The organism is Helicobacter pylori (assembly GCF_015904775.1).
GTDB lineage: Bacteria > Campylobacterota > Campylobacteria > Campylobacterales > Helicobacteraceae > Helicobacter > Helicobacter pylori_DM.
Map to the genome: position 1 here is coordinate 1 of NZ_JADZNC010000012.1, position 47553 is coordinate 47553.

Here is a 47553-nt window from a genome sequence, read left to right on the forward strand (position 1 = left end):
ATAAAGAAATAAAAGTAGTTGCTAATACTGAAAAGAAAGCAGAAAAAGCGGGTTATGGTTATAGTAAAAGGATGTAGGCATAAGAAAACACCATAAAATCGTTTTTAGCTTATTTATGGTATTTTAAAGGCTCTATATTACCCAATTAGAACAGAGCCTTTTTTAAACTCCTTAGTAGGAATCCTAATCGTTTTTAGCGTTTGAGCGTTTCACAAAATACAAGCGGTTGCAATTTTTATGCGGTGTTTCATGAAGAATGATTTTTATATCCCTCTCTTTATAAAGAGAGGGTTTTAATTTTAGCGGATCTTTAGCGGGTCTCAGCTGAGCTTTTAATGATCACGGTGTTGTAGTCAGGTTGGACGGGGCGTTGGTTAGGCGAATTTTTCATGCGTTTTTTGATTTCAGCCAATTGTTTGGCAGAGACTTCCAAAGGCTCTTCTATCACAAACCATGCCACCCCTTCTGTGCAAGGGGGAGCGGTGAGAGAGCCGTTAAAATGGTAGTAATTGATGCTTTTAGGCAAGAAAGCGTCTAAAGCCACCTCTTTAAAATTTTGTTTCTTTTGAATGCCTTCTAAAATAGGATCAAGGTTGGGGTTTTCTTTCCCTTCTTCAAAACCAATCGCTAACACTAACAAACGCCCTTTAGCGTCTTTATGCACGAAATGCGCACTCAAAGGCCTGGTTTTATTATTGATTAAAAACTCCATAGGGGCGTGGAAATGCACATTATCCAGCACATAATCATGCCCTCTATAATTAATGTGGTTAGTCGGTTCAAACGAAGCTTTTAAAGTGTGGTGGGTGAAAAAGACCGCTTTAGGTTTAGAAGCGGCGTATTTGAATTGCAAATCGGCTTTATCTTGCGTGTGGTAGTAATGCTCAATATTGATGGGCGATTGGCTTTTACCGCTTTTGCACACTTCAAAATCTTTGTGCAATTTGTCCCAGCGGTGCGGGCCATTTTCTTTATTTTTATAATCCCATTTGGTGTTTTCAGCGCCTATAAGAGAAGTGGCTAACGCTAAAGCGATCAAAAAAGTTTTTTTCATTTTAATTATCCTTTGTTCTAAAATTCTAAAATATTAAAAAGCAATTAATTCTAGCGCCTAATCAATAATGACCGCAGTTACAAAAAATAGATTGGTTAAAAGTTGGAAATGATTTTAAATTCTGTTTTATATGGTAACAACTCTATTAAATTTTAATGCGCCTATGGAGCGGGAATATTTGTTTCAATCAGCCCCCAATTTACAAGCGGTTAAAATTTTTGTCTTATACTCCAAGTTTTCAAATGGAATAAAATTTAACCCCTTAAGATTTAAATGATGATTACCAAACAATCGTATCAAAGATTCGCCTTAATGCGGGTTTTTGTGTTTTCGCTTTCGGCGTTTATTTTTAACACCACGGAGTTTGTCCCTGTCGCACTCTTATCAGACATTGCGAAAAGCTTTGAAATGGAGAGCGCAACAGTAGGGCTTATGATCACTGCTTATGCATGGGTGGTGTCTCTTGGCTCATTGCCTTTGATGCTGATTAGCGCTAAAATTGAAAGGAAACGCTTATTGCTTTTTCTTTTCGCCCTTTTTATTGCTAGCCACATCCTTTCAGCGTTAGCGTGGAATTTTTGGGTGTTACTCATTTCTCGTATGGGTATCGCTTTTGCCCACTCTATTTTTTGGTCCATCACGGCTTCTTTAGTCATTCGTGTCGCGCCAAGAAATAAAAAACAACAGGCCTTAGGGCTGTTAGCGTTAGGGAGTTCGTTAGCGATGATTTTAGGGTTGCCGCTTGGGAGGATCATTGGGCAAATCCTGGATTGGCGATCCACTTTTGGCGTGATCGGGGGCGTTGCGACTCTTATAATGCTGCTTATGTGGAAATTGCTCCCGCATTTACCCAGTAGAAACGCCGGCACGCTCGCAAGTGTCCCTATATTAATGAAACGGCCGCTTTTAATGGGGATTTATCTGCTTGTGATCATGGTCATCTCTGGGCATTTCACCACTTATAGCTATATTGAGCCTTTTATCATTCAAATCAGCCAATTTTCTCCTGATATTACGACGCTAATGCTGTTTGTTTTTGGGTTAGCGGGCGTGGCGGGGAGTTTTTTATTCGGCCGTTTGTACGCGAAAAATTCAAGAAAATTTATCGCTTTTGCGATGATTTTAGTCATTTGCCCGCAACTCTTGCTTTTTGTGTTTAAAAACTTAGAGTGGGTGATCTTTTTGCAGATTTTCTTGTGGGGAATAGGGATCACTTCACTCACCATTGCGTTGCAAATGAGGGTGTTGCAGCTCGCCCCAGATGCCACGGATGTCGCGAGCGCGATTTTTTCGGGGAGCTATAATGTGGGGATTGGATCAGGAGCGCTGTTTGGCAGTATTGTGATCCACCAATTAGGGCTAGGGTATATTGGCTTTGTGGGTGGGGCTTTGGGGTTGTTGGCGCTGTTTTGGCTTAGATTCATTACGATAAAGTTTAAAAAAGCATAAAGAGCGTTAAAAGGATTAGCCCAATAAAGGAGAATCCCTTTTGCGCTAAAAACCATTTTTTAATGATACCGCTTAATAACTGTGCTAACGGACAGATTGTCTCTCTTTTTATGTTAAAATAGAAAAATTTGTCATAAATTTTAAGCGGTGTGTTTTAAATGCTCAAAAAAAAGATTGATTTGCATAAAGATTCGATAAGAAAGCTCTTTTTTTATTATTTTATCCCTTTAGCTTTTTCTATGATTTCACTTTCCACTTACTCTATGATAGATGGCATGTTTGTGGGCAAGAAACTGGGTAAAGAAGCTATCGCTGCGGTCAATATCGCATGGCCTATTTTCCCGGCTTTAATAGCGTATGAATTGCTTTTTGGTTTTGGGGCAGCGAGCATTGTGGGGTATTTTTTGGGTCAAAATAAAACCCATAGGGCTAGGCTTGTGTTTAGCAGCGTGTTTTATTTTGTCGCTATAAGCGCCTTTATTTTGAGCATGGCGTTATTGCCTTTTAGCGAAACTATCGCGCGTTTTTTTGGGAGTAATGACGCTTTATTGAGCATGTCTAAACGCTACATTGAAATCATTTTAATGGGCTCTGTTTTTATGGTTTTGCACCCTTTAGCGGATGTCTTTGTGGTGAATGACAAACGGCCCGTTTTAGCGATGGTGGCGATGTTGATTGGCTCATTGGCGAATATCTTTTTCAACTATTGGTTTATTTTTGTTTTGGAAGTGGGGGTTCAAGGCAGCGCGATAGCCACCGTGATAGGGCATGCGATAGGGGTTTTAGTCTTAATGCAGCATTTTTGGCGCAAAAAAGGGCAATTGTATTTTATCAAACGATTTTCTTTGTCTTCAGTCATTTCTTCAGCTAAAAGCGGCGTGCCTCAAAGCACGGCGGAATTTAGCGCTTCTATTATGATTTTGTTGTTTAATACCGCTATCATGCACACGGCTGGGGAAAGGTTTGTGAGCATGTATGGGATCGTCATGTATAATGCGATTATCTTTTTTACGACTTTGTTTGCGATTTCTCAAGGCATCCAACCGATCGCGAGCTTTAGCTATGGGGCTAGAAATTTAGAGCGCGTGAAAGAGGTGTTTATTTTTGGTTTGAAAGCAGCGTTTTGTATAGGGATTGTTTTCTATGGCGCTTATTATTTCTTAGATGAATTTTTAATCAAGCTTTATTTGCAGCCAAGCGAACAAGACGCACTCTTTATGCAAGAGACTAAAAGAGCGATGAATATTTATTATGTTGGCTATATTTTTTTAGGCATGACTTTGTTGTGTGCGGTGTTTTTCCAATCCATCCAACGCACTAAAAGTTCGTTTATCATCACCCTTTCGCACACATTAGGGTTTATTATTGTCCTATTGCCGATTTTAAGCCATTTCTATGGGATTAATGGCATTTGGGTAACTTACCCTATCGCGCAATTTTTAGCGTTTTTAGTAGCGTTAGGGGTAACTTATTATGAAATCAAAAAAGGGGTTTTTACCGCTTATAAAGAGAAAAACCCTATCGCTTTGAAAACTTAATCAATAAATAAGGTAAAATTAAGACATGCATGCAGAATTTTTCACTTTCGCGCTCATTATGCTTTTAATCGTGATAGCCCCTTATGTGTCTAGAATCTCTCGTTTGCCTATCACGGTTGTGGAGATTTTATTTGGATCTGTTGGGGCGTATGTGGGTTTTATTGAGCCAACTAAAGGCTTTGAAATCATGTCTGAAATTGGCTTTTTGTTTTTAATGTTTTTATGCGGTTTGGAAGTGGAAATTTATTTGTTTAAAAAATTAGGGGTTTCTCTTTTAAAACGCATTTTTGCTTATCTGTTGATTTTATACACGCTTTCGTTTATTCTTACTTTTAGCCTTAATTTAGAGCCTATTTTTATGGTGATTTTCCCTATTATCAGTTTGGGCATGATCATGACTTTAGTCAAAGATTATCGTAAAGAGATTTTGTGGCTTGATTTGGTTTTGAAAGTGGGCGTTATTGGGGAATTGTTAAGCATTTTTGGTTTGGTGGTCGTGGATGGGGTGTATTCGCATGGTTTGGGCATGGATTTGATTAAAGATTTAGGCATTCTCATTGTTTTTTTAATTTTAATTATCGTGGCGTTTCAAATCTTTAAGACTTTGTTTTGGTGGTTCCCGCATTTAAAGCTTTTTGTGATGCCTAAAAGCAGTCAGTTTAACCAAGACGTGCGTTTTTCGCTCATGCTCTTTTTTTCCTTGGTTGCGATCGTGGTGTGGCTCAAAATAGAAATGGTTTTAGGGGCGTTTTTGGCGGGGTTAGTCGTTTCTACTTTCTTCCCTCATAAATCAGAGCTGATCCACAAGCTCAATGATGTGGGGTTTGGGTTTTTTGTGCCTTTGTTTTTCATCCATGTAGGCTCTACTTTAGACTTAAAATTAGTGTTTTTAAACCCGCATTTGATTCTCCAAGGGATATTGATTGTCATAGCGATGTTGAGTTTGCACTTGATCACTTCAACCTTATTGTGGCGCAAATACTTTAAAGAGGCTAAGCATTTATTTTCATTCGCTTTAGGGGCTTCTATGCCTTTAACTTTTTTAGTAACCACCGCAGCAGTTGGCTTAAAAGCGCAAGCGATCTCACAAAACACCTACTACGCATTGCTCATGGCGGCTATTTTTGAAGGGGTATTATTCACGATTGCGATCAAAATACTCAACAAAAAAGCTTAAATGAAAGCTTAAGCGTCTAAATATCTAGCGTCGCTAAAGCTGCTCGCTTGGACATTATTGAACGCATTCTCTAAGCTATCAAAGAAACGAGGGTGCAAGTTTTGCATTTCTTTTAAGAAATTTTTGGTGGCTAATCGCGCGATAGGGGGCTTATCAGAGGTGGGCTGCTTGGCCGGGCAGTTGCAATCAGGAGCAACCGGGATATTTTGAGAAGTGACAAAATGAATGCTACTAGCTTCTCGAACCTTAATCAAAGGGCGGATCACCAACAAGCCGTTTTCAGCCCTATAAATGGGGGGCATGCTCCTTAAACTCCCGTTATAAGTGAAATTCATAAAGAAGCTCTCCACCGCATCATCTAAATGGTGCGCGATAGCGACTTTATTATAGCCTTCTTCTAAAGCCTTAGAATACAAAGTCCCTCTCCTCAAACGAGAGCAAAACGAACAAAACGAGCTTTTTTCACGGCGTTTTTCGTTGATCGTGGCAGCGATTTGGGTGTAAATGATCTCATGTTCAATGCCTTGCTCTTGGCACAAATCGCTCAACCATTTCAAATCTTCGCCCAAACCATAATGCACGGTAACCGCTTTAAAATCAAATTTGAAAGGGGCATGTTTTTGCATCCTAGCTAAGATGCAAGCGAGCATGATAGAATCCTTGCCCCCACTCAATCCTAATAAGATTTTATCGCCTTCTTCTATGAGTTTGTAAGTGGCATTTGTCTTGCCTACAATGTGTAAGACTTTTTTAGAAATTTCATAAGCCATTTTTGATCCTTGATTGTTTTATTTTCTAAAGTTTTGCGCTAAGCGAATGATTTCTTCTTCGCTAATGTGATCGGAATTATATTTCACAATAATGATTTCTTCGCTAATATTAACATACCATTCAATGATTTTATCCCCTAAAGTTTCAAATTGTTCCTCATTGTAAGCGTCCAAGGGGAAATAGACATTTTTTTGCTTGGAAGGGTTGTGGAGCAAAAAGAGCGATATTCCCCAAATAAGCCCTAAAGCTACAACGATTAAGCTTGTGTTAGAAACGCCTAAATGATGGTAGCTCAACCCCCCGCTCACGCCCCCAACAAAGCTCCCTAAATAGCCAAAAGTAGTGAATTGCCCTAAAACCTTGCCTTTTTCGTTTGCTTTGGCGAATTTAGACGCTAAAGATTGCATGATAGGCTCTAAGGTGGCAAAGCCAATAAAGAAAAACGCCACCCCAACAATAAAGAGCCATAAATATTTCCCTAAAAAGCTAGAGTCGGCTAAAAACAAGCACAAATAACTCATAATAAACAACAACACGCCAGAAAGCATCACCCCTTTAGGCTTATTGTATTTTTCAGCCATAACGCTCGCTATTCCCATGCTTAAAACCCCTAATAAGGCTCCAGGCACATACACCAAGATTAAAAAGCTTTCATCTTTATGGAATTCATTCACTAAGGCTAAAGGGATCAGCACAAAAATAAGCGTCATGAACGCTTTTTCAAAAAAAGAACTTATATATAAAAGATACAAGGCTTTAGAGTTGGGTTGGTAAGCTTTTATGTTTTTGATTTGGTAAGAAATTTTAGGGGCGTCTTTGACTTTTAAAAGCATCAACAAACTCAATAAGGTTAAGATCGCCGTGAGCAAAAAGAGCCATTTTGCCCCCCCAAAAAACGCCACAACCCCAGGGCCTATGGCCATGCTTATAGTGAAGCTAATGAAAATAAACGCCCCCATGATGGCCATGGCTTTGGTGCACTCTTCTTCTTTCACTTCATCAGCCACCATCGCGCTAACAACCCCCCCTAAAGCCCCCATGCCTTGAATGAAGCGCCCGATAACGAGCCAAACAATATCGTTCGCTATAAAGCACACTAACGAGCCGGCTAAAAACAATAACAAGCACACCATAACCACCACTTTACGGCCGATTTTATCGCTAAGAATGCCCATGGGGGTTTGAAAAATAATTTGCGTAAGATACGCTCCGCCCACAGCCAACCCCACGAGTAAGGGACTGCTTGAATGGAAACTATCCGCATACAAACTAATGACAGGCAAAACAATAAAAAGCCCCAAAAACCGCAACGATGACACTAACGCTAATGGAAAAATTTTCTTAAACATGCGTAGTATTTTACAAGAAAATCTCTAATTTCTATCATTAATTTAGGAAAGTAGGATTGATAATAAAAGTTTAATTTTAATGGATTTTTAAGAAAATTTTTTGTATAATCTCATTCTTTATTTTTTATAAAATTGCTTGTGTCAAGGTAGCTCAGCTGGTTTAGAGCGCTGGTCTCATAAGCCGGAGGTCGGGGGTTCAAGTCCCCCTCTTGACACCATGATTTGATTTAATCTTCATTTAATTTTCGTTTAATCTTTTTTTTAGCAAAACTAAACTACAATAGCCTTGCATCTTTTAATTTCTTTAGGGATTTGACGATGATTTTTAGCTCTCTTTTTAGTGTTGTAGGGATGGCGGTGCTTTTTCTTATTGCTTGGGTGTTTTCTAGCAATAAAAGGGCTATAAATTATCGCACGATTGTCAGCGCGTTTGTGATCCAGGTGGCTTTAGGGGCGTTGGCTTTATATGTGCCTTTGGGTAGGGAAATGTTGCAAGGCTTAGCCAGCGGCATACAAAGCGTGATTTCTTACGGCTATGAGGGGGTGCGTTTTTTATTTGGCAATCTCGCTCCAAACGCTAAAGGCGATCAAGGGATAGGAGGCTTTATCTTTGCGATCAATGTTTTAGCGATCATTATCTTTTTTGCTAGCTTGATTTCACTTCTATATTATTTAAAAATCATGCCTTTGTTTATCAATCTCATCGGTGGGGCGTTGCAAAAATGCTTAGGCACTTCTAAAGCAGAAAGCATGAGCGCAGCGGCTAATATTTTTGTAGCGCACACCGAAGCGCCCTTAGTCATTAAGCCTTATTTGAAAAGCATGAGCGATTCAGAGATTTTTGCGGTCATGTGCGTGGGCATGGCTAGCGTTGCGGGGCCTGTGTTAGCCGGGTATGCGAGCATGGGTATTCCTTTGCCTTATTTAATCGCCGCTTCGTTTATGTCCGCTCCTGGGGGGTTGTTGTTCGCTAAAATCATTTACCCGCAAAACGAAACCATTTCTAGCCATGCAGATGTTTCTGCAGAAAAGCATGTCAATGCCATAGAAGCTATCGCTAATGGGGCAAGTACAGGGCTAAATTTAGCCTTGCATGTGGGAGCGATGCTTTTAGCCTTTGTGGGGATGCTCGCGCTCATTAACGGGCTTTTAGGGGTTATAGGGGGGGTTTTAGGCATGGAGCATTTGTCTTTAGGGTTGATTTTAGGCACGCTCTTAAAACCCTTAGCCTTTATGCTAGGCATTCCGTGGAGTCAGGCTGGGATTGCCGGAGAAATCATAGGCATTAAAATCACGCTCAATGAATTTGTGGGCTATATGCAGTTATTGCCTTATTTGGGCGATAACCCTCCTTTAATCTTGAGCGAGAAAACTAAAGCGATCATCACTTTTGCGTTGTGCGGGTTTGCTAACTTAAGCTCAGTCGCCATGCTCATTGGTGGGCTTGGTAGTTTAGTGCCTAAAAAGAAGGATCTCATTATAAGGCTTGCTTTAAAAGCGGTGCTTGTAGGCACGCTTTCTAATTTCATGAGCGCGACTATCGCCGGGTTATTCATAGGACTAAACGCTCATTAAAAGGACAAAATATGCAAAAAAGAGTGGTGATCTTATTATTGGATTCTTTTGGTATAGGGGCTAGTGAAGACGCTAAAGATTTTGGCGATTTGGGGGCGAACACTTTAGGCAATATCGCTAAGGCTTGTTTTAATAACTTGGCTGATTCTAACGATCGCAATGGGGCTTTGAAACTGCCTTATTTAGAGAGTTTGGGTTTAGGGTTGAGCGCTTTAAAAGCTGCAAATGAATTGCCTTTGGGTTTTGATTCTCAACCTAATTTAATAGGGGCTTACGCTTACGCCAAAGAACTTTCTAGCGCCAAGGATACGATTTCTGGGCATTGGGAGATGATGGGTGCGCCCGTTCTTTTTGAATGGGGGTATTTTAAAGACAAAACCCATTCGTTTCCTAAAGAAATTTTAGATGAAATCATGCACAAAACTAAGATTAAGGGCTATTTAGGGAATTGCCACGCATCAGGGACTGAAATCATTAAAGATTTAGGCGAAAAGCATTTAGAAACTTTATACCCCATTTTTTACACTTCAGCGGATTCGGTGTTTCAAATCGCTGCGCATGAAGAAAAGTTTGGGTTGGATAACTTATACGCTCTTTGTGAAGAAGCGTTTCAAATTCTAGAGCCCTTAAAGATCGCCAGAGTGATCGCGCGCCCCTTTATTGGCACCAATAGAGAGAGTTTCAAACGCACCGCTAATCGCAAAGACTATGCGATAAAGCCCCATAAAAAATTGCTTTTTGAAACATTCATTGAAGAAAAGCAGGGCGAAGTCATTAGTATTGGAAAAATCGCTGATATTTACGCTCATGTGGGGATCACTCAAAAGTTCAAAGCCGGTAGTTTGATGGAATTATGCGATGTGACTTTAGAGCAAGTCAAAAACGCTAAAAACAACAGCTTGATTTTCACGAATTTTGTGCATTTTGATAGCGATTATGGGCATAGGCGCGATATTAGCGGGTATGCTAACGCTTTAGAGTATTTTGATACGCGTTTAAAAGAGGTTTTAGAAAATTTAAAAGAAAACGATTTGCTCATTCTTTGCGCCGATCATGGGTGTGATCCCAGCTTTAAAGGCACCGATCACACACGAGAATACATTCCTATTTTGTTCTACCACAAAGATTTACAACCAGCCTTTTTAGGCAAGAGCGAGTCGTTTGCGGATATTGGGCAAAGTATCGCTTATTTTTTGGGATTAAGCCCCCTAGATTATGGCAAAAACTTATTAAACTTTAAAGGACAACCATGACCCCTCACATCAACGCCAAAATCGGCGATTTTTATCCTCAATGCCTTTTATGCGGCGATCCTTTAAGGGTGAGCTACATTGCGAAAAAATTCTTACAAGACGCTAAAGAGATCACGAATGTGCGTAACATGCTAGGCTTTAGCGGGAAGTATAAGGGCAAGGGGATTTCTTTAATGGGGCATGGCATGGGCATTGCGTCATGCACGATTTATGTAACCGAACTCATTAAAACCTATCAGGTTAAAGAGCTTTTAAGGATTGGCACTTGCGGGGCGATTAGCCCAAAAGTCGGCTTGAAAGACATTATCATGGCAACGGGAGCTTCAACAGATTCTAAAACCAATCGGGTGCGTTTTTTAAACCACGATTTGAGCGCAACGCCTGATTTTGAATTGAGTTTAAGAGCGTATCAAACAGCAAAGCGTTTGGGTATTGATTTGAAAGTGGGTAATATTTTTTCAAGCGATTTTTTCTATTCGTTTGAAACGCATGCCTTTGATTTAATGGCCCAATACAACCACTTGGCTATTGAAATGGAAGCGGCAGGGTTATACGCCACGGCGATGGAACTAAACGCTAAGGCTTTATGTTTATGCTCTGTCTCAGATCACTTAATCACTAAAGAAGCCTTAAGCCCTAAAGAAAGAATAGAAAGCTTTGATAACATGATCACTCTGGCTTTAGAGATGATGAGTTAGCCTTTTTTGTTGCCCCCATAAGTTAAGGATAAGCTTTAAAGGAAAACCCTTAAAGCTAAAAGCCTTAAGGGAACTTTGGAAAAACTAAAGCTATCGTTTTACAGAAACTTCGTTTTACAAAACTACCGCTTCAATAAAACAACAACTTTACACCCCAAAAATGAAATTTCAAGGTATAATGTTTTCCAAGAGTTTTTGCCATTTTCTGTTTTCATGGCAAACTCCCATTAAAAATTATCCCCATAATTGCACTTATGGGGGCGTTTATTTTACAACAATCTTTCTAAAACCAAATCCCAATCAAATTAAAAACACTCTTAAAAGCTTGATTGAGCGCATCAAAACACCCTAAAACTTTTTTTGAAATCCAATAAATTTGTGGTAAAATTAAACGCATTGTAAATAAATTCTCATTTTGATACATTTTTTGCAATAAAACATTACTTTAAGGAACATTTTATGAAAAAAACGATTCTACTTTCTCTAACTCTTGCGGCGTCATTGCTCCATGCTGAAGACAACGGCGTTTTTTTAAGCGTGGGTTATCAAATCGGTGAAGCGGTTCAAAAAGTGAAAAACGCCGACAAGGTGCAAAAACTTTCAGACGCTTATGAAAACTTAAACAAGCTTTTGGCCAATCACAGCCACTCCAATCAAGAGATTAACGCAAACAGCGCCACAGCGATCAATCAAGCGATTGGCAATTTAAACAAAAGCGCGCAAAGTTTAATTGATACAACAACCAATTCCCCTGCCTATCAAGCCACGCTTTTAGCGCTAAAATCCACGGTGGGGTTATGGAATAGCATAGCTTATGCGGTTATATGCGGAGGCTATACGGATAAACCCAACCACAACATCACAGAAACTTTTTACAACCAACCAGGACAAAATTCAGATTCGATCACTTGCGGTGGGCATGTGGGGTTACTTCAAGCAGGCAAAAATTCTCATCTGTCCATTGAACAATTTGCAACGCTCAATAAAGCGTATCAAATCATCCAAGCCGCTTTGAAACAAGGTCTCCCTGCTTTAAGCGATACAAAAAAAACGGTGGAAGTAACCATTAAAACAGCAACCAACGCTAAAAACATTAATGTCAATAATAACAATAACAATGCTGCTGATGCTACAATTGAAACAAAGAATACTTAATATTAACGATGCACAAAATCTTTTAACCCAAGCGCAAACCATCATCAACACCCTTCAAGACAATTGTCCGATGCTGAGAGGGAAGTCTAGTAGTAATGGTGGAACTAATGGCGCAAACACCCCTTCATGGCAAACAGGTGCTAACCAAAATTCGTGCAACGTTTTTGGCACGGAATTTAGCGCTATTTCAGACATGATTAGTAACGCTCAAAACATCGTTCAAGAAACCCAACAACTTAACGCTAACCAACCCAAAAATATCACCCAACCCAATAATTTCAACCTTAACTCTCCTAATAGTGTCGCTTTGGCTCAAAGCATGCTCAAAAACGCTCAATCTCAAACAGAAATTTTAAAACTGGCCAATCAAGTGGGGAGCGATTTTAATAGAATTTCTACAGGAGTTCTTAAAAACTATATAGAAGAATGCAGCACGAATGCTTCAAGTGAAAGCGTTTCCAATAACACTTGGGGGAAAGGTTGCACGGGCGTGAAACAAACTCTAGCTTCGCTAGAAAAAAGTAGCGCTTCTTTTTCTAGCCAAACGCCTCAAATCAATCAAGCGCAAACCCTAGCCAACACCATTGTTCAAGAACTCGGTCATAACCCTTTCAAACGAGTGGGCATCATTAGCTCTCAAACCAATAACGGGGCGATGAATGGCCTTGGGGTGCAAGTGGGCTATAAGCAATTTTTTGGCAAAAAGAAAAGATGGGGGTTAAGGTATTATGGTTTCTTTGATTACAACCACGCCTATATCAAATCCAATTTCTTTAACTCGGCTTCTGATGTTTGGACTTATGGGGTGGGTAGCGATTTATTGTTTAATTTCATCAACGATAAAAACACCAACTTCTTAGGCAAGAACAATAAGATTTCTTTTGGGCTTTTTGGAGGAATCGCCTTAGCAGGGACTTCATGGCTTAATTCTCAATTTGTGAATTTAAAAACCATCAGCAATGTTTATAGCGCTAAAGTGAATACGGCTAATTTCCAATTCTTATTCAATTTAGGCTTGAGAACCAATCTCGCTAGGCCTAAGAAAAAAGATAGTCATCATGCGGCTCAACATGGCATGGAATTGGGCGTGAAAATCCCTACCATTAACACGAATTACTATTCTTTTCTAGACACTAAATTAGAATATAGAAGGCTTTATAGCGTGTATCTCAATTATGTGTTCGCTTATTAAAAAATCTCCTTTTTAAAATAGGGGGGGGGTTAAACTTCTAAAAAACCTCTAAAGCTAAAAATTTTCAAAAAACAATCATTAAACCCTAAAAAAGAAATTTTAAGGTATAATGTTTCCGCCATTTTTATTTTTCGTTTTTAGTTTTCCATGGCAAACTCCTTTTTAGAATTTATCCCCATAATCCGACTTATGGGGGTTATTTTGCAACAATCTTTTCAAATTTAAAAAACGCTCTCAAAAACCATTAAAGAGTGAAATTACCTTACAAGATGAGCTTTTTTGCGATTTTTATTAAAACGATCGTTTTTTAGCGGAGTTTTTAAAAAAAAGGGTTTTTTACTCACTTCTTTTGATTGAAACAACACAATCAAGCATCTTAAGGCAATTTAAAATAAAATAGCGCTAACATAACCCCAAAGCCCCTTATTAAATTAATCTATACCAAATAGTAAGGAGTTATCTAACATGGGGTTTTTCAAGCTTAAAGAACACAACACGAACATTGCCACCGAGTTTAGAGCGGGTTTAACGACCTTTATCACCATGATTTACATCGTGCCACTAAACGCTCTTATCCTTTCTCACGCCAACATGCCTTATGAAGCCCTTTTGAGCGCGACAGCCATTATCACTATCTTATCGAGCGTGTTTAACGGATTATGGGCAAACACTCCCATCGCTATGAGCGTGGGCTTAGGGTTGTCAGCTTATTTTAGCTTTGGATTGGTTCAGGGGCTAAAACTCCCTTGGCAGAGCGCTTTAGGCATCGTAGCGCTCTCGGGAGCGATTTTTGTGATTTTGTCTTTCACTAAATTTAGAAGTTGGGTCATGCGAAGCATTCCTAGCGATTTAAGGCGTGCGGTGAGCGCGGGGATAGGGGCTTTTATCGCGTTTATTGGTCTTAAAGAAATGCATATTGTCGTTACCCATAAGGCTACGCTTGTAACCTTAGGCGATTTTGGCGATCCGCATGTGTTATTGGGGGTTGTGGGGATCATTTTAACTTTCGCGCTCTACACGCTCAAAATCAGGGGTTCTTTCATTATAGCGGTCTTAATCACTTCCATTCTCGCATGGGTTTTAAAGCTAGCCCCTTACCCTAGTGAGTTTTTTTCCATGCCCGCTAGCATTGGCCCTATCGCCTTTCAATTAGATTTTAAGGGCATTTTTTTTGATGCGAGTGGGGCTTTCACTTTAGCGTTAGTGCCAGTCATCATCACTTTTTTTGTAACCGATTTGTTTGATTCTTTAGGCACGCTTGCAGGGATTGGCCACAAGACTGATTTTTTCAATGATGAAGAAAAAAATAAGGAATTGGAAAAGACTTTAGAAGCGGATGCGGTAGCTTCTTTAGGGAGCGCGGTGGTGGGCGTTTCTACTACGACAGCTTTTATAGAGAGCGCGAGTGGGGTTGAAGAGGGGGGCCGCACAGGGCTGACAGCGGTTTTTACCGGATTATTTTTTGTTTTAACGCTCTTTTGCTTGCCTCTTTTAAAAGCTATTCCTAGCAATGCGATTTATCCGGTGCTGGTGGTAGTAGGGGTTTTGATGTTTAGCGTGTTAGAGGGGGTGAATTTTAAAGACATGGCCATTAGCGTTTCCACTTTTTTAACCGTGGTGATGATGCCCTTAACCTTCTCCATTGCCGATGGCTTAGCCTTTGGCTTTTTGTCTTATAGTATCATCAAATTGGTTCAAAAAGACTTCAAAGCGCTCAATTCAGGCATCATCATTCTCTGCATCATTTCTGTTTCTGTATTTATCTTTCGTTAAGCTCTTTTTAAGGGGCTTTGCATTTTTTACTCATTTCATGCCTCTTTTTCTTTATTTAGACAGATTATTATCTTAAAATAATTGTAATATCATTATTATTATATCAACTCAATAAAAAAGGAGAAGGTATGCAAAAAACTTCTAACACCTTGGCGCTGGGGAGTTTGACAGCGCTATTCTTTCTAATGGGTTTTATCACGGTTTTAAACGATATTTTAATCCCGCATTTAAAACCCATTTTTGACTTGACCTATTTTGAAGCTTCACTCATTCAATTTTGCTTTTTTGGGGCGTATTTCATCATGGGAGGCGTTTTTGGGAATGTGATCAGTAAAATCGGCTACCCTTTTGGTGTGGTGCTTGGTTTTGTGATCACAGCGAGCGGGTGTGCGTTGTTTTATCCGGCGGCGCATTTTGGCTCCTATGGGTTTTTTTTAGGAGCGTTGTTTATTTTAGCGAGCGGGATTGTGTGCTTACAAACCGCTGGTAATCCCTTTGTAACCTTGCTTTCTAAGGGTAAAGAAGCCAGAAACTTGGTTTTAGTCCAGGCGTTCAATTCGCTTGGCACGACTTTAGGGCCTATTTTTGGGAGCTTGTTGATTTTTAGCACGACTAAAATGGGCGATAATGCAAGTTTGATAGACAAATTAGCGGACGCTAAAAGCGTTCAAATGCCTTATTTGGGCTTGGCGGTGTTTTCGCTTCTTTTAGCGCTCATCATGTATCTTTTGAAATTGCCTGATGTGGAAAAAGAAATGCCTAAAGAGACGACGCAAAAAAGCCTGTTTTCGCACAAACACTTTGTTTTTGGGGCTTTGGGGATCTTTTTCTATGTGGGGGGAGAAGTGGCGATTGGCTCATTCTTGGTGTTAAGCTTTGAAAAGCTTTTGAATTTAGACCCTCAATCAAGCGCGCATTACTTGGTGTATTATTGGGGAGGCGCGATGGTGGGCCGTTTCTTAGGCAGTGTGTTGATGAATAAAATTGCCCCTAATAAATACCTAGCTTTCAACGCTTTAAGTTCTATCGTGCTTATCGCTTTGGCTATTCTCATTGGAGGCAAGATCGCTTTATTCGCTCTGACTTTTGTGGGCTTTTTCAACTCTATCATGTTCCCTACAATCTTTTCTTTGGCTACGCTCAATTTAGGGCATCTCACTTCTAAGGCTTCTGGGGTGATTAGCATGGCGATTGTAGGAGGGGCGTTAATCCCCCCCATTCAAGGTGCGGTTACAGACATGCTAACAGCAACCGAATCAAATTTGCTCTACGCTTATGGTGTGCCGTTATTGTGCTATTTTTATATCCTCTTCTTTGCACTTAAAGGGTATAAGCAAGAAGAAAACTCCTAAAAAAAAGGGGGGGGTTTCTCTTTTATTTTCTTTCTTTTAGCTTGTTTTTAAAATCAGTAATAAAAAACTTGACTTTAATCAAGCAAGCGTTCTATAAAAGGGTTTATTTGTCAGTATTTGATGAGGACAGAGCTTTTTTTAACAACTTGAGGCAAAAACACAAACAGGGTTTTTAAAATTTTTAAGATACAATCAAAAACACTGCTAATGAATAAAAAAATCCCCTAACCACAAGAGATTAAGAGATTTTAAGAATGAAGCGAAGAATAAAGACTAGTAAATGGGTTTAGCGTCTTTGAATTTATATTCCGTAAGAAACCCAGTGCCATCAAAATTACCCACCAAAGAGATCTTTGCAATATCACCCACTTGGCAATCGGTTTCTAAAATAAGATAAGGCACTTCATCTTTACCGATTAAAGTGATCACTCGGCCCTTTTTTTCACGACTTTGCTTGGGGAACTCTTTAGAATCAAGGCCTGTGGTATTATCGCCGGTTTGGAGCATTCTAAAAGCATAGCACATGCCATCATTGATTTGAGCGCTATAAATTTTGCCTTTTTTAACTTCTTTTTTAACCCCCGGTTTAACCGCAATGCGTATTTCTGAGTGGATCTCAGCTTCTTGCATTTTGCCCTTATAATCTCGCACCTGAACCTTATGCACGCCATTAGGATCTCCCTTTTTAAGCAGAGAATCTTCATAGCTGAATTTTTGAATGTCTAAATCCCCATCAACAAAACTCCTAGCGTCAAGCTGAACGCTCAAAAGCCCTAGCAACCCAACCAACGAAAATTTCAAACAACGCTTATAAAAATAACTCATCAACAAATCCTTTCAATGTAAAATCAAACAAATATATCCCAAAATGAAAAACAAAAAGATCACAAAACCGCTATTTTAGCAACAAAAACGCATGCTTTCAGCCAAAAAAGCCTAGAAGAAATCATTCAAAAATAATTTCTTCCGGTTTGATTCCATCGCCATAAACAGGCTCTAAAGTCTCCTTGTAAGCTTCTTTTAAAAAGTCGCTAGAAATGAGGGAATCAATTTCGTTGTTCAACCATTCTAAAAGCTTAGGGTTACCCTTTTTAATCGCTGGAGCGATCACATCCTTATCGCCAAGGCTTGTAATGCCTAATTTAAACTCAGGGTGTTGTTTCGTCCAAGCGAGCAACAAAGTGTTATCATGGGCTAGAGCGGTAGCCTTATTGTTTAAAAGGGCTAAAAAAGTCTCTGTGTTTTGCTCAAATTTCAAAAGTTTGATATTGGGGTAATTTTTAGTGAAATAAAAATCCGCTGTCGTGCCTTTATTCACAATCAGCTCTTTATCCTTCAACTCTTCTATATTTTTAATGACCCCATCTTTAGAAATCACCCCCAAAGCGACTTTCATATACGGCTTAGCGAAATCCACGACTTTTTCTCTTTCTTTAGTGCGCGTGAAATTAGCCATGATAATATCCACTTTATTGGCTTTTAAAAATTCCACCCTAGCTGAAGCTTCTACAGGAATAAACTCAATCTTATTTTCATCGCCCAATAAATCAAGGGCCATGCGTTTAGCGATGACTACATCATAGCCTTGATATTTCCCTTTAGAATCCACAGAGCCAAAAGGAGGCTTATCGCTAAAAACCCCCACCTTTAAAACCCCCCTTTGTTTAATGACTTCTAAAGCGTCCTTCTTTTCTTTATGGCTATCAGAACATGCGCTAAAGACTAAAGCGATTAAAACTAAAAATAGCCCCCACATTTTAAAAAGCCCGTTTGTTTTCATAAAACCACCTTTTTTTAAAATTAAAACTATCTTTTTAGCAAACTTTATTTAACAGCTCCCTAAAAAATGGAAAGTTTCTAAAAATTTTTGCGCTCTTTGAGACTTGGGGTTATTAAAAAACTCTTTGGCGCTGTTTTCTTCAGCGATCTTACCGCTATCAAAAAACACGATTTTGTGAGCGATTTTTTGGGCGAATTTCATTTCATGCGTTACAATCACCATGCTCATGCCCGTTGTGGCTAATTCTAAAATCACTTCTAAAACTTCTTTAACCATTTCAGGGTCTAATGAGGCGGTTACTTCATCAAAAAGCATGATTTTTGGCCGCATGCACAAAGAACGCACGATCGCTACTCGTTGTTTTTGCCCGCCGCTCAATTCTTTAGGGTAAGCTTGTTGTTTATGCTCCAAACCCACTCGCTTTAAAAGCTCTACGGCTTGAGAAATGACCTCATCTTTGGATCGTTTTTGCACTTTTAAGGGGGCGAGTAAGATATTATCCAGCACGTTTAAATGCGGGAACAACTCATAATTTTGAAACACCATGCCTATTTTTTGGCGCATTTGATTCCAGTTAGTGGCTGGCGTATTAAGGTTAGTGTTTTCAAAAAGGATTTCACCTTCATCAATCTTTTCAAGCCCGTTTAGGCATTTTAAAAAAGTGCTTTTCCCGCACCCGCTAGGCCCTAAAATCACTGCCACTTCACCCTTATTTAAAGTGAAATTGATGCCGTCTAAAACCAAATGGTTTTGATAGGTTTTTTTTAACCCTTTGGTTTCTAAAATCGCGCTCATTTTACCCTCTAATGTGTTGGAATTTTTTTTCTAGATAGGAACTATACAGGCTCAAACTATAGCATAAACTAAAATAAAACATTAAGATAACGCCATAAACCACAAAGCTCGCATTAGGCATGCGTAAGAGGTTAAGCTCTATGATTTGCTGGCCCACTTTTAACAAATCAATCGCTCCAATGAGAGAGACTAAAGCCGTGGTTTTAATCATGCGCGTGAATAAATTAAGGCTTGAGGGCAATAAAGACAAAAAGCTTTGGGGGAAAATAATATTAAAAATCACCTTTTTTGAATCTAAGCCTAAAGCTAGAGCGCTTTCTACTTGGTGTTTGCTTACGGAAGTTAAAACCCCTCTGGTTAAATCCATCATTTCAGCGCCCCCCCACAAGCTAAAAACAATAATACTCGCTAAAACCGCGCTAATATGCAAATCAAACCAGCTCGCTAACCCAAAATACACGATAAACAGCCATGCTAAAAGCGGGATGATGCGAACGCTTTCTAAATACACACGACACGCTAAAACCATTATTTGAGAGCCAAACGCCATCAAACTCCCTAAAAGCATTCCAACAATGATTGAAATCATTGCAGAGCTAAGAGCGATCAAAAGAGTGGTTTCAAACCCTTCTAACAAACGCTTAAGATTGTCTAATTCTAATAAAACTCCCATTTTAAGCCACTTTCTTTTTAAAGGAACGCTCTAAGATCACAAACAAAACGCTTAAAGGGAGCAAAGCGATCAAATAAGTGAGGCTTAACATCAAAAGGCTTTCAGTCGTTTTATAATAAATGCCAATAAAATCTTTCGCCACAAACATGATATCGGTTAGGGCTATCGCGCCCACCACCGAAGTTTCTTTGAGTAAAAAAATCACATTCGCTCCTATGGAAGGCATAGAAACGCTTAAACTTTGAGGTAAAATAATGTAATACATCATTTTCAAAGGGCCAAACCCCAAACTCAAAGCGCTTTCTCTTTGAATGGAAGCTAGGCTCTTAAACCCAAGCAAAAAACTTTGACTCATATACCCCCCACCCAAAAACCCTAACGCTAAAATCGCACACTCTAAAGCGCTCAAACCGATTTCATTCAACCCGTAATACAAAAAGAAAAGCTGGATGAGTAGGGGCGTGTTCCTAGCGATTTCGCCATAGATATAGACGATAGGAGAGATAAAGCGCGTTTTAAAATATAAAACGATCGCGCACAAAAACCCCACCAAAAGAGAGAGCAAAATCCCAAAGAAAGAAATATAAAGCGTGAGTTCTAACCCCTTAAAAAACATAGGGATGGAGTGAAACATAAAATCCCAATCTAATGCCATAACGCTATACCTTAAAATTAATGACGCTTTAAAGCATCATGTTTAAAAACAGCTCTTATTCACCCTAATTGTTAGAAGTTTGGAAAACCCAAGCCTTTAAGCGGGAAGTTTATGAGCCGTTTTGCCACTATTCAAAGAAATTTTGGATTATAATAAAAAAACTGGCTGAAATTAACAGCAATGATTAAATAATCATTGAATGGAGAGGACATGCAAAAAAGTTTAGTTTCTTTGGCTTGGGTTTTTGTCGCTATTTTAGGGGCGATCTGTTTAGGGGTGTTAGCCTTACACAAGGGCGAGAGCATTAACACGCTATGGCTTGTAGTAGCGAGCGCTTGCATTTATAGCATAGGCTATCGTTTTTATAGCCATTTTATCGCTTATAGGGTGTTAAAGCTAGACGATAACAGAGCCACGCCCGCATGCGTAAGGAATGACGGTAAGGATTTTGTGCCAACCGATAAAGCGATCACCTTTGGGCATCATTTCGCCGCTATTGCTGGGGCTGGCCCTTTAGTAGGCCCGATACTAGCCGCTCAAATGGGTTACTTGCCCTCTATCTTATGGATTTTGATAGGCTCGGTTTTAGGGGGTTGCGTGCATGATTTTGTGGTGCTTTTTGCTTCCATTAGGCGCGATGGCAAGTCTTTAGGCGAAATGATCAAGCTTGAAATGGGTCAATTTGTAGGCATGATCGCTAGTTTAGGGATTTTAGGGATCATGCTCATTATCATTGCGATTTTAGCGATGGTGGTGGTGAAGGCTTTAGCGCATTCGCCTTGGGGCTTTTTTACGATCGCTATGACCATTCCCATTGCGATTCTTATGGGGCTTTACATGCGGTTTTTCAGGCCGCATAAGATTTTAGAAGTTTCTGTTATCGGCTTTATTTTGTTGATTATAGCGATTTATGCGGGTAAATACGTTTCTTTAGATCCCAAATTAGCGTCAATCTTCACCTTTGATGCCAGTTCTTTAGCGTGGATGATCATGGGCTATGGTTTTGTGGCTTCTATTTTGCCGGTATGGTTTTTACTCGCTCCACGAGATTATTTAAGCACTTTTTTAAAAATTGGCGTTATAGGGGTGTTGGTTGTGGCTATTGTTTTTGTCGCTCCGCCTTTACAAATCCCTAAAATCACGCCCTTTGTAGATGGCAGTGGGCCTGTGTTTGCAGGAAGCGTGTTCCCTTTCTTGTTTATCACGGTAGCTTGCGGGACGATTAGCGGCTTTCATGCTTTAATTTCTTCAGGAACGACCCCTAAAATGCTCGCTAAAGAAAGCGACGCCAGGCTAGTGGGCTATGGCTCTATGGTGATGGAGAGCGTTGTGGCTCTTATGGCGTTGGTGTGCGCAGGGATCTTGCACCCAGGGCTTTATTTCGCTATCAATTCCCCAGAAGTGAGCATCGGTAAAGATATAGCTGATGCGGCTTCGGTGATTAGCTCATGGGGGTTTAATATCAGCGCTGAAGAAATCAGTGAGATGACCAAAAACATTGGCGAAAGCTCCATTTTGAGCCGCACCGGTGGGGCACCCACTTTTGCGATCGGTTTAGCGATGATCGTGTATCACATTTTAGGGGATCCAAGCGTGATGGCGTTTTGGTACCATTTTGCGATTTTGTTTGAAGCTTTGTTCATTTTAACCGCTGTGGATGCTGGCACACGAACCGCTCGTTTCATGATTCAAGATTTGCTCGGTAATGTTTATAAGCCTTTGGGTAATCTTAGCTCTTATAAGGCTGGGATTTTTGCCACTCTTTTGTGCGTGGCAGGGTGGGGGTATTTCTTGTATCAAGGCACGATCGATCCTAAAGGGGGGATTTATACGCTATGGCCTTTATTTGGCGTGAGCAACCAGATGTTAGCGGGCATGGCGTTGTTGTTGGTTACGGTGGTGTTGTTTAAAATGGGGCGTTTTAAGGGGGCGATGGTAAGCGCCTTGCCGGCAGTTTTGATTTTATCCATCACTTTTTATAGCGGTATTTTAAAGGTGGTGCCAAAGAGTAATGATAGCGTGCTGAATAACGTTTCGCATGTGGCGCAAATGCAAATCATCAAAGAAAAAATCGCACTCACTACCGATGAAAAAGCGCTCAAAACGCTCCAAAAATCCCTTTTTAACCATGCGATTGATGCGATTTTGTGCGTGTTTTTCATGCTTGTAGCGCTATTAGTTTTAATCGTGAGCGTTAGGATTTGCTCAAACGCTTATTTTAAGAATCAAATTTATCCGCCGCTAGCTGAAACGCCCTATATCAAAGCCGCTTGAATAAAAAAGGGGTTTTAACCCCCTTTAAATCCATAAAAAAAGTTTGACCCTGTTTGTGAAGCGTGCAAACACTAAAGATGTTTGGGATTTCTGCTTGGGTTTTTAAAAAGCTATCGCTTGCTTTTTTAAAAGCTCAATTTTAAAGATGATGAAGATAATAGATATTTTGCTTAATGGGTATGATTTAAAAAAGGGCTTTTGCTTGAAAAGAAATTTGATATATAGAGATTAGAGGAACAGCGTTAAAAAACGCCTATCATATCGTAGGAGACAGCATCAAAAAGACGCCTACCATAATCATAGGGTAGCATCAAAATGATGCTACTAGAGCCGTGTATAATGCGCTCCTGTCAGAATAAAGGGCGGGGAAGTCTTTAGGCACAGGCCCGTTTTCACCCGGTTTAAAGCCTTTGTTAGTATGCACGCCATAATACGCAAGATCCACGCTACCGCTCAAATATTCATTGAATTTATAGCCTAAAGAGATCATCGCTCTCGCTTCCCAAGAGACTACTGAATTGGAGTATTGTGTGGCGAATTTCCATGTGAATTTTTTGGCAAAATGAGTGCCGCCACAAGAAAGGAAAATGGTAGCGGCGTCTCTTTTAAGGGCTGTGCCTGTAAAACCGGCATAGACGCTGTTACTCCCCATGATCACACCGCTTGGATTCCCCATGTTGCCTATCCAACCATTAGCGTTTTGAAAGACTTTATAAAAGGCGATTGAAACATTGTAATTGTTGATGTCAAAGCGTTGGCGGATAATGAGATTTTGCCCGTTTTGAGTGGCAGGCGTGTCGTATCTATAGACTGGGCTTCCATTGGATTTAACGATCATCCAAGGGTAGTAAATGGGGAAAAACCCTATGACAGCTGTATCAGAGCGAAAGCCTGTGCCGCTAAAATTAGGGTTAGAGTCCCAACCAATCTTAACGCCTGGAGCGTTAAAGATTTGAGGCGAAAGGTAATAAAAGCCTTCTATGAGGAAACGATGAGGTTTATAGGTGAGTTGCACCGCATGCGTGCCATAAAGCACCTTTCGCCCATGGCTATCATAACCTCCCTTATCGTTTTTGGTGAAGCCTCCGCTATAAGTGGTCCTAGCGGCAAACCAATCCATTAAAAACGAACCATAAGCGAACGCCCTCCCAAAAGAGCTAAACCAAGTCAAGCGCGCATGCTTGTATTGCCCAGAAACTTGAAAGCCTTGCGTTTGACCGCTTTTATAAGGCATAGTGGATAAATAGCGTCCGGCTTTTATTTCAAAATAATTCTTATAAGCGTATTCTAAATACGCGTCGCTAAAGACATAATTGCGGACATTTTTGTTGTGTTTCATGTTCTGTGTTTCAAGACTATCGGTTTGTAAGATATTCGTATAGCCCCCCATAAACCCATCGTAATAACCAAAGAGGTTATAAGCCACAGAGCCGTCTTCAAACTTCTTTGTGCCGTCATAGAAAATAGATCCCACCATACCCCCTATTTTGCCTTTTAGAACATGGTCTGAAACCTTTTTGGGTAACAAGCTAAAACCAAGCCCTAAATAGCCCGCAATCGTTGCGAATTGCTGCATAGGGTAGATGCCTCTTTCTTTATTGATTTTATGCTGGTTAAAACCGATAGTGCTGGATTGATCCACAAAGCCGTTGAGCTTAGCTTCAAAACCTTGTAAAGAAGAGCTTAAAAACGCTCCAAAGAATAAAACCTGACTTGCCTTTTTCATGCATGCCTCCTAAAATGAGATTGATAAATGCAAATGCTTTTAAAGATAAATCTATTCTTTAGTTTTTATTATTCTTAGCTTTGAAATAATTATAATATGTAAAATAATGCGTATGATGAGAAAGTCAAGCTTTTAAAAGCTAAAAACGATCAATTTATGGAAAATTTACTCCCTTTAAACTCAAATGGCTAATATATGGTGCTAAAATCCGTTATGATTAACGGATGATTTTGAATGGAGCGCTTGAGAATGGGGTTAAGCTTTGCTTTATTGTTTTTAGGTTTTATCTTGTTGTAAGATAAAGCCTATTGGTTGTAATTTTTATACAATTCTATTAAATGCTTAGTGGAGCTGTCAAAATAAGCGTTGCTTTTATGCCCTTCTAATTCTTGTAAAATCGGCACGGCCAGTTCTTTTCCAAGCTCCACGCCCCATTGATCAAAGCTGTTAATATCCCAAATAACCCCTTGCACAAAGACTTTATGCTCATAAAGAGCCACTAACGCCCCAATATTGCTTGGTGAAATCTTTTCTAATAAAAGGATATTAGAGGGGCGGTTGCCAAAAAACACCCTATGGTGGGCTAAATCTTTGGCTTCATCTTTGTCTAATCCTTTAAAGAGCAATTCCCCAAGCGCTTCTTCATAACTCTTGCCTTTCATGAAAGCTTGCGCTTGCGCTAAAACATTGCTGAATAAAATCTCATGGTGGCCTTTAGCGTTAGGTTTTTTATCCAAAGAGGCGATAAAATCAATGGGGATTAAATGCGTGCCTTGATGCAAGAGCTGGAAAAAGGCATGCTGAGCGTTAATGCCCATATCGCCCCAAACAACAGGGCATGTGTCATAGGGGATGGTTTCGCCTTTTTTGCTGATGCGTTTGCCATTGCTTTCCATATCCAATTGCTGAATGAATTTAGGGAAATGCCTTAAATACTGATCATAAGGAGCGATTAAATGGCTTTTGGATTGGAAAAAATTGATATACCACACGCCAATTAGCCCCATTAAAACGGGCAAATTGCTTTCAAAAGGGGCGTTTCTAAAATGCTCATCCATCAAATACGCCCCTTTCAAAAGAGCGTTAAAATTTTTCTTCCCCAAATAGATCATAATGGATAAGCCAATGGCCGACCACAAGCTATAACGCCCCCCTACAAAATCCCAAAATTCAAACATGTTATGCTCGTCAATGCCAAATTGTTGCACGGCTTCTTTATTGGTGGATACCGCTACAAAGTGCTTAGCGATATGCTTTTCATCGCCGCTTCTTTCTACAAACCATTTTCTAGCGGTTAGGGCATTGGTTAAGGTTTCTTGAGTGGAAAAAGTCTTAGAAGCCACGATAAAAAGCGTGCTGGCCGGATTGATTTTTTCCAAAACATCTAAAATCTGCGTGCCATCCACATTAGACACAAAATGCATTTTTAATCTCGGGTGGCCGTAGCGTTTTAGGGCGGTGCAAACCATTAAAGCGCCTAAATCTGACCCCCCAATACCGATATTGACAATATCAGTGATCACTTGATTGGTATAGCCTAATCTTTTACCGCTCCTCACGCTATCGCTAAAGGATCGCATGCGTTTTAAAACGCTTCTCACGCTTTTTAACACTTCCATGTTGTCTAGTAAAATTTCTGCGTCATTCAAGCTTCTTAAAGCGGTGTGTAAAACAGCCCTTTTTTCGGTGGTGTTGATTTTTTCGCCCTTAAACATCGCCTCAATCTTTTCTTTTAAAGAGCAGTCATCCGCTAATTCAAAAAGAAGCTTTAAAGTGGTATTGTTCAAGCGGTTTTTGGAATAATCCAAGCTCAAGCTTTCCAATTGCACGAAATAACGGCTCGCTCGCTCTTTGTCTTTGGAAAACCAATCGCGCATGTGCGCTTCTTTAATTTCTTCATAATGTTTGAGTAATTTTGGATAAGTTTTTAATTGGGTTAGCATCAATACCCCTTAATGAAAAGATATAACGCTGTATTATAAGCTAGTTTTAGTTACAATTTTCAAATGTTAAGAAAAAACATTTTAGCTTACTATGGGGCGAATTTTCTCTTAATCATCGCTCAAAGCTTGCCCCATGCGATTTTAACCCCCTTGTTGCTTTCTAAAGGGCTTAGTTTGAGTGAAATCTTGCTCGTGCAAACCTTTTTTAGCTTTTGCGTGCTGGTGGCTGAATACCCAAGCGGCGTTTTAGCGGATTTGATGAGCCGGAAAAATTTATTCTTGGTTTCTAACGCCTTTTTAATCGCTAGTTTTTCGTTTGTGCTGTTTTTTGATAGCTTTATTTTCATGCTTTTAGCGTGGGGGTTGTATGGTTTGTATAGCGCATGCTCTAGCGGCACGATTGAAGCTTCACTCATCACGGACATTAAAGAAAATAAAAAAGATTTATCCAAGTTTTTAGCTAAAAACAATCAAATTACTTATTTAGGCATGATTATAGGGAGTTCTTTGGGATCGTTTTTGTATCTCAAAATCCATGCGATGCTGTATATCGTGGGGATTTTTTTAATCATGCTCTGCGCGCTAACGATCGTGTTTTATTTTAAAGAAAAAGAAGCGGATTTTAAAAGCCAAAAAAGTTTGAAACTCCTTAAAGAGCAAGTCAAAGGCAGCCTTAAAGAGCTTAAAGATAACCCCAAGCTTAAAATTTTATTAGTGGGGCATTTGATTACGCCTATCTTTTTTATGAGCCATTTTCAAATGTGGCAAGCGTATTTTTTAAAACAAGGCGTTAAAGAGCAATACCTTTTTATATTTTATATCGCTTTTCAAGTGATTTCCATTCTCATTCATTTTTTAAAAGCCAAAAATTACAGCCAAAAAATCGCCCTAAGTTCGCTTTTGGTGTTGCTAGGCGTTAGCCCCTTGTTGCTTAGTAATATCCCTTATTGTTTCATAGGGGTGTATGCGCTCATGGTGGCGTTTTTCACTTACATGAGTTATTGCTTGGGGTATCAATTTTCCAAATTCGTTTCCAAAAACAACATTTCATCGCTCTCATCGCTTTCATCAAGCTGTGTGCGCGTAATCTCTGTGTTAGTTCTATCGCTCAGTAGTTTGGAACTGCGTTACTTTTCACCCCTAACTATCATCACCATGCACTTTGCCCTAACGCTTCTCATCCTCTTTTTCTTTCTGCATAAGGCTAAGCCGTTTGATGAGTGAATTTGCTTTAAGATTGTAACCTTTTAGCGATTTCTTGCGCAACATCATAGCCATGATTGAGTGCGGTAGCGATGCTCGCTCCTGATTTGAATAAAATATCGCCCACGATGAACAAATTAGGGATATTGTTGCTCTCTAAATTTTCTTTCACTACAGGGATATTCGTGCTAGGATCTAATTCTAAAGAACAGCGTTTAAAAAACTCTAAAGGGGTAGAGCCACCGATCGCATACAGCAAGCGATCAAAACTCTCGCTCGTGTTATCGGTGAAATTCACCTTAATTTGAGTGTTATCTTCTTCTAAGCTTTCAATATCCACTCCAAGCTTGCTTTTAAGCGTGTTGTTGTTTAGGACTTCTTGCAAGTTTTTAGCGTTGTCTTCATTGATACGGCTGAATTCTTTTTTGCGGTAATTGAGGGTGGTAGGGGTGGTTTTACACAAAGCAATGGCGTATTCCACCGCTGAGTTGCCTCCGCCGATCACAAGGGTTTTTTCATTTTCCTTACAATCATTGATGCTAAAAACCACTTGTTTAGAGAGCACAACAGGGATTTTATAAGTAGTAGGGCGGTTTGGCTGGCCCATTTTCCCGATCGCAACCACCACAAATTTAGCATGATAGGTTGTGTTAGAAGTGGTGGTGATTTTAAAGTATTCGCCCTCTTTTTTCACGCTCTCAATATCGGTTTTATAGCTTGGCGTGATGCGATGCTCTTTTAAAAGGTTAGTGAAATTCTCTAAAGTTTCTTCTTTAAAGCTGTCTTTAAAAGGGATATGCCCTTTAAGCTCTACGACTTGCTTTTTATAATCTTTATCAATCCTTTTACCGGCTTTATAAAACTTCTCTAACATGCCTGAATGGCTTTCGGTTTTTTCGCATAAAAGTGCCTTTTTAACGCCGGCTATTTCGCACTCTATGGCTGTGGCAATGCCCCCAGGCCCTGCACCCACTATCAACACGTCTAAAATTTCTTGGCTCATTTTCTATCCTTTTATTTTTATTTTTTTAATTTTTGGGGTCTTGGCGGTTTTCTTGTAAAATCGCTTCGTTCAAATCGCTCGCGCTATCATACAACACGCTTTCAAGCATGCGTTTTTCATCGTCAAACTGACCGCTTTTAACCCCCCATAAAAACGCTATTAAGCCTACCAATCCCATAAGCACTGAGACAACTAACATGATGGTTAAAATTTCTGTATTCATCTCTATATCTTTTAGGTTATTAGGATCACTTTGCCATTATACTAAAAGATAGCGTTTAAATCACCAATAGGTTGAATAAGTTTGGATAACATGAAAATGAGAAAATTAAAAAGAGGGTTTCTTATGCAAGAAGCGTTGTTGCGTTTTCAAGAGGGCTTTAAAGAGTGGGGTTATCTTATTTTATTTCTGTATTCTTTGGGGGGTGGGTATGTGGGGATTGTCATCGCTTCCATTTTGAGCGCTACCACGCACGCTTTGGATATAAAAATAACGATTCTTGTCGCTTTTTTAGGGAATATGGTAGGGAGTGGGGCTCTTGTGGTCTTTGCCCGCTATCAAAAAAGAGAGTTTTTAAAATACTTTCATAAGCACCGAAGAAAGCTTGCTTTAGCGAGTTTGTGGGTGAAACGCTACGCCTTGCTCATGATTTTTGTCAATAAATATTTGTATGGGATTAAGAGCGTTGTGCCTTTGGCGGTTGGTTTTAGCAAATACCCTTTAAAAAGGTTTTTATGGCTTAATGTTTTATCCAGTTTTTTGTGGGCGTTAATCGTGGGGAGCGTTTCTTTTCAAGCGAGCGATTGGGTGAAAACGCTGTATGAAAGGCTTTCTCATTACACTTCGTTTTTTGTGATAAGTTTTGTTCTTATAGCGCTTTTAATATGGTTTTTATTGAAACGATATTCGCGCAAAATGGGTTTTTAAGCAAGATTTTTAATTAAATGCGCTAAACTACGCCCACAAGCATTCGCATGAAGTGGGTGCGTTAATATCTTTAAACACAAGGATTGAGAACATGGGAAAAATTGGTATCTTTTTTGGGACAGACAGCGGGAACGCTGAAGCTATCGCTGAGAAAATCAGCAAGGCTATTGGTAATGCTGAAGTGATTGATGTGGCTAAGGCTTCTAAAGAGCAATTCAATAGCTTTACAAAGGTTGTTCTAGTCGCTCCAACAGCCGGTGCGGGCGATTTGCAAACGGATTGGGAAGACTTTTTAGGCACGCTAGAATCGAGCGACTTTGCGAATAAAACCATTGGGCTTGTAGGCTTGGGCGATCAAGACACTTACAGCGAAACTTTTGCAGAAGGCATTTTCCACATTTATGAAAAAGCTAAAGCCGGCAAAGTGGTAGGGCAAACTCCCACTGATGGTTATCATTTTGAAGCTTCTAAAGCGGTAGAAGGCGGTAAATTCGTGGGTCTAGTGATTGATGAAGACAATCAAGACGATTTGACAGACGGACGAATTGCAAAATGGGTAGAACAAGTTAAAGGTTCTTTCGCTTAATCTTTAAAGCCCTAAACTTTAGGGCTTTTTTAAACTTCTTTTTTATATCTTATTGATGCTAGAAATAGACAACCAAACCCCACTAGAATCGGATTTTTTATTATTAGAAAAAATCGCAAATGTTTTAGCCCCCACTCAAATCATTGAGCTTGTTTTGGTGAGCGATGAAACCATGCGAGAAATCAACAGGGATTTAAGGGGTTGCGATTACGCTACCGATGTTTTGAGTTTCCCTTTAGAAGCGATCCCTCACACCCCTTTAGGGAGCGTGGTGATTAATGCGCCATTAGCTCAAGAAAACGCCCTGAAATTAGGGCATAGCTTAGAAAATGAGATCGCTCTTTTATTCATTCATGGGGTGTTGCACTTACTAGGCTATGACCATGAAAAAGATAAGGGTGAACAACGCCAAAAAGAGGGCGAACTCATTAAAGCGTTTGACTTGCCTTTGAGTTTGATTGAACGCACACAGGATTAGGTTTAGATGCTCTACTAATGCTGACAAATAAAGCTTTTAATTTCTTTTAAAATGGGGCTTTAATTATTTTGTCTTATATCTTAAATTTTATTTTATAGTAAAGGGGGGATAGGAGGTAAAACATTTTCTCTTGCAACCCCCAACTAAATCCCACTAATCCCCTAAGATCGCATTATAAAAAACTATCTCTTGACTAGCGTCAAACTCTTTCGTATTGGATTATAAAAAATGATTTTAGTATTTTTTCAAAGCCCTTCATAATAATACGACTGCGTGATGCCTTTAATGAAAGTTAAGGGATCGTTGGTATTAGAACTCAAATGCTTTTTTAAAAGCGTTTTGATTTCCAAATCATTCACAGGACTCCTTTCCATCGCGCTCAAATAAGCGGCTTTATCAATCCTTTCCCAAAGCACGATTTTTTTCAATTCCTTTTTAAGCAACAAATCAAGCCATATCCTAGTCGCTCTGCCATTACCTTCCAAAAAAGGGTGGGCGATATTCATTTCCACATATTTTTCTATGATTTGATTGAAATTATTTTGCGGCATGCTCTCAATTCTGGGTAAAATCAAATCCAAATACAAGCAATTAGCGAACCTGAAATTCCCTTTAGAAATATTTTTATCCCTGATTTTACCGGCAAATTCATACAACCCTTCAAACAAAAACCGATGGATTTCTTGCAAGCCCTTGATTGTGCCTACTTCTATGGTGTCAATCAGACCGCTTTGGATCAAATGCTTGGCTTTTTCTAAACTCTGTCTGTCTAAATGCATCGCGCTGATTTTTTAAGAGTGTAATTTTTAGAGGCGCATTTTTTTCACGCTTTCATGGCAAGCTTCTATAAACGCTCCCCTAACCCCCTTTTTTTCTAAAACGCTCAAGCCTTCAATCGTTGCGCCTTTAGGGGTGCAAATTTGCTCTATAATCATTTCTGGGCGTTCTTTTTCTAACAGCTTGGCAAAGCCTTTAAAACTCATTTCCACCAATTCTAAAGAATCTCTAGCGTTCAAGCCCTCCCTAATACCGGCATCTTTCAAACCGCTCGCTACCAAGCTTAAAAACGCGAGCGCGCTCCCATTGGTCGCTATACTGGCATCCACCTGCTCTTCATTACCCACTCGCACGCAATTCCCAAAACTCTCAATAATACTCAAAGCTTTCTCACTTATTGAAAGTGCAACCGATTTTTCACACACCGCCGTAGAAGATAGGGCGAATTTGCTCGCAATGTTAGGCATGCATTTTAAGTAATGTAAAGAATCTATCGCATTACTTAAAGCTTCAAAACCCACGCCAGCTAAAGCGCTCAAAACGCTTTTGGCTTGCCCTTGATAATTAAAATCCTTAAGGTTATAAGGCTTAAAAAGTAAAAACACGAATTTTTGGTGTATATCAATAGCGTTTTTATAGGGAATGATGCGCGCTTGAATGTTTTTTTCTTGTAAAAAGGGGGCGATTTTTTCAGGGTTTCGCCCGGTAATCTCTAAAATAAAGCGCTTGGATAAAATTTCATGAGAGCCTTCTAAAATCGCTTGAGCCATATTCCCATAGCCGATGAATTGTAAGATTTCCATGACACACCCTTTTTTAAAACCCCATGATGTAATTGATATAGAAAGTATAAAGCCTCCTATAGCTCACATCAGCCCCAGCACTTCTCAAATACGCTTGATTGATGAGAGGCACTTTAATCCCAAATTCCACGCTCTTTTGGCTGATAACCCCTTGATTGTGGAATTTCTTAGCAAAACGCTTAAACTCCGCGAAATTGGTGCGCACCCCAAAATTCAGCGCCACTTGAAAATTCGTTGAATGGATGTCATTGGCGTTCCCCCAATTGTCAATGATTTGTTGCCTTAAAGAGCTAAGCCAAGTTGCACCGCCTAATTGGACCCCAGCAAATAGCCCAAAATTCAACGCTTTAGTGTTGTAAGTCCTCCTGAACAAGTTCCATAAAAAATCTGTGCCTACCCCATAAGCAAAGATATTCGCTTTCACGCTTTGATTGGCTAGGCCTATTTCACTAAAGCCGTAATCAAAGAAAAAATAATGCCTAAGGCCCAATTTCCTAGCCTTACCAAAGAAGTATTTATAGCCTATGCCAACCCCTAAGCCGTTGCTCATGCCATGTTGGGTGCTTTTAGCGGCCGCATACTGGCTTAAAACGGGTTGAGAGCCGTAGTTATTGGCTTGGTTTTGCGCGTTTTGAACCTGATTTCTAGCGTTAATCATCGCATCAATGAGTTTTTGTTGCACCATAAAGAACGTTTTATCCCCTAAAAGCTGCCGTAAGGTTTGCGAGAATGACTGAATGGTGGTGGTGTTAGAAGTGATTTCTTGGAGCAAGGTTAAAATCGCGTTAGGGCTAATATCGTTTTGTAAGGCTTGAAACCCTTGAGAAATAGCGCTCGTGATCGCTTGAAAAGCGCTTGTAAGACTAGTAGACACACTACTATCATTATTTTGGATAAACCCGGCGGTTTTAATGAATTCGGTGAGCAAATGGATTAAATTGTTCGTATCGCTCACCCCATTGGTGGGGATTGCCCCTAAAAGGTTGATAAGCCCACCGGTGCAAGTAGCGCCACTACTACCGCTACTACTATTACACAAATTACTGAGACTACTACTATTACTTTTTAAGGCTTCAAAAAATTGTTTTAAGCCGTTTTCAACGCCTTTATTATTCCCAGAGCTGGCGATAATGTTGGCTATTTTTTGGGCGTCATTATAGACTTTTTGTAAATTGCTGTCGGTTGTGGTGGTGGCGCTTGTGGCGCTTGTGGCGCTTTGTTTGTTGGGGGTGTAGCAATTGCTCCCACTCGCCCCGTTGCTCCCGTTGGTGCATGTTTGGTAGGCGTTATTAGTATAAGTCCCTAACTTCCCATCACTAGCGTCTGTGAGCATTTGGTAGGCTGTGTTGATTTGACTGGTGCCATTTCCGCCTCCACTGCTTCCCCCATTATTTCCACCATTACCATTAACGCCCTTAAGATTTGTGATAATTTGGTTGAGCAAACCACCGCTAGTGAGCGCGATTTGTTGGACATTGTAGGTGATGCTGTTCCCACCACTGCTCCCATTTTGAGTTGTTGCGTTTGTCGTGTATCCTAAAGCGCTTTGCAACCCGCTGTAATAAGCCTTAGAATCGGACCATTGCTGATAGCACCAGTTGGTATTATTACTCCCATTCGTTCCATTTGCGCATGCGTTGCTATTGTTTGTTGCTCCGCTTGTTTGTTGGGTTTGTTGGCTTTGAGCGATTAAAGCGTTCATGTCTGTAGGCACTTGCTGGTCAATGGTATTGATGAGTTGGTAGAAATTCGCTCTCAATTGGATGCGTAAATCTGTGTTATTGTTAGTAGTTAAATTTTGCGATTGACTCCCATTAGGGTTACTAGTGTTATAAAGCGCGTTCGCCCATGCTTCAATATTGGATTTTTGATTTTGAAAAGCGCTTTGAATGCTTTGTTGGAAATTATTGACATTTTGCAATACGGTGTTTAAAGCTCCCATCACCGTGCTGTTAGGAGATTGTGTGGTTGGCCCACTATTTTGAGCTAAATTGGCCGTTTTAGCTTCTTCTTCATTATTCACAACCACCATCGCTTTCAGTTTGGAAGCGTTGCTTTTAGCTTGAGCGGTAGTGGTAGTCCCATTAGAGCTTAAAATGTTTTGCAATTGGGAGTTCCCGCTGATACTCAAACCCCCAGAGTTGTCGCATGAGCTTGTCCCGGATTGTGTCCCATTAGCGCATAGTATCTTGGCGTTTTTTTGCAAATTTTCTTCTGAAGTTTTTAAAGAGTTATAAACGCTCCACACTTGAGAAACCAAGTTGAAAGAATTCACGCCGATCTGCTCTTTGCCGTTGATGGTTTGGACTTTGGAGGTAGCGACTAAAGAATTGTCAAAACTGCTTGTGTTATTTGCGGAGCTTGTGTTGCTTGTGGAGCTTGTCGCTGAGCATGAAATCCCGCTAGAAGCACTGCTAGTAATACTCCCGGTAGCGGTCATGCAATCATAGGCGCTGATATTTTGCCCTTGAGCGTTGGTAACGGTGCCGATTTGGTAGTTATTGGAAGTGTTTTTGAGCAAGTTTTTAGGCTCGCTAAAACTAATCCAAGAAATTTGTTTTAAAGCGTTATTGTATTGTTCTATCGTGCTTTCATAGGCTTGGAAATTCAAAGCGTTGTGCAAGTTGTTTAAATTATAAGTGGTGTTGTTGATCGCATTGTTGTCTAAAGTGTTGATAGCAACGCTTTGAAGCTTTTGAGCGATGGCTTGGACTTGCTGGTTGGCTTGGTTGTTTGAAGTGGGGGTTGCGGCTAAAGGGGCTAAATTTTGGATGAATTGCTCTAAACACTGGATTTGATTAGCGCAACTATTGGGGTTAATTTGATTATTAGCGCTTAATGCCCCTTGTAAAGTGTTCATTAAAAGGGTGTTGTTGTATTGTTGTTGGTTGTTGCTGTTTGAAGAAGTAGAGCCTAAAAGGGAATTAGTTGGATAGAACACGACTTGTCCCGGTGGGTTTAGCACCACATGCGTTGAGGTTGTGGTGGGGAAAACCCCCACCCCTAAAGTGTTTAAAGCGTTAACAAGAGCGCTCACATAAGCGGTATTGTTGCTAGAAGCGTTCACCGCATCGGTTAGATTGGAGAGTAAGGATTGCGCGTAAGTGGTGCTAGTGGTTTTAGTGATGCTGTGTTCAATTTGTTGCAATAATTCTGTCATGGATTGCGCGGTGTTTTGGAGCTGGGCTTTGACTTCTTGGGTGTTGTTGCTGGGATTAAGGCTATTGATAGAGCTAATGATGCTAGTGCTTAGCGCGATGCCCTGATCAAACGCGCTCTGGGTGTTGGAAAGGAGTTTGGCTGTGATCTGTGAAGAGTGGGCTTTTAAGGGATCAGAGCTTCCTTTAAGCCCTATGATTTGCTGGGAAATGCTAGAGATTTGACGGCTAGAATAAAAGTCTTTTCTTTTGCCAATTTGATTTAGGATATTAGAAATGCCCTCTAATTGGTTGCCCACCGTGTTACTCACGCCATAGCCTAAAGCGTCAATGACGCTTTGAGAGCTTAAAGTAATCAAACCGGTAGTAGGCCCTGCAATATTGATCGCGCTTTGGGTTACGCTGTTGATAATGTTTTGATTTTCTAAAAGTTGTTTGTTGTTGATGAATTGTTGCGTGCCACCGATTTGATAGCCTACAGACATATACCAGCCATTGTCTTCAGCTAAGAGAGAGCCAATTAAAAAGAGTGGTATGAATTTTCTAGCTTTTTTTATCATATTTTTCCCTTATTTTATTTAATCAAAAGCCTATGTTGTAGCCCACATAAAAACTAAAGGCTCTTCTATACTTCGCTGTAACGCCTTCTGATTGGTAATAGGTGTGATAAAGCACCGGTATTTTAACGCCAAATTCTATCCCTTGAGAAAAACGAGATCTTCTTTGCTTGGCGATTTTGGAAAAATTAGTCCTTATGCCTAAATCAAAAAGGAATTGGAAAGAAGTGTCTTTGGGCTTAAGATGGTTGCCATCCACTTGATCTAAAAAATTCGTTTTCCAGGTTTGCCCTGCAAGTTGGATGCCGGCAAAAAAACCTATATCTATCGCTTCAGTCCCCCTTTTTCGGGTAAAAACATTATAAAGAAAGTCTGTGCCTGCCCCATAGCTAGAGAGAGTGGCTTTCACTAAAGAAGATCCTGTGCCAAATTGCGCGTAACCAAAATCATAAAAGCCATAATACCTAAGCCCAAACATGCGCTTTTTGCCAAAGAATTGCTTATAGCCCATTTTCACGCCAAAGCCGTTCATGTTATTAGAATTAGAGTTATGCTCCAAAAAATTCCTAGCAAAGCCCATTTGATAGACTTGATTCACTTTAGTTTGCATTTCATCAATCACCCCGCCAATCACTGCTTTAGAGCGATAAAGCCCATAAGCCATTAAAGTTTTTGCTGTGGGGGAATAGGGGTTGGCTAAGATCTTGTCTATTTGTGCGGGGGTGGGGGCGTTTGTGGCTTGCTCCAGTTGGTTTATGATAACTTTTTGCTCTTGTTGGGCTTGTTGCGGGGTTAAATTATTTTGTGAGGTTACATTATTGGTGTTAGCTTTTCCTCCATAGCTAGGCAAGAAATTCAAACCTTTGTTATTTAAATCCAAATAGGGGGCGACCCAATTGGTGATAAAATCCCCATACGCTACGGTGTTACTAAGCAAGCTTTCCCCATAGTTGATCGCTTCTTGCATCTGGTTATAGCTTGAAGTGCCTGTCAGTTTAGCGGCTTTATTGGCGAAATTTTGCATGCCTGAAAAAATCATAGAAGCGGTGATGCCATTAGCGATGATGCTATCAGCTAAATAATAGACTGCCGAGCTAGGGTGGTAGGTGTATTGGCCATTGCCTGATCCAATCGTCGCTCCAGGGGGTAATTCTTTTAAGGGCGCTTGCGTGCCGTTAGTATTGCCGTTTTTGGTGTAATAACCCGGGCCGCTAAAGCTTTGGTAGCCTTGTTGGGAATTGCTGCCATTAGGGGCTTTATTATAGGTGAAGCCAAATTGCTTTTCATTGGCTAAGCCCCCTAAAATCCCTGCTTGCATTAAAGCCTGGAAGATGTTTTGGGCGTTTTGAGCGATAGAGTTAGCTTCATTAGTAGCGGTGCATTGGTTTTGAGTGCTGCAAATGGTTTGATTACTGCTTGCTGTGGCTAGGCCGTCTTGTAAAAGGTGTTGCAAGACTTCAGGGCTAAAACTCACAGGACTGCCATCAGGGGTGCTAAAAGATTTATTCGTTAAGGTTTGGTTATACCAGAGCGTGGTTAAAGCGTTGGTAATATCATCGTTTAAAGCGTTCATGACACTGGCTAGACCACTAGGCAAGGCAATAACAGTGCTTTGATTGCCAAATTTGACATTAAAGACTTTGGCGTTAGAAAGATTTTCAGGGTTACGGATTAAAGTCTCGCCGATGAGTTGGGTGAGCTTGTTTAAATTATTGACTAAAGATTGCATATCAAAGGTGGCATTGACATTGCCTCTTGGTGGGTTGTTGCCTGTATCGCCATTTTGGGCGTTTTGTTGATAGCCCCCCGCATAGAGCAAACAGCGTTTGGAAGGATCAGGGCAGAGCATTTGCATTAAAACCCTCGTTTGTTGGCCCATCGCTTCTAAATAATAGGCTAAAGGCACTGCCGCAGATTCTAGAGCGATAGCGTTTTGGCGGATATAAGTGGATGCGGCTTGACTGGCGTTAAGCCCTGAGTTATCCACCCTTTGAATGGCTAGAGAAGTTTGATAACTCACCCCCATAAAAAACCCATCATCTTCTGCCGCTAAGGGGTTAAGAAAAAATAAGGGGAGTAGGCTAGAACAGATGAGCCATTTTTTATTAAAAACAAAGTTTTGCAAGGGGTTATCCTTTTCTTTTTAAAAGATTTGAGCTATCCTAAATTTTATCTTATTTATCGCTTAAGTTTAATGGTTAGTCGCTTAATTGTTGATTAAAATGGGCTATTTTAGGCGCTCAAAATCGTTTCAATGATGGTTTTCGTGCCGTCTTTAGCGATTTTTTGTTGCAATTTAGCGCTGATAGTGGTTAGGTTTTTATTGCCTTGATCGTCTTTTTGGTTGAGCTTTCTAATAACTTCAAAGAGTTTTTTAGGCAATAATTCATTTTGAGGCACAACATAGCATAAGTTTTCTTTTTCAAATTCTAAGACATTGTAATACTGGTGGTTATTGCTCGCAAAAGGGTAGGGGATAAAAATCGTGGGTAAGCCATTAGCGCACAATTCCCACACGCTGCTAGCACCCGCCCTGCTCACGCACAAATCCGCTTGGCGCATGACTTCTATGATATTGTTGTGGAAAGCAAACAAATCTATCTTATCCAACAGCCCCAATTCCTGGTAAAAAAAACGCACTTGTTCATAAGAATTGGGGCCGCAAATGTGCGTGATTTTAATCCCCTGTTTGGTGAGTTTAGGAGCGTTTAATAGGGCAAACTCATTGATCGCTTTTGCCCCTTGAGAACCGCCTAAAAATAAGATATGCTTGATTTCAGTTCGAGTCCTAGCGGAATCAAAAAAAACGTTTTGCACGGGATAGGAGGTTAAAACATGATGGCCCTTATCTTTAAACGCATAGCTTGAAAACACCGCCTTAGCTTTAGGGGAAAGGTAGCGGTTAAGAGAGCCTTTAATCGCATTTTGCTCATGGATATAAAGGGGTATGTGATTGAGCAAGCTTGCAAAACTCGCCGGTCCTGCGCTAAAACCTCCCACGCTAATGGTGTGCGTGATCTGGTGTTTTTTTAAAATTTCTTTAGCCTTAAAAGCGGCTTTAGCTTGCAAGAATAAAGAGCCTATTTTTTTAAAGAAGCTTTTATTGACTACGCCTTGAGTGTTGAAAAAATAGCGTTCGCTAAATAAGGGGCTGTTTTCAAACCATTCTCTATCTTGCCCATAAGTGGAGCCTAAATAAATCGCCTCTATGCCTTGCTTTTCTAATTCTATGGCTAAGGCTTTAGCGATAGAGAGATGCCCCCCTGTGCCTCCCCCTGTAAGAGCGAATTTCATGCTAAAACCCTTAAGCTCGTTCTCTTTCTTTAACCACAAAGCTTTTTAAAGGATCTCTAAAGCCAAAATCCGGGTAATCCATCATAGAAAGCGCCACTTGAGCGCCAAAGCCATTTTTGGAATTAAACACTAAGGGGGCTAAGAAATTAACCATAGAATCTTCTAAATTTTTTTGCAACACGACCACGCAATATATCTCAACTTTGGAATGAGAATCTAATTCTAGCAGTAATTCTATGTATTTGGGTATCACAAAGCTGTATTCCCTCAAACAATAGGGATTCACTAAGACCATATCCAACGCCATGGGGGAATTGGTTTGGCCCATTAATCGGCTGAATAAGGAATCAATTTTTTCCAAACGCACTTCATGAATATGCTCAAATCCTAAAATAGGGGCTTTTAAAAAGTAATTCACTGGACTATCCTTTTTAATTTAAATGCTTTGTTGTATAATTTTAAAAAAATACGCAACAATTAAAAGCGTAAAAGCAAAAGGCGTTCCAAAATTAAGGATCGTTTTATTTTAGGATAAAAATAATAATGAAACAAGAACCCACCACCTACCAACCCCAAGAGATAGAAAAAAAGATTTATGACATTTGCTCTCATAGGGGGTATTTTGAAATTGATGGCAATGAAAAAATCCAAGAAAAAGGCAAGCGATTTTGCTTGATGATGCCCCCTCCTAATGTGACCGGTATCTTACACATAGGGCATGCTTTAACTTTAAGCTTGCAAGATATTTTAGCGCGTTATAAACGCATGGACGGGTATAAGACCTTGTATCAGCCCGGATTGGATCACGCCGGCATTGCGACGCAAAATGTTGTGGAAAAGCAGCTTTTAAGTCAAGGGATTAAAAAAGAAGATTTAGGGCGTGAAGAGTTCATTCAAAAAGTGTGGGAATGGAAAGAAAAGAGTGGGGGAGCGATTTTAGAGCAAATGAAACGTTTAGGCGTGAGCGCGGCTTTTTCTAGGACTCGTTTCACGATGGATAAGGGCTTGCAAAGAGCGGTTAAATTAGCGTTTTTGAAATGGTATGAACAAGGTCTCATCGTTCAAGATAACTACATGGTGAATTGGTGCACTAAAGACGGGGCGTTAAGCGATATTGAAGTGGAGTATGAAGAGCGTAAGGGGGCATTGTATTATATTAGATATTATTTAGAAAATCAAAAAGATTATTTGGTGGTGGCTACCACACGCCCTGAAACTTTGTTTGGCGATAGCGCGCTTGTGGTCAATCCTAACGATGAGAGGTACAAGCATTTAGTGGGGCAACAAGCGATCCTGCCTTTAATCAATCGCACAATCCCTGTTATCGCTGATTTGCATGTGGAAATGGAGTTTGGCACAGGGTGTGTGAAGGTTACCCCTGGGCATGATTTTAACGATTATGAAGTGGGCAAACGCCACCATTTGGAGGCGATTAAAATCTTTGATGAAAAGGGGATTTTAAACGCGCATTGCGGGGAGTTTGAAAATTTAGAACGATTAAAAGCCCGAGATAAGGTCGTAGAAAAATTAAAAGAAAACGCCTTATTAGAAAAGATAGAAGAGCACACGCATCAAGTGGGGCATTGCTATCGTTGTCATAATGTGGTAGAACCTTATGTGTCTAAGCAATGGTTTGTCAAGCCTGAAATCGCTCAAAGTTCTATTGAAAAAATCCAACAAGGTTTGGCGCGATTTTACCCCTCTAATTGGATCAATAACTATAACGCTTGGATGAGGGAATTACGCCCTTGGTGTATCAGCAGGCAATTGTTTTGGGGGCATCAAATACCGGTATTTACTTGTGAAAATAACCACCAGTTTGTAAGCCTAGATGCTCCCTTAAATTGCCCTACTTGTAAGAGCGAAAAACTAGAGCAGGATAAAGATGTGCTAGACACATGGTTTAGTTCAGGGCTATGGGCGTTTTCCACTCTAGGGTGGGGGCAAGAAAAAAGCGGTTTGTTTAATGAAAGCGATTTGAAAGATTTCTACCCTAACACCACGCTCATTACCGGGTTTGACATCCTCTTTTTTTGGGTGGCTAGGATGCTCTTTTGCAGCGAATCGCTTTTAGGCGAATTGCCTTTTAAAGACATTTACTTGCACGCCTTGGTTAGGGACGAAAAGGGCGAAAAAATGAGCAAATCTAAAGGTAATGTGATCGATCCTTTAGAGATGATAGAAAAATACGGCGCGGATAGCTTGCGTTTCACTTTAGCCAATTTGTGCGCTACGGGTAGGGACATTAAGCTTTCTACTGCGCATTTAGAAAATAACAAGAATTTTGCCAACAAGATTTTCAATGCGGTGAGTTACTTGAAACTCAAACAAGAATCTTTCAAAGATAAAGAGCGTTTGAACGAATACCAAACGCCTTTGGGGCGTTATGCGAAATCGCGCTTGAATTCAGCGACTAAAGAGGTGCGTAACGCTTTAGATAACTATCGCTTTAATGATGCGACGACTTTGTTATACCGCTTTTTGTGGGGGGAATTTTGCGATTGGTTCATTGAATTTTCTAAAGTGGAAAATGAATCGATAGACGAATTAGGGAGCGTGTTAAAAGAGGCTTTAAAACTCTTGCACCCTTTCATGCCCTTTATCAGCGAGTCTTTATACCACAAGCTCAGTAACACGGAACTAGAAAACACTGAATCTATCATGGTCATGCCTTACCCTAAAGAAATCGCACGAGATGAAAAACTAGAGCATGAATTTGAAGTGATTAAAGATTGCATCGTGTCTTTAAGGCGTTTAAAAATCATGTTAGAAACCCCACCGATTGTTTTAAAAGAAGCGAGCGTGGGATTAAGAGAAGCCATAGAAAACACAGAGCGTTTGCAAATTTACGCCCAAAAATTAGCGAGGTTAGAAAAAGTCAGCGTGATAACTCTCAAGCCTTTAAAAAGCGTGAGCGATGTGGGGGAATTTTGCCAGACTTATGCGGATTTAGAAAATCTTGATTTAAGCCCGCTGGTTGCTCGTTTAAAAAAGCAGTTGGAAAAACTGGAAAAAGAAAAACTAAAACTCAATTTGCACAATGAAAATTTTGTCAAAAACGCGCCTAAAAGCGTGCTAGAAAAAGCCAAAGAGAGTTTAAAAACGCTTTTAGAAAAAGAGAGTAAAATTAAACAAGAATTGGATTTGTTAGAACAACCATAATAAAAGGATAGAAAATGTTTCAAGCGTTAAGCGATGGGTTTAAAAACGCGCTCAATAAAATCCGCTTTCAAGATGATGAAAAAGCACTAGACAGGGCGTTAGATGAATTGAAAAAAACGCTTTTAAAAAACGATGTGCATCATAAAGTCGCTAGAGAATTGCTCAAAAAAGTGGAAAGCCAAACTAAACTTAGCGGTATTGGTAAGCAGCAATTTTTAGACGCTTTAGAAAAGAGTTTGTTAGAAATTTTAAGCGCTAAAGGGAGCAGTGGTTTCACTTTCGCTCAAACGCCCCCAACGGTGGTTTTAATGGCAGGTTTGCAAGGGAGCGGTAAGACAACCACCACCGCTAAACTCGCCCATTATCTCAAAACCAAAAATAAAAAAGTGCTTTTATGCGCATGCGATTTGCAACGCTTAGCAGCGGTGGAGCAATTAAAGGTTTTGGGTGAACAGGTGGGCGTGGAAGTTTTTCATGAAGAAAATAAAAGCGTGAAAGAAATCGCCAACAACGCTTTAAAAAGGGCTAAAGAAGCGCAATTTGATGTGTTGATCGTGGATAGCGCGGGGCGTTTAGCCATTGATAAAGAGCTTATGCAAGAATTAAAGGAAGTTAAAGAAGTCTTAAACCCCCATGAAGTGCTGTATGTTGCAGACGCCTTGAGCGGGCAAGATGGGGTCAAAAGCGCGAACACCTTTAATGAAGAAATAGGCGTGAGCGGGGTGGTGTTAAGCAAGTTTGATAGCGATTCTAAAGGGGGTATCGCCTTAGGCATCACTTACCAATTAGGCTTACCTTTGCGTTTTATTGGGAGCGGGGAAAAAATCCCTGATTTAGACATGTTTGTGCCTGAAAGGATTGTGGGGCGTTTGATGGGGGCTGGAGATATTATCTCGCTCGCTGAAAAAACCGCCAGCGTTTTAAACCCTAATGAAGCCAAAGATTTAAGCAAAAAGCTCAAAAAAGGGCAATTCACTTTCAACGATTTTTTAAACCAAATTGAAAAGGTGAAAAAATTAGGCTCTATGAGTTCTCTAATCTCTATGATTCCAGGTTTAGGGAATATGGCAAGCGCTTTAAAAGACACGGATTTAGAAAGTTCTTTAGAAGTGAAAAAAATCAAGGCTATGGTCAATTCCATGACCAAAAAAGAGCGAGAAAACCCCGAGATTTTAAACGGCAGCCGAAGAAAAAGGATCGCTTTAGGGAGCGGCTTAGAAGTGTCTGAAATCAATCGCATTATCAAACGCTTTGATCAAGCGAGCAAAATGGCTAAACGCTTAACGAATAAAAAGGGCATTAGCGATTTGATGAATTTAATGAGTCAGGCTAAAAATCAAACACCCCCTAAAATGCGCTAACTTTTAAGCATGTTTTAGGCACTTTTGTTGTATAATCTCAAATTTAATACGAATATTTTAGGAGATTTTTGTAATGACAGTCATTAGACTCACGCGCATCGGGAGAAAGAAAAAGCCTTTTTACAGAGTGGTGGTAACTGATTCTAGGAAAAGAAGGGATGGAGGTTGGATTGAATCCATTGGGTATTACAACCCTTTAAGCGAGCCTAAAGATATTAAGATTGATAAGGAGCGCTTGGATTATTGGAAAGGCGTGGGGGCTAAAATGAGCGAGAGGGTGGAAAAACTTTCTCAAAAAGCCTAAGGTTTTGTGAGGTTAAATGCACGAATTAGATCCTTTGAACACGCCTTTTTCTCAAGCTGATTGTAAGGACTATTCGTATTGCGTGGCAACTTTTTTAGAAAAATATTTAAAAAAGGTTGTGTCTTTCCCGCAAGCTTTGAGCGTGGACTACACGCTTTTAGAAGATAAAGTCAAGCAAATCACTATTTATACCCACCCATCAGACATGGGGCATGTGATTGGTAAAGAGGGCAAAATGGTGAGCGCGATTAAGGCGTTTGTTTCTGGTGTGAAAGCCAAAGACGGGTTTTCTTATAAAATCGTTGTTTTTGCCAGTAACGATAAAAATAGCGATAAAAATCCCCATGCTTTAGGCGATCAAACGCCTTGAATGGTTTCTATGCTTTTAGTGGGCAGAATTGGTAAAAGCGTGGGGCTTAATGGGGGGTTAAAGCTTCATTTAGAGAGCGATTTTCCGGAGTGCTTAAAAAAAGGCGTTAAGGTTAGCGTTGCTCCCTTGAACGCTTTCTCTTGTGCTTCTTCTTTTAAAGACTATGTGATCCATTCTTATGAACATGCCAAAAACCTGTTGTTTTTAGAAACGATTCAAACGCCTGAAAAAGCTAAAGAGCTGACTAATTTAGGGCTTTTTATGAGCGAAGTAGAGAGTAAAAAACTCTGTGTTTTAAAAGAGGGCGAGTTTTTTTATTGCGATTTAGTAGGGCTTAGCGTGGTGGAAGAAAACGAGATTCTAGGAAAAGTCATAGAAATCCAAAGGATTTCTCAAACAGATTATTTCATGGTTGAAACCACGCTGAACTTGGTTGAAAAAGGTTTGGCTAAGATTTTTTTAATCCCTTATAGGGATTTTTATATCAAAGAAATCCTTTTACAAGACAAAAAAATAACCACCCATAACACTAAAACGCTTTTAGAGAATAGTTGAGTGAAATTCAGCGTTTTAACCCTTTTCCCGCAGCTCATTTTGCCTTATTTTGAAGATTCTATTTTAAAAAGAGCGTTAGAAAAAAATCTTTTTGAATTGGAAGTGTTAAACCTTAGAGATTTTAGCACTAATAAATATCAAAAAGCGGATCACACGCTCATTGGTGGGGGTGCTGGGCAAATTTTAGACCCTGAGATGATAGAAAACGCGCTCCATTCTGTTAAAAACCCTAAACACACGATTTTTTTAAGCGCGGTGGGCAAGCCTTTCAAGCAAACAGACGCGATGCGTTTGGCTCAAAAAAAGCATGTCGTTTTGGTGTGCGGGCGTTATGAGGGCTTTGATGAACGCTCTATTGAATTGAGCGCTGATGAGGTTTTTTGTATAGGCGATTTTATTTTAACAGGGGGCGAGCTTGGGGCGTTGTGCTTGATAGATAGTATCGCTCGCCACATTCAAGGGGTCTTGGGTAACGCCCAATCTTTAGAAAATGAGAGTTTTGAAAATAATTATTTAGAAGCCCCTAATTTCGCTAACGCTGTTTTTAAATCCAAAGAAATCAATAAAATCCCTGCACCTTTAGAATATTCTAAAGGAAATCATGCTAGAATCAAGCAACTAAAACTTGATTTGTCAAAATTAAGGACAAAATTTTACCGCCTTGATTTATTCAAACAGCACAAATCATGAAATTGACATTAAGGAAAACACATGAAAAACCGCTACATTCAGCAGTTTGAAGACGCTCAGTTAAAAGACAAGAGCATGCCAACATTTAAAGCCGGCGATACTTTGAGATTGGGTATTACCATTAAAGAAGGCGAAAAAACACGAACTCAGTATTTTGAAGGCGTGTGTATCGCGATTAGAGGCAATGGCGTGGATAAGACTTTTTGCGTGCGTAAAATAGGGGCTAACAGTATCGGCGTGGAGAAAATTTTCCCTTTTTATAGCGAAAGTTTGGCGAGCGTTGAGGTGTTGCGCGTGGGTAGAGTGCGCCGCGCGAAGCTCTACTATTTGCGCGATAGGAGAGGTAAGGCAGCAAGGATTAAAGAAGTCCGCCATTAACTTCAAGGCTTTTTATCAATCATGCTTCGATCAATGCTGATTGGTAGAACGCTCTTTAGGGGTTGAAATCCGTTTTTTAACCGCTTCTCTTAAAATTGGGGTAAAACTTTTTCAATGGGTTTGATTGGCTTGAAAAGAGTTTTTTAATCCCTTTTTAGTTTTACCACCAACTTTTTTAAAACTCTAAACTCTTTTTGGTGTTGGCGTTTGTTTTTTCAAAGCAAAGTTTTAATCGCTTCTTTTCTGGCTTGCTGTTTGTTAAACTGAATTTTTGGCTCTAATGGGGCGTTGGTTGTCAAATTTTAAAAAGGTTAAAAAGCGTTTTTTACCATCAAAATACAAAAAGCTTGACGCAAGTTGAACGATAACTCCTTAAAAAAGCGATCAGGTTAGGGGATTTAAAGGGTTTGAAGTATTAAAGCGCAAAATATCCCCCTATATTCTCAAGAAAGTTTTACTATAAAGTTTTTAAAAAATGAAAGAAATTAATTAAGGCTTTTGGTGTCTGTTTGATGAGAACAGAACTTTTATTTTTTTAGAAACAAGGCATATTTAGATCCCCATGCTATACTCAACCCTTATGGCAAAATTCATATTTTGGGAGAAAGCATGGAAAAAACTGAAACCACGATTTTTGTGGATTGGGAAAATCTTCTCGCCGATTTGAAAGCAATCCAAGAAACGGATGAGCGTTTAAAAGAGCCTAATTTTAATTTCAACAACCCCGAGCAACTCTTAGCGCTAATCCGTTCGTTTTTGGAGCCTGAAGAGGAATTGAAGCGGATCTATTTTTATGTATCTGAGCCTTTCACAGAAGTTGAACCTAGAATCAAGGGCAATAAAAACGAAGAACTTGAGGAGTATAAAAAGAATAATTTTAAAGAATATGAGGAAAAAGCGAATAAATCAGGGATTATCCAATCTTTCAACCATGCGATCGCCCAACAAAATCAAGTGAAATTACGAGTCGGGCGGGTAATGTTCGAATTCGCATATAAGTTCGAAGACAAAGAAGTCTATAATGGTCTAGAAGCCAAGATTTTTATACCTTACTTAAAGTTGCGTCAAAAACAAGTTGATGCGCTGTTGGCACACGATATTACCAAGCTGTATTGCACCAAACAAGGAGGGTGTATTTTGCTGTTCAGCAGGGATACCGATTTTGTGCCTGTGTTAGAAGCCGCTTGGGAGAAAGGCTTTGAAGTCTTCATCGCCAACATTCAAGAAAGCCCCAATTCTGTCCCTTCAGACTTGAAGAAGTCTTGCAATGTGAGAGAACGCAGTGTCGCTGAAATTGTAGATAACTTGCCAAAAAATCAGTACACCCCCAAGAAAAAGAACTTTTCCCCCAACGAGCCTTTTAACAACCCATTTAAAGACCAACTCTTTAAGAAGAACTAACACGATCCCCCCACTAAGGGGACAAAAAAGCACCCATTTTAAAAGGGTTAGCTTAAGCGGATTTTTCTAATCCATGATTTCATTTTTTGCTCTCTATTATGGAGTGGTTTTTGAAAACGGAGATAAATTAGTGCTTATAATGGTGGTTTTATGGGGAATGCGTTGTTTTTGGCGGTATTTAGATTTCTCAAAACCCAATTATTTTAAAATTTTAACTTGCTCTGTCAAAAATTTTTATAATTTAAGCAAACCTTAAGCTTTCTATGACTATACTTTCATTTCCTTATTTCAGCAAGGGCTTTTAAAAAGCCGCTTGATACCTTACAAGGATAGCTGATTAAAAGCAAACGATCTTTGAAAACT

Annotated in this window: 41 protein-coding genes, 1 tRNA gene and 1 pseudogene; 25 read left to right on the plus strand and 18 right to left on the minus strand. The window is 39.9% G+C overall.

The genetic code is table 11. The features are described from left to right. The coding region (locus tag I6852_RS06175; RefSeq protein WP_197291238.1) for a DUF874 family protein at window positions 1-77 on the plus strand (77 nt) is incomplete at its 5' end. 233 nt (window positions 78-310) lie between these two features. On the opposite strand, the gene I6852_RS06180 is transcribed toward I6852_RS06175, so the two are convergent. Further along, a complete protein-coding gene (locus I6852_RS06180) occupies window positions 311-1054 on the minus strand; it encodes a carbonic anhydrase (RefSeq protein ID WP_002203616.1) in 744 nt (247 codons plus the stop codon). A gap of 273 nt (window positions 1055-1327) precedes the next feature. On the opposite strand from I6852_RS06180, the gene I6852_RS06185 reads away from it, so the two are divergent. The 3 genes from I6852_RS06185 (at window position 1328) to I6852_RS06200 (ending at window position 5218) form a co-directional block, all read left to right on the plus strand. After that, on the plus strand, window positions 1328-2503 hold the full coding sequence (locus tag I6852_RS06185) for a sugar transporter (RefSeq protein ID WP_197291830.1): 1176 nt from the start codon (window positions 1328-1330) through the stop codon (window positions 2501-2503). Between the two features lie 158 nt (window positions 2504-2661). Then, complete coding sequence (locus I6852_RS06195; protein WP_197291829.1) at window positions 2662-4041, plus strand: HP1184 family multidrug efflux MATE transporter; 1380 nt, start codon at window positions 2662-2664, stop codon at window positions 4039-4041. Window positions 4042-4066: 25 nt separating this feature from the next. Beyond that, window positions 4067-5218: a cation:proton antiporter gene (locus I6852_RS06200; RefSeq protein WP_039082050.1), complete on the plus strand. Its 1152-nt coding sequence runs from the start codon at window positions 4067-4069 to the stop codon at window positions 5216-5218. Between the two features lie 8 nt (window positions 5219-5226). Here I6852_RS06200 and I6852_RS06205 read toward each other — a convergent pair whose 3' ends face one another. Together I6852_RS06205 and I6852_RS06210 are read right to left on the minus strand one after the other, a co-directional pair. Continuing rightward, window positions 5227-5988 carry a tRNA 2-thiocytidine(32) synthetase TtcA gene (locus tag I6852_RS06205; RefSeq protein ID WP_000312860.1) on the minus strand — a complete coding sequence of 254 codons (762 nt, stop codon included), beginning with the start codon at window positions 5986-5988 and terminating at the stop codon, window positions 5227-5229. An 18-nt stretch (window positions 5989-6006) separates the two neighbouring features. Then, entirely contained in the window at window positions 6007-7299 is a 1293-nt protein-coding gene (locus tag I6852_RS06210) for an MFS transporter (RefSeq protein WP_331458754.1), read from the minus strand. 179 nt (window positions 7300-7478) lie between these two features. Between I6852_RS06210 and I6852_RS06215 the strand changes: the two genes are divergently transcribed. The 8 genes and pseudogenes from I6852_RS06215 to I6852_RS06245 all read left to right on the plus strand — a co-directional run bounded on the left by I6852_RS06215 (window position 7479) and on the right by I6852_RS06245 (window position 16336). After that, a tRNA-Met gene (locus tag I6852_RS06215) sits at window positions 7479-7556 on the plus strand. A gap of 100 nt (window positions 7557-7656) precedes the next feature. After that, the gene (locus tag I6852_RS06220) at window positions 7657-8913 is read left to right on the plus strand and encodes a NupC/NupG family nucleoside CNT transporter (RefSeq protein WP_197291827.1); all 1257 of its coding nucleotides are present in this window, start codon (window positions 7657-7659) and stop codon (window positions 8911-8913) included. Window positions 8914-8924: 11 nt separating this feature from the next. After that, entirely contained in the window at window positions 8925-10166 is a 1242-nt protein-coding gene (locus I6852_RS06225) for a phosphopentomutase (RefSeq protein ID WP_197291826.1), read from the plus strand. Next, on the plus strand, window positions 10163-10864 hold the full coding sequence (gene deoD / locus I6852_RS06230; protein WP_021175333.1) for a purine-nucleoside phosphorylase: 702 nt from the start codon (window positions 10163-10165) through the stop codon (window positions 10862-10864). The genes I6852_RS06225 and deoD overlap by 4 nt, the downstream gene beginning before the upstream one ends. 133 nt (window positions 10865-10997) lie before the next feature. After that, the gene (locus tag I6852_RS08220; protein WP_331458756.1) at window positions 10998-11216 is read left to right on the plus strand and encodes a hypothetical protein; all 219 of its coding nucleotides are present in this window, start codon (window positions 10998-11000) and stop codon (window positions 11214-11216) included. Between the two features lie 107 nt (window positions 11217-11323). Next, window positions 11324-13211, plus strand: a pseudogene (locus tag I6852_RS08130) (outer membrane protein). Window positions 13212-13676: 465 nt separating this feature from the next. Next, the gene (locus I6852_RS06240) at window positions 13677-14984 is read left to right on the plus strand and encodes an NCS2 family permease (protein ID WP_000505429.1); all 1308 of its coding nucleotides are present in this window, start codon (window positions 13677-13679) and stop codon (window positions 14982-14984) included. 128 nt (window positions 14985-15112) lie between these two features. Continuing rightward, on the plus strand, window positions 15113-16336 hold the full coding sequence (locus I6852_RS06245) for a sugar MFS transporter (RefSeq protein WP_001174138.1): 1224 nt from the start codon (window positions 15113-15115) through the stop codon (window positions 16334-16336). Between the two features lie 273 nt (window positions 16337-16609). Here I6852_RS06245 and I6852_RS06250 read toward each other — a convergent pair whose 3' ends face one another. The 5 genes from I6852_RS06250 to I6852_RS06270 form a co-directional block, all read right to left on the minus strand. Beyond that, window positions 16610-17161 carry a hypothetical protein gene (locus I6852_RS06250; RefSeq protein WP_000120156.1) on the minus strand — a complete coding sequence of 184 codons (552 nt, stop codon included), beginning with the start codon at window positions 17159-17161 and terminating at the stop codon, window positions 16610-16612. A gap of 121 nt (window positions 17162-17282) precedes the next feature. Next, window positions 17283-18116 carry a transporter substrate-binding domain-containing protein gene (locus I6852_RS06255; RefSeq protein WP_128057883.1) on the minus strand — a complete coding sequence of 278 codons (834 nt, stop codon included), beginning with the start codon at window positions 18114-18116 and terminating at the stop codon, window positions 17283-17285. Window positions 18117-18164: 48 nt separating this feature from the next. After that, entirely contained in the window at window positions 18165-18911 is a 747-nt protein-coding gene (locus I6852_RS06260; protein ID WP_001959396.1) for an amino acid ABC transporter ATP-binding protein, read from the minus strand. Window position 18912: 1 nt separating this feature from the next. Further along, entirely contained in the window at window positions 18913-19584 is a 672-nt protein-coding gene (locus I6852_RS06265) for an ABC transporter permease subunit (RefSeq protein WP_197291825.1), read from the minus strand. A 1-nt stretch (window position 19585) separates the two neighbouring features. Then, window positions 19586-20239, minus strand: coding sequence for an amino acid ABC transporter permease (locus I6852_RS06270; protein WP_197291824.1), 654 nt, complete (start codon window positions 20237-20239; stop codon window positions 19586-19588). Window positions 20240-20449: 210 nt separating this feature from the next. On the opposite strand from I6852_RS06270, the gene I6852_RS06275 reads away from it, so the two are divergent. Beyond that, entirely contained in the window at window positions 20450-22513 is a 2064-nt protein-coding gene (locus I6852_RS06275; RefSeq protein ID WP_197291823.1) for a carbon starvation CstA family protein, read from the plus strand. 310 nt (window positions 22514-22823) lie between these two features. Here I6852_RS06275 and hofH read toward each other — a convergent pair whose 3' ends face one another. Together hofH and pgi are read right to left on the minus strand one after the other, a co-directional pair. Then, window positions 22824-24239 (minus strand): outer membrane beta-barrel protein HofH, encoded by a 1416-nt coding sequence (gene hofH / locus I6852_RS06280; protein ID WP_097700624.1) that lies wholly within the window; start codon window positions 24237-24239, stop codon window positions 22824-22826. Window positions 24240-24544: 305 nt separating this feature from the next. Next, a complete protein-coding gene (gene pgi / locus I6852_RS06285; protein WP_197291822.1) occupies window positions 24545-26182 on the minus strand; it encodes a glucose-6-phosphate isomerase in 1638 nt (545 codons plus the stop codon). Window positions 26183-26245: 63 nt separating this feature from the next. On the opposite strand from pgi, the gene I6852_RS06290 reads away from it, so the two are divergent. Continuing rightward, a complete protein-coding gene (locus I6852_RS06290; protein WP_197291821.1) occupies window positions 26246-27406 on the plus strand; it encodes an HP1165 family MFS efflux transporter in 1161 nt (386 codons plus the stop codon). Between the two features lie 7 nt (window positions 27407-27413). Here I6852_RS06290 and I6852_RS06295 read toward each other — a convergent pair whose 3' ends face one another. Both I6852_RS06295 and ccoS read right to left on the minus strand, forming a co-directional pair. Beyond that, window positions 27414-28388, minus strand: a complete 975-nt coding sequence (locus tag I6852_RS06295; protein WP_197291820.1) for an NAD(P)-binding domain-containing protein — start codon at window positions 28386-28388, stop codon at window positions 27414-27416. Between the two features lie 25 nt (window positions 28389-28413). Continuing rightward, window positions 28414-28611 carry a cbb3-type cytochrome oxidase assembly protein CcoS gene (ccoS, locus tag I6852_RS06300; protein WP_197291819.1) on the minus strand — a complete coding sequence of 66 codons (198 nt, stop codon included), beginning with the start codon at window positions 28609-28611 and terminating at the stop codon, window positions 28414-28416. Window positions 28612-28734: 123 nt separating this feature from the next. Here ccoS and I6852_RS06305 point away from each other — a divergent pair, with 123 nt between their 5' ends. The 3 genes from I6852_RS06305 (at window position 28735) to ybeY (ending at window position 30380) form a co-directional block, all read left to right on the plus strand. Continuing rightward, complete coding sequence (locus I6852_RS06305; protein WP_197291818.1) at window positions 28735-29316, plus strand: DedA family protein; 582 nt, start codon at window positions 28735-28737, stop codon at window positions 29314-29316. A 91-nt stretch (window positions 29317-29407) separates the two neighbouring features. Next, the gene (locus I6852_RS06310; protein ID WP_197291817.1) at window positions 29408-29902 is read left to right on the plus strand and encodes a flavodoxin; all 495 of its coding nucleotides are present in this window, start codon (window positions 29408-29410) and stop codon (window positions 29900-29902) included. A 55-nt stretch (window positions 29903-29957) separates the two neighbouring features. Continuing rightward, on the plus strand, window positions 29958-30380 hold the full coding sequence (gene ybeY / locus I6852_RS06315; protein WP_079353023.1) for an rRNA maturation RNase YbeY: 423 nt from the start codon (window positions 29958-29960) through the stop codon (window positions 30378-30380). A gap of 245 nt (window positions 30381-30625) precedes the next feature. On the opposite strand, the gene fic is transcribed toward ybeY, so the two are convergent. The 6 genes from fic to fliW all read right to left on the minus strand — a co-directional run bounded on the left by fic (window position 30626) and on the right by fliW (window position 39387). After that, window positions 30626-31159: a protein adenylyltransferase Fic gene (gene fic, locus I6852_RS06320; protein ID WP_053577377.1), complete on the minus strand. Its 534-nt coding sequence runs from the start codon at window positions 31157-31159 to the stop codon at window positions 30626-30628. A 27-nt stretch (window positions 31160-31186) separates the two neighbouring features. Next, window positions 31187-31960, minus strand: coding sequence for a pyrroline-5-carboxylate reductase (gene proC, locus I6852_RS06325; RefSeq protein ID WP_197291816.1), 774 nt, complete (start codon window positions 31958-31960; stop codon window positions 31187-31189). Between the two features lie 13 nt (window positions 31961-31973). Next, window positions 31974-35678 (minus strand): Hop family outer membrane protein HopL, encoded by a 3705-nt coding sequence (gene hopL, locus I6852_RS06330; protein ID WP_197291815.1) that lies wholly within the window; start codon window positions 35676-35678, stop codon window positions 31974-31976. A gap of 22 nt (window positions 35679-35700) precedes the next feature. Next, window positions 35701-37800, minus strand: coding sequence for a Hop family outer membrane protein HopI (hopI, locus tag I6852_RS06335; RefSeq protein ID WP_197291814.1), 2100 nt, complete (start codon window positions 37798-37800; stop codon window positions 35701-35703). A 107-nt stretch (window positions 37801-37907) separates the two neighbouring features. Next, the gene (gene murG / locus I6852_RS06340; RefSeq protein WP_197291813.1) at window positions 37908-38969 is read right to left on the minus strand and encodes an undecaprenyldiphospho-muramoylpentapeptide beta-N-acetylglucosaminyltransferase; all 1062 of its coding nucleotides are present in this window, start codon (window positions 38967-38969) and stop codon (window positions 37908-37910) included. A 10-nt stretch (window positions 38970-38979) separates the two neighbouring features. After that, complete coding sequence (fliW, locus tag I6852_RS06345; protein ID WP_197291812.1) at window positions 38980-39387, minus strand: flagellar assembly protein FliW; 408 nt, start codon at window positions 39385-39387, stop codon at window positions 38980-38982. Between the two features lie 125 nt (window positions 39388-39512). Between fliW and valS the strand changes: the two genes are divergently transcribed. The 8 genes from valS to I6852_RS06385 all read left to right on the plus strand — a co-directional run bounded on the left by valS (window position 39513) and on the right by I6852_RS06385 (window position 47190). Then, window positions 39513-42131, plus strand: a complete 2619-nt coding sequence (gene valS, locus I6852_RS06350; RefSeq protein WP_197291811.1) for a valine--tRNA ligase — start codon at window positions 39513-39515, stop codon at window positions 42129-42131. Window positions 42132-42145: 14 nt separating this feature from the next. After that, the gene (gene ffh / locus I6852_RS06355) at window positions 42146-43492 is read left to right on the plus strand and encodes a signal recognition particle protein (protein ID WP_187861942.1); all 1347 of its coding nucleotides are present in this window, start codon (window positions 42146-42148) and stop codon (window positions 43490-43492) included. A 73-nt stretch (window positions 43493-43565) separates the two neighbouring features. Continuing rightward, window positions 43566-43796 (plus strand): 30S ribosomal protein S16, encoded by a 231-nt coding sequence (rpsP, locus tag I6852_RS06360; protein ID WP_000216122.1) that lies wholly within the window; start codon window positions 43566-43568, stop codon window positions 43794-43796. A gap of 16 nt (window positions 43797-43812) precedes the next feature. Next, window positions 43813-44166, plus strand: a complete 354-nt coding sequence (locus tag I6852_RS06365; protein WP_039090840.1) for a KH domain-containing protein — start codon at window positions 43813-43815, stop codon at window positions 44164-44166. Further along, the gene (gene rimM / locus I6852_RS06370) at window positions 44167-44721 is read left to right on the plus strand and encodes a ribosome maturation factor RimM (protein WP_197291810.1); all 555 of its coding nucleotides are present in this window, start codon (window positions 44167-44169) and stop codon (window positions 44719-44721) included. Further along, window positions 44722-45411: a tRNA (guanosine(37)-N1)-methyltransferase TrmD gene (gene trmD, locus I6852_RS06375; protein WP_197291809.1), complete on the plus strand. Its 690-nt coding sequence runs from the start codon at window positions 44722-44724 to the stop codon at window positions 45409-45411. It abuts the gene before it with no gap. Window positions 45412-45432: 21 nt separating this feature from the next. Further along, window positions 45433-45789: a 50S ribosomal protein L19 gene (gene rplS / locus I6852_RS06380; protein WP_197291808.1), complete on the plus strand. Its 357-nt coding sequence runs from the start codon at window positions 45433-45435 to the stop codon at window positions 45787-45789. 609 nt (window positions 45790-46398) lie between these two features. After that, window positions 46399-47190, plus strand: a complete 792-nt coding sequence (locus I6852_RS06385) for an NYN domain-containing protein (protein ID WP_197291807.1) — start codon at window positions 46399-46401, stop codon at window positions 47188-47190. The last annotated feature ends 363 nt before the right edge of the window (window positions 47191-47553 follow it).

Bases quoted from the DNA above. Each gene is read 5' to 3' on its own strand.
- ybeY (WP_079353023.1), top strand. From the start codon at position 29,958: ATGCTAGAAATAGACAACCAAACCCCACTAGAATCGGATTTTTTATTA.
- I6852_RS06200 (WP_039082050.1), top strand. From the start codon at position 4,067: ATGCATGCAGAATTTTTCACTTTCGCGCTCATTATGCTTTTAATCGTG.
- rpsP (WP_000216122.1), top strand. From the start codon at position 43,566: ATGACAGTCATTAGACTCACGCGCATCGGGAGAAAGAAAAAGCCTTTT.
- I6852_RS06295 (WP_197291820.1), bottom strand. From the start codon at position 28,388: ATGAGCCAAGAAATTTTAGACGTGTTGATAGTGGGTGCAGGGCCTGGG.
- rimM (WP_197291810.1), top strand. From the start codon at position 44,167: ATGGTTTCTATGCTTTTAGTGGGCAGAATTGGTAAAAGCGTGGGGCTT.
- hopL (WP_197291815.1), bottom strand. From the start codon at position 35,678: ATGATAAAAAAAGCTAGAAAATTCATACCACTCTTTTTAATTGGCTCT.
- I6852_RS06205 (WP_000312860.1), bottom strand. From the start codon at position 5,988: ATGGCTTATGAAATTTCTAAAAAAGTCTTACACATTGTAGGCAAGACA.
- I6852_RS06365 (WP_039090840.1), top strand. From the start codon at position 43,813: ATGCACGAATTAGATCCTTTGAACACGCCTTTTTCTCAAGCTGATTGT.
- proC (WP_197291816.1), bottom strand. From the start codon at position 31,960: ATGGAAATCTTACAATTCATCGGCTATGGGAATATGGCTCAAGCGATT.
- rplS (WP_197291808.1), top strand. From the start codon at position 45,433: ATGAAAAACCGCTACATTCAGCAGTTTGAAGACGCTCAGTTAAAAGAC.
- I6852_RS06240 (WP_000505429.1), top strand. From the start codon at position 13,677: ATGGGGTTTTTCAAGCTTAAAGAACACAACACGAACATTGCCACCGAG.
- I6852_RS06185 (WP_197291830.1), top strand. From the start codon at position 1,328: ATGATGATTACCAAACAATCGTATCAAAGATTCGCCTTAATGCGGGTT.
- I6852_RS06255 (WP_128057883.1), bottom strand. From the start codon at position 18,116: ATGAAAACAAACGGGCTTTTTAAAATGTGGGGGCTATTTTTAGTTTTA.
- ccoS (WP_197291819.1), bottom strand. From the start codon at position 28,611: ATGAATACAGAAATTTTAACCATCATGTTAGTTGTCTCAGTGCTTATG.
- hofH (WP_097700624.1), bottom strand. From the start codon at position 24,239: ATGAAAAAGGCAAGTCAGGTTTTATTCTTTGGAGCGTTTTTAAGCTCT.
- I6852_RS06305 (WP_197291818.1), top strand. From the start codon at position 28,735: ATGCAAGAAGCGTTGTTGCGTTTTCAAGAGGGCTTTAAAGAGTGGGGT.
- I6852_RS06220 (WP_197291827.1), top strand. From the start codon at position 7,657: ATGATTTTTAGCTCTCTTTTTAGTGTTGTAGGGATGGCGGTGCTTTTT.
- I6852_RS06245 (WP_001174138.1), top strand. From the start codon at position 15,113: ATGCAAAAAACTTCTAACACCTTGGCGCTGGGGAGTTTGACAGCGCTA.
- I6852_RS06270 (WP_197291824.1), bottom strand. From the start codon at position 20,239: ATGGCATTAGATTGGGATTTTATGTTTCACTCCATCCCTATGTTTTTT.
- I6852_RS06195 (WP_197291829.1), top strand. From the start codon at position 2,662: ATGCTCAAAAAAAAGATTGATTTGCATAAAGATTCGATAAGAAAGCTC.
- I6852_RS06290 (WP_197291821.1), top strand. From the start codon at position 26,246: ATGTTAAGAAAAAACATTTTAGCTTACTATGGGGCGAATTTTCTCTTA.
- pgi (WP_197291822.1), bottom strand. From the start codon at position 26,182: ATGCTAACCCAATTAAAAACTTATCCAAAATTACTCAAACATTATGAA.
- I6852_RS06180 (WP_002203616.1), bottom strand. From the start codon at position 1,054: ATGAAAAAAACTTTTTTGATCGCTTTAGCGTTAGCCACTTCTCTTATA.
- fic (WP_053577377.1), bottom strand. From the start codon at position 31,159: ATGCATTTAGACAGACAGAGTTTAGAAAAAGCCAAGCATTTGATCCAA.
- I6852_RS06250 (WP_000120156.1), bottom strand. From the start codon at position 17,161: ATGAGTTATTTTTATAAGCGTTGTTTGAAATTTTCGTTGGTTGGGTTG.
- valS (WP_197291811.1), top strand. From the start codon at position 39,513: ATGAAACAAGAACCCACCACCTACCAACCCCAAGAGATAGAAAAAAAG.
- deoD (WP_021175333.1), top strand. From the start codon at position 10,163: ATGACCCCTCACATCAACGCCAAAATCGGCGATTTTTATCCTCAATGC.
- ffh (WP_187861942.1), top strand. From the start codon at position 42,146: ATGTTTCAAGCGTTAAGCGATGGGTTTAAAAACGCGCTCAATAAAATC.
- I6852_RS06260 (WP_001959396.1), bottom strand. From the start codon at position 18,911: ATGAGCGCGATTTTAGAAACCAAAGGGTTAAAAAAAACCTATCAAAAC.
- I6852_RS06385 (WP_197291807.1), top strand. From the start codon at position 46,399: ATGGAAAAAACTGAAACCACGATTTTTGTGGATTGGGAAAATCTTCTC.
- I6852_RS06275 (WP_197291823.1), top strand. From the start codon at position 20,450: ATGCAAAAAAGTTTAGTTTCTTTGGCTTGGGTTTTTGTCGCTATTTTA.
- I6852_RS06265 (WP_197291825.1), bottom strand. From the start codon at position 19,584: ATGGGAGTTTTATTAGAATTAGACAATCTTAAGCGTTTGTTAGAAGGG.
- I6852_RS06310 (WP_197291817.1), top strand. From the start codon at position 29,408: ATGGGAAAAATTGGTATCTTTTTTGGGACAGACAGCGGGAACGCTGAA.
- murG (WP_197291813.1), bottom strand. From the start codon at position 38,969: ATGAAATTCGCTCTTACAGGGGGAGGCACAGGGGGGCATCTCTCTATC.
- I6852_RS06225 (WP_197291826.1), top strand. From the start codon at position 8,925: ATGCAAAAAAGAGTGGTGATCTTATTATTGGATTCTTTTGGTATAGGG.